At 61.7% G+C, this 54858-nt stretch carries 58 protein-coding genes and 1 tRNA gene (2 of these 59 only partly in view); 23 read left to right on the plus strand and 36 right to left on the minus strand.

Going from position 1 to position 54858, the window contains the following annotated elements; all coding sequences use genetic code 11:
• A protein-coding gene (gene argC, locus M8997_RS20850) for an N-acetyl-gamma-glutamyl-phosphate reductase (RefSeq protein ID WP_250018158.1) crosses the window boundary here: on the plus strand, positions 1–234 show its end. The gene continues 702 nt to the left of window position 1, outside the view; the window shows 234 of its 936 coding nt (coding positions 703–936); the start codon falls outside the window, past its left edge; it ends in the stop codon at positions 232–234.
• Positions 227–1078: an aminoglycoside phosphotransferase family protein gene (locus M8997_RS20855; RefSeq protein WP_250018160.1), complete on the plus strand. Its 852-nt coding sequence runs from the start codon at positions 227–229 to the stop codon at positions 1076–1078. The genes argC and M8997_RS20855 overlap by 8 nt, the downstream gene beginning before the upstream one ends.
• Here M8997_RS20855 and arsK read toward each other — a convergent pair.
• Both arsK and M8997_RS20865 read right to left on the minus strand, forming a co-directional pair.
• Positions 1067–2278 (minus strand): arsenite efflux MFS transporter ArsK, encoded by a 1212-nt coding sequence (arsK, locus tag M8997_RS20860; RefSeq protein ID WP_250018162.1) that lies wholly within the window; start codon positions 2276–2278, stop codon positions 1067–1069. The two genes, M8997_RS20855 and arsK, sit on opposite strands and share 12 nt — an antisense overlap.
• Before the next feature lie 87 nt (positions 2279–2365).
• Positions 2366–3451, minus strand: a complete 1086-nt coding sequence (locus M8997_RS20865) for a COX15/CtaA family protein (protein WP_250018164.1) — start codon at positions 3449–3451, stop codon at positions 2366–2368.
• 214 nt (positions 3452–3665) lie between these two features.
• Between M8997_RS20865 and M8997_RS20870 the strand changes: the two genes are divergently transcribed.
• On the plus strand, positions 3666–3881 hold the full coding sequence (locus tag M8997_RS20870; RefSeq protein WP_250018166.1) for a DUF2842 domain-containing protein: 216 nt from the start codon (positions 3666–3668) through the stop codon (positions 3879–3881).
• A gap of 8 nt (positions 3882–3889) precedes the next feature.
• Here M8997_RS20870 and M8997_RS20875 read toward each other — a convergent pair whose 3' ends face one another.
• On the minus strand, positions 3890–4684 hold the full coding sequence (locus tag M8997_RS20875) for a class I SAM-dependent methyltransferase (RefSeq protein ID WP_250018168.1): 795 nt from the start codon (positions 4682–4684) through the stop codon (positions 3890–3892).
• A gap of 140 nt (positions 4685–4824) precedes the next feature.
• Positions 4825–5844 (minus strand): polysaccharide deacetylase family protein, encoded by a 1020-nt coding sequence (locus M8997_RS20880; protein ID WP_250018177.1) that lies wholly within the window; start codon positions 5842–5844, stop codon positions 4825–4827.
• Between the two features lie 160 nt (positions 5845–6004).
• On the opposite strand from M8997_RS20880, the gene M8997_RS20885 reads away from it, so the two are divergent.
• Complete coding sequence (locus tag M8997_RS20885; protein WP_250018179.1) at positions 6005–7126, plus strand: GNAT family N-acetyltransferase; 1122 nt, start codon at positions 6005–6007, stop codon at positions 7124–7126.
• Here M8997_RS20885 and M8997_RS20890 read toward each other — a convergent pair.
• On the minus strand, positions 7115–9289 hold the full coding sequence (locus tag M8997_RS20890) for a GumC family protein (protein WP_250018181.1): 2175 nt from the start codon (positions 9287–9289) through the stop codon (positions 7115–7117). The two genes, M8997_RS20885 and M8997_RS20890, sit on opposite strands and share 12 nt — an antisense overlap.
• A gap of 165 nt (positions 9290–9454) precedes the next feature.
• On the opposite strand from M8997_RS20890, the gene M8997_RS20895 reads away from it, so the two are divergent.
• From M8997_RS20895 to M8997_RS20915, 5 genes are all read left to right on the plus strand, one after another.
• Positions 9455–10021 carry a polysaccharide biosynthesis/export family protein gene (locus tag M8997_RS20895; protein WP_250018184.1) on the plus strand — a complete coding sequence of 189 codons (567 nt, stop codon included), beginning with the start codon at positions 9455–9457 and terminating at the stop codon, positions 10019–10021.
• An 8-nt stretch (positions 10022–10029) separates the two neighbouring features.
• Positions 10030–11163 carry a glycosyltransferase family 4 protein gene (locus tag M8997_RS20900; protein ID WP_250018186.1) on the plus strand — a complete coding sequence of 378 codons (1134 nt, stop codon included), beginning with the start codon at positions 10030–10032 and terminating at the stop codon, positions 11161–11163.
• 44 nt (positions 11164–11207) lie between these two features.
• Complete coding sequence (locus tag M8997_RS20905; RefSeq protein WP_250018188.1) at positions 11208–12746, plus strand: undecaprenyl-phosphate glucose phosphotransferase; 1539 nt, start codon at positions 11208–11210, stop codon at positions 12744–12746.
• Positions 12743–13990: an O-antigen ligase gene (locus tag M8997_RS20910; protein WP_250018190.1), complete on the plus strand. Its 1248-nt coding sequence runs from the start codon at positions 12743–12745 to the stop codon at positions 13988–13990. Before M8997_RS20905 ends, M8997_RS20910 begins: the two co-directional genes overlap by 4 nt.
• Positions 13991–14214: 224 nt before the next feature.
• Positions 14215–14454, plus strand: coding sequence for a hypothetical protein (locus M8997_RS20915; protein WP_250018191.1), 240 nt, complete (start codon positions 14215–14217; stop codon positions 14452–14454).
• 30 nt (positions 14455–14484) lie between these two features.
• Here the strand turns inward: M8997_RS20915 and M8997_RS20920 are convergent.
• The 5 genes from M8997_RS20920 to ampC form a co-directional block, all read right to left on the minus strand.
• Positions 14485–14561 (minus strand) — tRNA-Pro (locus M8997_RS20920).
• Between the two features lie 144 nt (positions 14562–14705).
• Entirely contained in the window at positions 14706–15098 is a 393-nt protein-coding gene (locus M8997_RS20925) for a GFA family protein (RefSeq protein ID WP_250018193.1), read from the minus strand.
• 68 nt (positions 15099–15166) lie between these two features.
• Entirely contained in the window at positions 15167–15607 is a 441-nt protein-coding gene (locus M8997_RS20930) for a hypothetical protein (RefSeq protein ID WP_250018195.1), read from the minus strand.
• A 67-nt stretch (positions 15608–15674) separates the two neighbouring features.
• The gene (gene pip, locus M8997_RS20935) at positions 15675–16658 is read right to left on the minus strand and encodes a prolyl aminopeptidase (RefSeq protein ID WP_250018197.1); all 984 of its coding nucleotides are present in this window, start codon (positions 16656–16658) and stop codon (positions 15675–15677) included.
• A 73-nt stretch (positions 16659–16731) separates the two neighbouring features.
• Positions 16732–17910 (minus strand): class C beta-lactamase, encoded by a 1179-nt coding sequence (ampC, locus tag M8997_RS20940; protein ID WP_252597220.1) that lies wholly within the window; start codon positions 17908–17910, stop codon positions 16732–16734.
• A 222-nt stretch (positions 17911–18132) separates the two neighbouring features.
• Here ampC and M8997_RS20945 point away from each other — a divergent pair, with 222 nt between their 5' ends.
• Positions 18133–18438 carry a hypothetical protein gene (locus tag M8997_RS20945; protein ID WP_250018201.1) on the plus strand — a complete coding sequence of 102 codons (306 nt, stop codon included), beginning with the start codon at positions 18133–18135 and terminating at the stop codon, positions 18436–18438.
• A gap of 67 nt (positions 18439–18505) precedes the next feature.
• On the opposite strand, the gene M8997_RS20950 is transcribed toward M8997_RS20945, so the two are convergent.
• Positions 18506–19108: a PRC-barrel domain-containing protein gene (locus M8997_RS20950; RefSeq protein WP_250018203.1), complete on the minus strand. Its 603-nt coding sequence runs from the start codon at positions 19106–19108 to the stop codon at positions 18506–18508.
• On the opposite strand from M8997_RS20950, the gene M8997_RS20955 reads away from it, so the two are divergent.
• Both M8997_RS20955 and M8997_RS20960 read left to right on the plus strand, forming a co-directional pair.
• Positions 19096–19308, plus strand: coding sequence for a hypothetical protein (locus M8997_RS20955; RefSeq protein WP_250018205.1), 213 nt, complete (start codon positions 19096–19098; stop codon positions 19306–19308). The genes M8997_RS20950 and M8997_RS20955 overlap by 13 nt on opposite strands.
• Positions 19305–19451 (plus strand): hypothetical protein, encoded by a 147-nt coding sequence (locus M8997_RS20960; protein ID WP_250018207.1) that lies wholly within the window; start codon positions 19305–19307, stop codon positions 19449–19451. Before M8997_RS20955 ends, M8997_RS20960 begins: the two co-directional genes overlap by 4 nt.
• Before the next feature lie 43 nt (positions 19452–19494).
• Here the strand turns inward: M8997_RS20960 and M8997_RS20965 are convergent, their stop codons facing one another.
• Complete coding sequence (locus M8997_RS20965; RefSeq protein ID WP_250018209.1) at positions 19495–19926, minus strand: BA14K family protein; 432 nt, start codon at positions 19924–19926, stop codon at positions 19495–19497.
• Positions 19927–20216: 290 nt separating this feature from the next.
• Between M8997_RS20965 and M8997_RS20970 the strand changes: the two genes are divergently transcribed.
• Positions 20217–20468 carry a hypothetical protein gene (locus M8997_RS20970; RefSeq protein ID WP_250018211.1) on the plus strand — a complete coding sequence of 84 codons (252 nt, stop codon included), beginning with the start codon at positions 20217–20219 and terminating at the stop codon, positions 20466–20468.
• A 40-nt stretch (positions 20469–20508) separates the two neighbouring features.
• Positions 20509–20820 carry a hypothetical protein gene (locus tag M8997_RS20975; protein ID WP_250018213.1) on the plus strand — a complete coding sequence of 104 codons (312 nt, stop codon included), beginning with the start codon at positions 20509–20511 and terminating at the stop codon, positions 20818–20820.
• Positions 20821–20844: 24 nt separating this feature from the next.
• Here the strand turns inward: M8997_RS20975 and M8997_RS20980 are convergent, their stop codons facing one another.
• The 6 genes from M8997_RS20980 to M8997_RS21005 form a co-directional block, all read right to left on the minus strand.
• A complete protein-coding gene (locus M8997_RS20980; RefSeq protein WP_250018215.1) occupies positions 20845–21387 on the minus strand; it encodes a MerR family transcriptional regulator in 543 nt (180 codons plus the stop codon).
• A gap of 111 nt (positions 21388–21498) precedes the next feature.
• Positions 21499–21819: an integration host factor subunit alpha gene (locus tag M8997_RS20985; protein WP_091883889.1), complete on the minus strand. Its 321-nt coding sequence runs from the start codon at positions 21817–21819 to the stop codon at positions 21499–21501.
• A gap of 110 nt (positions 21820–21929) precedes the next feature.
• Positions 21930–22901, minus strand: coding sequence for a beta-ketoacyl-ACP synthase III (locus tag M8997_RS20990; RefSeq protein ID WP_250018217.1), 972 nt, complete (start codon positions 22899–22901; stop codon positions 21930–21932).
• Positions 22902–23987, minus strand: a complete 1086-nt coding sequence (gene plsX, locus M8997_RS20995; RefSeq protein ID WP_250018218.1) for a phosphate acyltransferase PlsX — start codon at positions 23985–23987, stop codon at positions 22902–22904.
• A 173-nt stretch (positions 23988–24160) separates the two neighbouring features.
• Positions 24161–24724, minus strand: coding sequence for a DUF177 domain-containing protein (locus M8997_RS21000; protein ID WP_250018219.1), 564 nt, complete (start codon positions 24722–24724; stop codon positions 24161–24163).
• A 10-nt stretch (positions 24725–24734) separates the two neighbouring features.
• Positions 24735–25289, minus strand: a complete 555-nt coding sequence (locus M8997_RS21005) for a ubiquinol-cytochrome C chaperone family protein (protein WP_250018220.1) — start codon at positions 25287–25289, stop codon at positions 24735–24737.
• Between the two features lie 124 nt (positions 25290–25413).
• Here M8997_RS21005 and M8997_RS21010 point away from each other — a divergent pair, with 124 nt between their 5' ends.
• Positions 25414–25914: an outer membrane protein assembly factor BamE gene (locus tag M8997_RS21010; RefSeq protein ID WP_371929623.1), complete on the plus strand. Its 501-nt coding sequence runs from the start codon at positions 25414–25416 to the stop codon at positions 25912–25914.
• 75 nt (positions 25915–25989) lie between these two features.
• Here M8997_RS21010 and M8997_RS21015 read toward each other — a convergent pair whose 3' ends face one another.
• The 11 genes from M8997_RS21015 to M8997_RS21065 all read right to left on the minus strand — a co-directional run bounded on the left by M8997_RS21015 (position 25990) and on the right by M8997_RS21065 (position 36936).
• Positions 25990–28143, minus strand: a complete 2154-nt coding sequence (locus M8997_RS21015; RefSeq protein WP_250018222.1) for a sodium-translocating pyrophosphatase — start codon at positions 28141–28143, stop codon at positions 25990–25992.
• Positions 28144–28363: 220 nt separating this feature from the next.
• Positions 28364–28870, minus strand: coding sequence for a transcription antitermination factor NusB (nusB, locus tag M8997_RS21020; protein ID WP_250018223.1), 507 nt, complete (start codon positions 28868–28870; stop codon positions 28364–28366).
• Between the two features lie 2 nt (positions 28871–28872).
• A complete protein-coding gene (locus M8997_RS21025) occupies positions 28873–29334 on the minus strand; it encodes a 6,7-dimethyl-8-ribityllumazine synthase (protein WP_250018224.1) in 462 nt (153 codons plus the stop codon).
• 51 nt (positions 29335–29385) lie between these two features.
• Positions 29386–30000 (minus strand): riboflavin synthase, encoded by a 615-nt coding sequence (locus tag M8997_RS21030; protein ID WP_250018225.1) that lies wholly within the window; start codon positions 29998–30000, stop codon positions 29386–29388.
• Between the two features lie 11 nt (positions 30001–30011).
• Positions 30012–31109: a bifunctional diaminohydroxyphosphoribosylaminopyrimidine deaminase/5-amino-6-(5-phosphoribosylamino)uracil reductase RibD gene (gene ribD / locus M8997_RS21035; RefSeq protein ID WP_250018226.1), complete on the minus strand. Its 1098-nt coding sequence runs from the start codon at positions 31107–31109 to the stop codon at positions 30012–30014.
• Positions 31110–31112: 3 nt separating this feature from the next.
• Positions 31113–31598, minus strand: coding sequence for a transcriptional regulator NrdR (gene nrdR / locus M8997_RS21040; protein ID WP_250018227.1), 486 nt, complete (start codon positions 31596–31598; stop codon positions 31113–31115).
• A 115-nt stretch (positions 31599–31713) separates the two neighbouring features.
• Complete coding sequence (gene glyA, locus M8997_RS21045; RefSeq protein ID WP_250018228.1) at positions 31714–33009, minus strand: serine hydroxymethyltransferase; 1296 nt, start codon at positions 33007–33009, stop codon at positions 31714–31716.
• A gap of 156 nt (positions 33010–33165) precedes the next feature.
• Positions 33166–34446 carry a murein L,D-transpeptidase gene (locus M8997_RS21050; RefSeq protein ID WP_250018229.1) on the minus strand — a complete coding sequence of 427 codons (1281 nt, stop codon included), beginning with the start codon at positions 34444–34446 and terminating at the stop codon, positions 33166–33168.
• A 337-nt stretch (positions 34447–34783) separates the two neighbouring features.
• A complete protein-coding gene (ldtR, locus tag M8997_RS21055; protein WP_250018230.1) occupies positions 34784–35299 on the minus strand; it encodes a transcriptional regulator LdtR in 516 nt (171 codons plus the stop codon).
• A 156-nt stretch (positions 35300–35455) separates the two neighbouring features.
• Positions 35456–35884, minus strand: a complete 429-nt coding sequence (locus M8997_RS21060) for a DUF6163 family protein (protein WP_250018231.1) — start codon at positions 35882–35884, stop codon at positions 35456–35458.
• Positions 35881–36936 (minus strand): enoyl-CoA hydratase/isomerase family protein, encoded by a 1056-nt coding sequence (locus M8997_RS21065; protein ID WP_250018232.1) that lies wholly within the window; start codon positions 36934–36936, stop codon positions 35881–35883. The genes M8997_RS21060 and M8997_RS21065 overlap by 4 nt, the downstream gene beginning before the upstream one ends.
• Positions 36937–37066: 130 nt before the next feature.
• On the opposite strand from M8997_RS21065, the gene hemB reads away from it, so the two are divergent.
• The 5 genes from hemB to M8997_RS21090 all read left to right on the plus strand — a co-directional run bounded on the left by hemB (position 37067) and on the right by M8997_RS21090 (position 40978).
• Entirely contained in the window at positions 37067–38101 is a 1035-nt protein-coding gene (gene hemB, locus M8997_RS21070) for a porphobilinogen synthase (protein ID WP_250018233.1), read from the plus strand.
• 68 nt (positions 38102–38169) lie between these two features.
• Positions 38170–38640 carry an RDD family protein gene (locus M8997_RS21075; RefSeq protein ID WP_250018234.1) on the plus strand — a complete coding sequence of 157 codons (471 nt, stop codon included), beginning with the start codon at positions 38170–38172 and terminating at the stop codon, positions 38638–38640.
• 44 nt (positions 38641–38684) lie between these two features.
• Positions 38685–39104: a hypothetical protein gene (locus M8997_RS21080; RefSeq protein ID WP_250018235.1), complete on the plus strand. Its 420-nt coding sequence runs from the start codon at positions 38685–38687 to the stop codon at positions 39102–39104.
• Between the two features lie 148 nt (positions 39105–39252).
• Positions 39253–39999, plus strand: a complete 747-nt coding sequence (locus M8997_RS21085; RefSeq protein ID WP_250018236.1) for an arginyltransferase — start codon at positions 39253–39255, stop codon at positions 39997–39999.
• A gap of 79 nt (positions 40000–40078) precedes the next feature.
• Entirely contained in the window at positions 40079–40978 is a 900-nt protein-coding gene (locus M8997_RS21090) for a DMT family transporter (protein WP_250018237.1), read from the plus strand.
• 16 nt (positions 40979–40994) lie between these two features.
• Here the strand turns inward: M8997_RS21090 and parC are convergent, their stop codons facing one another.
• Positions 40995–43274: a DNA topoisomerase IV subunit A gene (parC, locus tag M8997_RS21095; RefSeq protein ID WP_250018238.1), complete on the minus strand. Its 2280-nt coding sequence runs from the start codon at positions 43272–43274 to the stop codon at positions 40995–40997.
• A 241-nt stretch (positions 43275–43515) separates the two neighbouring features.
• Here parC and M8997_RS21100 point away from each other — a divergent pair, with 241 nt between their 5' ends.
• Positions 43516–44715 (plus strand): hypothetical protein, encoded by a 1200-nt coding sequence (locus M8997_RS21100; protein ID WP_250018239.1) that lies wholly within the window; start codon positions 43516–43518, stop codon positions 44713–44715.
• A 60-nt stretch (positions 44716–44775) separates the two neighbouring features.
• On the opposite strand, the gene M8997_RS21105 is transcribed toward M8997_RS21100, so the two are convergent.
• From M8997_RS21105 to aspS, 3 genes are all read right to left on the minus strand, one after another.
• Complete coding sequence (locus M8997_RS21105) at positions 44776–45594, minus strand: Fic family protein (protein ID WP_250018240.1); 819 nt, start codon at positions 45592–45594, stop codon at positions 44776–44778.
• Positions 45581–45766: a hypothetical protein gene (locus M8997_RS21110; RefSeq protein WP_250018241.1), complete on the minus strand. Its 186-nt coding sequence runs from the start codon at positions 45764–45766 to the stop codon at positions 45581–45583. Before M8997_RS21110 ends, M8997_RS21105 begins: the two co-directional genes overlap by 14 nt.
• Positions 45767–45839: 73 nt before the next feature.
• Positions 45840–47630 (minus strand): aspartate--tRNA ligase, encoded by a 1791-nt coding sequence (aspS, locus tag M8997_RS21115; RefSeq protein ID WP_250018242.1) that lies wholly within the window; start codon positions 47628–47630, stop codon positions 45840–45842.
• A 149-nt stretch (positions 47631–47779) separates the two neighbouring features.
• On the opposite strand from aspS, the gene rnd reads away from it, so the two are divergent.
• Together rnd and M8997_RS21125 are read left to right on the plus strand one after the other, a co-directional pair.
• Positions 47780–48943, plus strand: a complete 1164-nt coding sequence (gene rnd / locus M8997_RS21120) for a ribonuclease D (RefSeq protein ID WP_250018243.1) — start codon at positions 47780–47782, stop codon at positions 48941–48943.
• A gap of 130 nt (positions 48944–49073) precedes the next feature.
• Positions 49074–50003: a DMT family transporter gene (locus M8997_RS21125; RefSeq protein WP_250018244.1), complete on the plus strand. Its 930-nt coding sequence runs from the start codon at positions 49074–49076 to the stop codon at positions 50001–50003.
• A gap of 8 nt (positions 50004–50011) precedes the next feature.
• Here the strand turns inward: M8997_RS21125 and M8997_RS21130 are convergent, their stop codons facing one another.
• The 3 genes from M8997_RS21130 to M8997_RS21140 all read right to left on the minus strand — a co-directional run.
• Positions 50012–51100 carry a serine hydrolase gene (locus M8997_RS21130; RefSeq protein WP_250018245.1) on the minus strand — a complete coding sequence of 363 codons (1089 nt, stop codon included), beginning with the start codon at positions 51098–51100 and terminating at the stop codon, positions 50012–50014.
• A 146-nt stretch (positions 51101–51246) separates the two neighbouring features.
• Entirely contained in the window at positions 51247–52755 is a 1509-nt protein-coding gene (ppx, locus tag M8997_RS21135; RefSeq protein WP_250018246.1) for an exopolyphosphatase, read from the minus strand.
• Positions 52752–54858, minus strand: the 3' portion of a protein-coding gene (locus M8997_RS21140) for an RNA degradosome polyphosphate kinase (protein ID WP_250018247.1). Its footprint extends 92 nt past the window's final position; only the last 2107 of its 2199 coding nucleotides appear in the window; its start codon lies off the right edge, out of view; its stop codon occupies positions 52752–52754. Before M8997_RS21140 ends, ppx begins: the two co-directional genes overlap by 4 nt.

Here is a 54858-nt window from a genome sequence, read left to right on the forward strand (position 1 = left end):
CTGGAAGCGCATTATGCGGGACAGGAGATCGTTGAGGTCGTGCCGCTGAATGTCAGCGCCGCCCTGCCCCGTCTCGATGCCGAGGAGCTGAAGGATACCGACATCATGCGCCTGCACGTCTTCGGCACCGAGGGCCAGGGCCTCGTCAATCTCGTCGCCGTGCTGGACAATCTCGGCAAGGGCGCTTCGGGCGCCGCCGTGCAGAACCTCGACCTCATGCTGGGAAATGCCTGAGCGCCGGCCGGCCCCGTTTCCAGCGGAATGGGGCCTGTCCGACCCGCAACTGTTGGCCAGGACCGTTACCGGCCGCGTCACGCGCGTGCGGCTGCCGGGCGGCGAACCTGCAGTCGTCAAGCAATTGACGCGGATAGGCATGCGGGAGGAGCTGAACGGCGTGCATTTCCTCGATTTCTGCGACGGAAACGGCTGTATCCGCCTGCTTGCGCGCAAGAATGGCGATCTCCTGCTTGAATATGCCGGAGACCGCAGCCTGCTCGACCATCTGAACGAGCATGGCGACGACGAGGCAAGCGCGATATTCTGCGACGTGTTTCTCCAGCTTCACCAGACGGCAGGCGATCGCCGCCCCCCGGACGATCTGCCGCCCTTGCGGCAACAGTTCGACAGCCTGTTCAAGCGCGCCGACCGCGACAGGAAGCAAGGGCTCGCCACGCCCTTCACCGATGCAGCCGCGCTTGCCGACCGGCTCCTTGCCGAGACCCGGGTGCCACGGCCGCTCCATGGCGACCTCCACCATGAGAACATATTGCATGGGCCGCGCGGCTGGCTGGCGATCGATCCAAAGGGGCTGATCGGCGACAGCGCCTATGACGTGGCGAACATGTTCTATAACCCGCTGGAGCGCGACGATCTGCGGTCGAGCGCCGTCAGGAATGGCCGGATCGCGCAGATGTTTGCCGAAAGACTGGGTCGCGACGCCAAGGATTTGCTGCGTTTCGGCATTGCCCATGCCTGTCTCTCCGCCTCCTGGCACGCCGAAGACGGCAACGGGCAGGAAGAGGCGCGGAGCCTCGGCGTGGCCCGCAGCCTCCGGGACGCGCTGGCCTCACATCTCTGATTTCCGGATCATCGCGGCGACGAGGACGAAGATGGCAAGGCCGGCAAGGCCCGCGCCCGTGGCAACGCCAAGCGCCAGATGCGGACCGAACCGTTCGAGGAAGAAGGCAAAGATGAAGGGGGCTATCGACGACACGATCAGCCTGATGGACGTGATCCTTCCGAGGATTTGGCCATAGCCGAGCGAGCCGAACAATGACAGCGGCAAGGTGCCGAGCACGATGCTGTTCAGTCCCGAACCCATGCCGAAGAGCAGCGCGAATATGAAGGCGGCGGCGTAGAGCGGTATCGGCGGCGCCAGCAGCAGCACCACGAATGCCAGCGGGATCAACGCGGTCGAGAACATCGCCACCGTCATCGGCGAGAACCTCGGCCCGAGCAGCATGTTGATGAGGCGGCTCGCAAATTGCGACGGGCCGAAGATCGTGCCGAAATAGACGGCGGCGGCGCCAAGCCCGATGGCGACGAATACCGGCACCATGTGGATGAGCAGCGAGGACAGGGCGAAGCTGGTCAGGGCGAAGGCGGCGGCGATCAGCGTGAGAATCGCGTCGCGCCTGTGTTCCGGAACGCTTCCCGGCGTCTCCGAGCGCGGCGACGATGTGCCTTCCACCACCGCATCGGTCCGGCGCGTCAACAAGGACAGCCAGTAATGGATCGGCAGGCAGATGAAGATGTGCAGTGCCGCGTAGACGAGGAAGATGCCCTGCCAGGTCAGGCTACCGAGCAACTGGCTCGTCAGTGGCCAGAACAGGGTCGAGGAGAAGCCGCCCATGAGGGTAAGATAGGTGATCCTGCGCGGCGCTGCCGCCGGATCGACCTGCACCAGCACGGCAAATGCGGTGTTATAAAGGGTAAAGGGCGTCGCAAGGCCGGTGCTGATCATTGCGGCGGCAAACAGCAGCCATTGGTCGGCAATTGCGCAAAGCGCGAGCGATACCGCCGCTGCCAGCGAGCCGAGGGCCATGACCCGCCCTGCCCCGAAACGATCCGCCCAGCGGCCGGACCAGGGCGAGACCAGCCCGCCGATCAGCAGCGTGCCGGAGAAGATGCCGAAGAGCCATTCGCGCGATTGCGAGAAATCCCGGCCCATTTCCGGCGCAAGGATGCTGAAACTGTAGAACAGCGTGCCGTAGCCGATGATCTGCGTGACCCCAAGGCCTGTTACCGCGGCCAGCGAACGCCTTGCGCTGAGATTCATTTCAAGTTCCGGCACGGTGATGATGGCATGATGGCCATCGGAACAAATAAACTGAGTCTCGACCGGAAACCAGCTACATAGCCTGGTTCAGGCTGCGCTCCCGACCGGATAGGCGCCTTTGGTCGCGCGCCAGTGGGCGACGGCAAAGCCCAGCACGACAATGGCGAAAAGCTGGTGCAGCAGGCCAAGCTCGATCGGCACCATCAGCAGCAGCGTGGCGATGCCGATAACGGCCTGCATCGCAATGAGCACGACGAAGAGCACGGCGCGGCGGGCATGCGTCGTGTCGGGTGCCTGGCGCAATGTTGAAACCGCATGCCACGCGGCCATGACCAGCACGAAATAGGCAAAGCAGCGGTGGACGAACTGCACTGTCTTCGGGTTTTCGAAGAAATTGTGCCACAGCGGCTGGATCGGCAGAAGATCGCCCGGCACCAGCGCGCCGTCCATCAGCGGCCAGGTATTATAGGTCAGGCCGGCATCGAGCCCTGCCACCAATGCGCCAAGATAGATCTGCACGAAGATGAAGAGGACCATCCAGCCGGCGAAGCGCTGGACCGGCCTGTCTGCCGGCACATCCGTATATTCCGCCAGTCCCCGCGCCACATACATCACGGCCGCAAATATGATGCAGGCGAGCGTCAGATGCGTCGCAAGGCGATACTGGCTGACATCGACGCGATCGACGAGGCCCGAAGCCACCATCCACCAGCCGACGGCGCCCTGCAATCCGCCGAGGGCGAGAATGCCGACCATGCGCGGCTTCAGCGCCCGCTCCAGCCGCCCTGTCAGCCAGAAGAAGGCGAGCGGCAAGGCGACGAGAAAGCCGACGCCACGCGCCAGGAGGCGATGCGCCCATTCCCACCAGAATATCTGCTTGAACTCGGCGAGGCTCATGCCCTTGTTGATCTGCTGATATTGCGGGATCTGGCGGTATTTGTCGAATTCCTCCATCCATTCCGCTTCGCCGATGGGCGGAATGACGCCGTGGATCGGCTTCCATTCGGTGATGGAAAGGCCCGAGCCGGTCATGCGCGTGGCGCCGCCGACGAAAACGATGGCCGCGAGGACCAGCAGCACGAGATAGAGCCATAGCCTTATGTGACGGCGGTTGCGGGCAACGCTGTCCCGCGTTGCGGCCGCTCCGGCATGGGGAAGACTATGTGCACTCATGGCAAACTCCGCCGCCGCAGCAATCGATCGTCGATCAAGCGGCACTGGTTCAGAATGCAGGATAGGTGCCGCATTAACCGGGCGAAGACAAGCAAGAGCTACGCGACACGCCGTCGCGTTTGGACGCGCTATCGGGCTTTTTTACTTTTCGCGGCCACATTTACCCGCTAGACGGTGGTGCAAGGCTCGGAAGCTTCCGAGAAAAGGAGGCACCATGCCCGTCAGGCTCAAGAAACTCATTGGAACCTTTTTTCTCGTCGCGCTCGTTTGCATCTATGCGGTCGTCGCCACGGTCTTCGCCGTTGCGCTGCTGGCGGATTCGAGCCCCTGGATCCATCTTCTCTATTTCTTCGGCACCGGCATATTCTGGGTCGTTCCGGCCATGTTCATCATCAGCTGGATGGAAAAACCGCCGAGAACCAAGGCCTGATCGTCAGATCAGCGCGCAAAACACAGTATCTGGTGGCCATTCAAGGTGGAATAGCGCCATTTTCCGGAATGAATCTCCTTGCCCACCATGCGATCGAGGCTGGAACGCAGTTTCGCCAGCACTTCCGGCCCTTCTGAATAGGTGGTCAGGAACAGCTTGTTCTGGAAACTCAGGAACGGGACGAGCCTGCGGTTCGCGGTGCGCATATATTCGAAATAGCCCTCGGTGACCGTCGGCCAGAGCGGCCCGAGAAAATCGTCGAGCATGATGATCCCGCCCGGCACGATCAATTCCTGCGCAATCGACAGATCGTTGACGACATGCATGATCGTATGGCCGCCATCGACGGAGAACAGCCGCATCTTGTCGACGCCGAGCTTGTCCCGCACGTTCGACGGCGTCAGCGACATGCTGTCCGCCGCCACGGCCTTCACCTGGCGCTTCATCTGCGGAAACAGCGTGTCGAGATGGCCGGTGAATATTTCCAGCGAGCCCTTGCCGCTGTGGTCGAGGTTCTTGACCTGGTTCTCGTAGAGATCGATCGCGACGCAGTCCTCGTCGGCGCGCGCCAGCGAGGCCAGCAGGAAGAAAAGCTTGCCGTGGTGGACGCCGATCTCGCCGATCGAGCCGCGAATGTCCATCTCGTCGTGATATTCGCGGGTAAACTGCAATATCTGGATGATGCGATCGCCCACCCAGCCATGAATATTGGCCCAGACGAGCTTCCAGGCCTCCGCCAGCCGATCCGGATCCTGCTTGGAAGCCGCTTCGCTTGACGCTGCATTCCCCACCTGCTTCAGCATGGTCCCCCGCCGTCCGTTCGTCCAAGGTGGCGCATGCTGGTCATCAACGCAGGCATGCCGCAAGACGGATCGCGACGATCCTGTCCCCTCGACGCAGCTCGAGGGTCTTTATACCGGCGAGAGCCCGGATCGATCGGCGGTCAGGCCTGAATCACGCGCCTGCCCGCATTGGCCATGGGCGTCGTGGCGCCGCTCATCATGGTCTGGGCGTAGACCAGTTTCTGGAACCGGCCATTGATGGAGATGCGGGGGAGCGAAAACATGCTGGCGCGGTGTTCGGGATGGATCGTGCCGTGGCGCGTCGTCACCGCGGAAACGAAGCCCAGTTCGGCCGCCAGCCGCGCCTCGCGGCGGCCAGCCGCCTTCACCGATCCATAGGGATAGGCAAAATGCCGGGGCCGCTTGCCAAGCCTGTCCTCGATCATGTCCGCGGACTGTTCCATCTCGATGGAAACGAGTTCCGGCGGCAGCTTCCTCAAATTGTAGTGGTGCACGGTATGGGCGCCAATCGTGCAGAGCGGGTCGCCGGCGATCTGTTTCAGCTCGCGCCAGCTCATGACGTCGCGCTCGGCGGCAACGCCGCAGATCATGCCCGCCTCGGCGCACATCTGCCGCAGCACCGGCAATTGCTCGACTTCCGAGAGCACATAGGAGAAATGGCGCATCAGCGCATGAAAGGCAGTGCGTTTCTGCAACATGGTGCGGCAGCGCCATTCCGGCCCTCCCGGTATGCGCACATGCTCCGACCGCGCGACGAGTTGCTCCACCACCTCCCACCAGAGCACGGCGGCACCCTCGACGAGGCCCGGTGCGGCATAGATGGTGAAGGGCACATTGTGCTTCTGGAATACAGGCTGCGCGTGGTGGAGATTGTCGCCATAGCCGTCGTCGAGCGTCACGGCGACGAAACGTCCGGCCCCGGGGCGCGCTCCCTGCGACAGCCGCTCGCTCATTTCATCCATCGCGATGAACTCGGTTCCCTCTTCTTTCAGCGAGGAGAGCACCGTATCGAGAAAGTCGGGCGTGATCGAAAGCGAGCGGGTGACGCCGAGCGGGCTGACGCAATCCGGCCGGACACGATGCAGCATGACGATACAGCCCAGCCCGCCATACCGGGCACGCGCATGGGAGGCGAAGCCGGTATGCCAGGCAAGCCGCATCACGGCCTTTCGTACCAAGTCGGCCGCGTGGACCATTCCTTCACCAATTCACGTTAAGCTGGAAATCCGGCAGAGCACCAGTCATGCAATCTAATTGTTTAAATATTGTTGATCAACGAGGCCAGCGGCCTGCGCCACATGGAAAGCGGATATCTCCTCGATGGGTCGTCTGAAGGCTGAAATCCTTGCAAATGAAGCCGAAATCGCTGCCGCATGGGCAAAGGTCGCCGGCCGCAGCATTGCCGGCGGCAGCCAGACCGAGGCCTGGTGCCGCCTGTGGCGCCGGCATGTCAATGCCGATTGCGTGCTGGCGCTTCTCAGGGACGAGAGCGGGCCGGTTCTGATCCTACCCCTTGCGATCCACAGGCATGGGCCTGTGCGCGTTGCTGCCCTGCCCGGCGGCAAACATGCCAACTGCAATTTCCCGGCGCTGCTGCCCGATGCGACGGTCGCAACGGAGGACCTGCAGGCACTGCTTGCGGCCCTGCACCGCGCGCGGCCGGACATCGATGCCCTGCTCGTCGAACGGCAATTGCCGGAACTGCACGGCGTCTCCAACCCGCTGCTGCGGTTGAACGTCCGCCCCAATCCGAATGTCAGCCTTGCCATCTCGCTTCAGGGCGGCTTCGATGCGCTGCTTCAACGATCGAGCGGCAAGAAGAAGCGCAAGAACCACAGGAACAGCCAGCATCATTTCACTGCCGCAGGCGGCCACCGCCTCGTCGTTGCGGACACCGCGCAGGAGGCGCGTGAGATGGTCGGTTCCTATCTTGCGTTCAAGCAGGAGCAATTCGCCAAGGCGGGCATCAGGAATACCTATGCACCGGCCGGCGTGCGCGACTTCTTCGAGGAGCTCTTCGCCGCCGGCGCCGGGCAGACGCCGCCGCGCTATGAGGTGAAGGCGCTTGAAGTCGGCGGCAAATATCGTGCCGTCATGGGCAAATCATTCAGCAACGACACCGTATTCATCGATTTCATCGGTCTGGCGCAGGACGAGCTTTCCTCCGCGAGCCCCGGCGCCTTCCTTTTTTTCGAAGACATCAAATCCAGCTGCGAAGCGGGCTTGGCGATCTACAGTTTCGGCGTTGGCGACGAACCCTACAAGCGCAGCTGGTCCGACCTGCTGACGCCGACCTACGACACCAATATCGGCTTGACCGCCAGGGGCCGCCTCTATGTCGTCTGGCGCAACCTGCGTGCCGATCTCATACGCGGCATCAAGACGAACGATACCCTTTGGCCGCGGGTGAAGCGGCTGCGTGCGCTGCTGTCACGGCGCTGAAACGTCGATCCGCCCGGCCCTGGCTTCCAGCCTCGCCGCTTCGAAAGGGGCAAGCAGGATCGGGTCCGGCATGGCGGCGCGGTGCATGTCGGCAACCATGTCGCCGATGACCTTATGGTCCGGATCGACGATGCTGAAGACGATTTCCGTCCCCTCGGCCAATAGCGGCTTCAACTCTGCGACGCTCGCTTCGCCGGCATCGATGATCACGAGATCATAGGCCGATTGCAGCGCGCCGAGGATCATGGGCAGGCGTCCAGCCGCCTGCATCGCCTGCATGGGATCATGATCGCCAAGCGGGATCACCTCGGCCTCCGAATAATTGTCGTGATGGATGACGTCGCTGAAATGCTTCTCCGAAACGAGCAGATTGGTGATGCCGGGCAGGCTTGCATCGTCGAGCATGGAGCGGCCGATCTCGCCCGATCCCGTCATGTCGATCAACACGACTTTCACGCCCCGGTCGGCAAGCTCGCGGACGAGCAGGATGGTCAATGCCGACGCTTCATCGCCCTCCGGCGAAAGCACGACGGCGCGGGCCGCACCGCTCTCCATCAGCCGGCTTGCCGCATCGGCGATGTTCGAGTGATCCACCGCCGGAAGGGGCAAAGGCTGATTTAGCGGCTGATCCACCGGTTCTGGCTTCGGCTCGGCAATTGCGGCCGGAGGAGCAACGGCGGTGACGGCGGGTTCCGGTGCGAGCGCGGCGGCGGGGTGATCCTGCAATTCGGGCCGAACCTTCGTCCCGCCCGATGAAACCGGTGCCGGGCGCAATGCGGCGCCGCTGAACAGCGCGTGCAACAGGGTGGCGATGCAGAGCAACAGCAGCGAGACGATGAAAGTCGCCGCCGTCATCGGCACGACCTTGGGGAAATAGGGTTCAAGCGGCCGGTCGGCGCGCGAGAATATCCGCGCATCCGCCGGGGTGTAGCCGCGATCGGTGCGCGACGATGCTTCCCTGTAGCGCGTGAGGTAGGATTCCAGCAACTGACGTTGCGCGGCCGCCTCGCGTTCGAGTGCGCGCAGCTCCACCTCCTCCTCGCCCGCCCGGGAAGCCTGCGCCTTCAACTGGTTCAGCGCACGCGTCAACTCGGCATCGCGCAACCTCGCAGTCTCCGCCTCGTTTTCGAGGCTGGCAAGCACCTTGCGCGCCTCCTGGCGGATCTGCCCGTTGAGATCGGCCAATTGCGACCGCAGCGCCCTGATGCGCGGATGCCCGCTCAGCAGCGTGGCGGAAAGGTCCGCAATGTCATTATTGAGCTGGACCTGCCGCTCGCGCAGGCGCTGGATCAGCGGCGATGCGATGACATCCGGCAGCGTCTCCGGCGCGGCACCCTTGGCGAGCGCGGCGCGAACGCCTTCCGCCCGGGCCTCGACGGCGGCCCGATTGGCCTTCACGCGCGACAGTTCCGAAGAGAGCTCGGACAATTGCTGGGTGGCGAGGACGGCATTGTTCTGGCCGATAAGAAGATCCGACGAGCTGCGATAGGCTGCAACCTTCGCTTCGGCCTCGCGCACGCGCTTGCTCAGATCATCGATTTCCGGTTGCAGCCACCCGGTGGCATCGGCATTGGCATCGGATTTCGACGCCTGCTGCATGGTGATATATTCATCGGCGATGGCGTTGGCGATATCGGCGGCGAGCTGCGGGCTCTTCGACGAAAACTGCACGACGACGACGCGGGACTCCTGCACGCTGTAGACAAGGAGGCGATCGCGCATTGCCTGGACGATATAGTCCTGCCTGGTATCGGCATCGGGTGCCTTGGCGATCCCGACCGAAATCATCAGCCTTTTCAGCGCCGATGGCTCGATAGCCGCCGAAAGCTCCGCACTGGTGGCGAGGTTGAGCTTGCCGGCGACGCGCCGCAGATTGTCCGGCGAGGCGATCAGCTCCACCTGGCTCTTGATCGCTTCCTGATCGAGGATCGGCCCGCCATCGCCCTGCTCCGCCGCCGGCTTGGTGAATACCGATTCCCGTGCCTCGATGAGAATGCGCGTTTCCGCGCGGTATCGCGGCGAAATCACCGAGAGGAGCACGAAGGCCGCCAGCGTCACCAGCAGGGTGCCGGCAGCGATCCGGCGCCAGTTGCGCCCCAGGCTGGCGAACAAGGCGCCCATATCGATATCGACGTCGTCACCGGTGGAACGGGCCTGAGGCATGCGGGTACTCCCAAATCGAACGTTGCAAGGGTAAACGCTTATGGTAACTAGCCCGTTAAATTCATCCGTCGGTTGCGGATGCCCGCCTTTACCAGCCATTAACCCTAATGAAATGATAATACGGCGACAGAATCGTAGGCTCGTGCCGTTGTTGGGACCAAATACGTGGTAAGAAAACAGATATTCCTGGCCTCCATCAGCGCGCTCTGCATTGTGCTTGGCGGCTGCGCAAGTTACCGCCCTGCCCCGCCGGCCTTCAACGAGGCCATCAACAAGCCCTACCTACTCGACGCCGGCGACCGTATCCGCCTGACCGTTTTCGAGCAGGACGGCATTACCAACACCTATAGTGTCGACCAGGCCGGCTATATCTCGGTGCCGCTGATCGGCAGCGTCCCGGCGCGGGGAAAGACCATCCAGCAGATCGAGGCGGCTGTCGCCGACAAGCTGAAGAAGGGCTATCTGCGCGATCCCGACATCGCCGTCGAGGTCGACCGCTACCGGCCCCTGTTCATCATGGGCGAAGTGGGCGCGGCCGGGCAATATTCCTACGTCCCGGGAATGACGGCGCAGAAGGCCATAGCGGCGGCCGGCGGCTTCAGCCCGCGCGCCAACCAGGAAAATGTCGATGTGACGAGGCAGATCAACGGGGAAAGCCTGACGGGCCGCGTCACCATCTCCGAACAGGTCCTGCCGGGCGACACGATTTACGTGCGCGAACGCTTCTTCTGAAGCCGGCAATGTCGCCGAACGCCCCTTTGCGGATCGTCCACTGCTTCCGGGCTCCCGTTGGCGGCGTATTTCGCCATGTCCGCGATCTCATCGATGCCCAGATCGCCGCGGGGCACATTGTCGGCGTCGTCTGCGATGCCACGACCGGCAGCGCCTTCGAGGAGCAAAGGCTGGCGGACCTGCAGCCGAAACTGGCGCTCGGCCTGCAACGGGTCGAGATGCGGCGCAGGGTCGGTCCCGGCGATGTGCTGGCGGCGCTGCGTACCTACAGGCTGATCGGCAAATTGCGGCCGGACATATTGCACGGCCATGGCGCCAAGGGCGGCGTCTACGCCCGGCTTTTCGGCACCTGGCTCCGCTGGACCGGCAATCGCACCGCGCGCTTCTATTCGCCCCATGGCGGCAGCCTGCATTATGATGCGGGCAAGCTGACCGGGCGGGCGATATTCGCCATCGAGCGCTGGATCGAGCCGATGACGGACCGGATCATCTTCGTCTCCGGCTTCGAACGGGCGACCTATATCCGCAAGGTCGGCGAGCCGCGCTGCCGCTCGGTGCTCATCCACAATGGCCTTGCCGAGCGTGACTTCGAGCCTCTGCCCGCAAACGACCCGGCGGCGGATTTTCTCTTCATCGGCGAGATGCGCTATCTCAAGGGCCCGGATATCTTCATCGATGCGCTGGCAAGGGCCGGGCAGGCAAGCGGGCGGCGGCTCACCGGCATCATGGTGGGCGACGGCCGCGACCGCACGAGCCTGATGCAAAGCGCAAATGCCGGCGGGGCGGCCGCGATCGAATTTCGCCTGCCCATGGCGGCGCGCGACGCATTTCAGCTGGCGCGGGTGGTGGTCATTCCGTCGCGCGCCGAATCCCTCCCCTATATCCTCCTTGAAGCACTGGCGGCGGGACGCCCAGTCATCGCCAGCCGTGTCGGCGGCATTCCCGAGATACTCGGCGCGGACTCCCCCGCCCTGATCGAACCCAACGCAGACCGCCTGGCCGCGAAAATGCTGGAACTCCTCGCCGATCCCGATACATTTCAGCGTCACCTGCCGGATATCACGACCCTGAAGCGGAGTTTCAGCGTGAACAGTATGGCAGCGCGGATGGAAAGCGAGTACTACGAAGCTCTCAACTCGTAATTGTAGCAAATAATTAGGCTCGCGTTGGTATTGGTGTCCCCATCATGGGTGATGAAGCAAAGCAGAAACTGACACGAGAGGCCGTCCGCAACCTTGCACAAGAGGATGGCGAGGCAAAGGCGCCGCGCTCCTCCCTCAACGCGACGGCCCGCACCATCGCATCGCAATATGCCCGGCCGACCAATTCTCCGGTGATGATCAGCGGCATCATGCGCATCATCGAATTCCTGATCATTGCAACGTCGGGTATCGCGGTGTTCATGATCTATGTCGGCCTGTCGCCCTATTCGGTCTTCCACTACCTCCTGGCAATCGTCCTGACGGCGCTGGCAGCCGTGTTCCTGCTGGAACTTGCCGACAGCTACCAGCTGGCAACGATGCGTGACCCGTTCAGCAAGATCGGACGCCTGCTCCTCGTCTATTCGGGCACCTTCGCCCTCATGTCGCTCGCCGCGTTCTTCCTCAAGATATCCGAGGATTATTCGCGCGTCTGGTTCGGAGCCTGGTATGCGAGCGGCCTTGTGCTGTTTCTCGTCTTCCGCATCATCATGTCGCGCCTCATCAGGCGCTGGGCCCGCAACGGCAAGATGGAGCGGCGCGCGGTTATCGTCGGCGGCGGCAAGCCAGCCGAAGATCTTGTCCGGTCCATCGAGCAGCAGCCCTATAATGACATCCGGATCTGCGGCGTGTTCGACGACCGCGACGCCAAGCGCTCGCCGCCGATCGTCGCCGGCTATCCCAAGCTCGGCAACATTTCGGAACTGATCGAATTTGCCCGCATAGCGCATATCGACATGCTCATCGTCTGCCTGCCGATCACCGCCGAGGAGCGCGTGCTGTCGCTGCTCAAGAAGTTATGGGTATTGCCGGTCGACATCCGGCTATCGGCCCACAACAACCATCTGCAGTTCCGGCCGCGCGCCTATTCCTATATCGGCTCGGTCGCGATGATCGACCTTTTCGACAAGCCGATCAATGATTGGGATTCCGTGGCCAAGCGCGCCTTCGACGTCTTCTTCAGTCTCATCGGCATCACCCTGTTCAGCCCGATCATGCTGGCGACGGCGCTCGCGATCAAGCTCGAGAGCAAGGGCCCGGTGATCTTCAAGCAGCAGCGCCATGGCTTCAACAACGAGATCATCGAAGTGTGGAAGTTCCGCTCGATGTATAGCGAGATGTGCGATCCGACCGCGCGCAACGCCGTCGTCAAGAACGATCCGCGCGTTACCCGCGTCGGCCGTTTCATCCGCAAGACATCGATCGACGAACTTCCGCAATTCTTCAACGCCTTGATGGGAACGCTGTCGCTTGTCGGCCCGCGGCCCCATGCCATCGCCGCCCATAGCCACAATCTCCTCTATAATGACGTCGTCGACGGCTATTTCGCCCGCCATCGCGTCAAGCCCGGAGTGACCGGCTGGGCGCAGATCAATGGCTGGCGCGGCGAGATCGATTCCGACGAGAAGATCAAGATGCGCACGGAATTCGACCTGTTCTACATCGAAAACTGGTCGCTCTGGCTGGACCTCAAAATTCTCGTTCTGACGCCGGTCCGCCTGCTGAACACGGAAAACGCCTATTGACTGCGGTCGCTGCCGGCCAGGCGAACATCGCTTCGCCAGCAGCAAGGAACAGGTTCCTGATCGCCCTGTTGCGCAACGCCGCCATCGGGCTCGGTGTCTTTCTCAGCGCTTTCGTCATCGACGAGCCGGCGCCCTACGAGCTCTATATGGCGGGCCTCGTCGCCATCTGGTGTCTCTTCGGCCTGCGCCTGTCCCGCATCAGCGCCGTCCTGCTGCTGATGCTGGTCCTGTTCAATATTGGCGGCGTGATCTCCATGGGGCAGATGCCGGACCTGAAGACCGCTCCGATGTATCTCGCAGTATCGCTTTTCCTGGCCTTTACCGCGGTATTCTTCGCCGCCATCGTCAGCCGGGACGAGCGGCTTCTCGCCACCATATTCGGCGCCTATGTCCTTGGCGCGATCGCCACGGCGAGCCTCGGCATCCTCGGTTATTTCGATGCCTTCCCGGGCGCCGAACTCTTCACCCGCTATGGCCGGGCGATGGGCGCGTTCCAGGATCCGAATGTGTTCGGGCCCTTCCTCATGCTGCCGCTGGCATGGCTGCTTCACGGCGTGCTGACGGGAAGCATCGGCGGGCTGCTCATGCGCACCGTCCCGATTCTCATCCTCGTGCTGGCGGTTTTCCTGTCGTTCTCGCGCGCGGCCTGGGGCATGGCGGTATTCGTCGTCGCCGGACTGGCGCTGCTGCTCTTCATCCGCAACCCGTCGCCGATGTTCCGCCTGAGGATCATCGCCCTCGGCACTGCCGCGGTTCTGATCGCCGTCGCGGCGATCATCGTTGCCCTGCAGATACCGAGCGTCGCCGAACTCTTCTCCGCGCGCGCGCAACTGGTGCAGGATTACGATCAGGCCCAGTTTGGCCGCTTCGCCCGTCACTGGTATGGAATGCTGCTTTCCATCGACAATCCGCTCGGCATAGGCCCGCTGGAATTCGGCCCTATCTTTGGCGAAGACACGCATAATATGTGGCTGAAGGCTGCACTCGATTATGGCTGGCTCGGATTCATAAGCTACATCACGCTGATGATGACCACTTTCGGCCTTGGCCTGCGCATCCTCTTCCGCGACCGGCCATGGCAGCCATATCTCCTCTGCGCCTATCTGGTCTTCGTGGCGCATCTGCTGATCGGCAATGTGATCGATACCGACCATTGGCGCCATTTCTACCTCATTATCGGCCTGATATGGGGATGTATCGGGCTGGAAGCACAGCACAACGCAGCGCAACGTCCGCAGGCGTGAAGCAACGCCGCTGTCGCTGCCCGCTATTTGTTGACGCTATTTGTCTATTATTGCACCTGCCCGAAATGTACCGTGAAAAATCAACATGGAGCGCTATCCGCTTGAACCAACTACAACTTAGGATTGCATGGAAATAGCTGGACAAAACCGGGTGTCTGCTTGATGGTTCGGTCAACGACGGAGTAGAAAGCAGAATCATCAGGTTGCGCCAGCGGATTTCGACATTGATATTTTTAGACGAAGATAATCCCAATTATTCCAGGTCGGACGGCGAATTGATGCAACGCGCCTTCGACATGGCCGCCGAGGAACTCGGCATTGCGCAGCCAGGCTGTTCGGAACAGGCGACGTTGGCGCGTTTCGTGCGCGCCGCCTATATCATCGGCAATCGGGATGTTCAGTCCATAGCGAAGTTTTCGATAGAGGCGGTACTGCTGCGGCGCAGGGCGCAGAACAAACCGTAAGTTCCCGGCTCCTTGCTTCCCTCGGGAAGCTGGTCGGAGTGGCCGGATTCGAACCGACGACCCCTTGACCCCCAGTCAAGTGCGCTACCGGGCTGCGCTACACTCCGAACCGGGTGAAGCCCTAGAATACCTCGCTTTTTTTAGCAATACCCAAAAACAGAGAAAACGAACGAAGCGCACACAAATGCGTCGCGGAGGTGGCCGCCAGCCCCGAAGCATGGCGCAGCACAGCCGGTGGAGCGCTGTTTCGCCTACTCCTCGAAGCGGCCCGAGGCCTCGCGGTCGCGGTCGTATCGCCTTGCCAGCGGAAATTCCGGCAGCCAGGATTCGCGGCGGACGACCCAGCTTTCATAGGTCGGCATGAATTGATCCGTATCGTCCAGCGAGCCCAGATTCACTTCGATCTCGTCGTCGGTCCGCGCAAAGACCGACGAGCCGCAACGCGGACAGAAGAACCGCCCCTTATAGTCGCGTGTTTCCCCCTCGACTGTCACCGCCGTCTCAGGGAAGATTGCCGAGGCATGAAACAGCGCGCCATGATGCTTGCGGCACTCGAGACAATGGCAAAGACCAACCCGATAGGGACGCCCCGTGGCGACAAATCGCACATTGCCGCACACGCAGCCGCCGGAATATCGATCCATGCCGCGTCTCCTTCCAATCTCAAGCCAGCGAAAAACCGTGTTCCGCAAAAAAGGTCGATCGACCTGGTCTAGGTCGAACCGCCCCTTCTGCTACGACGAAGCATGTACTCCTCGCGGCGCCGCATTTCATCGGCGCTTATCTCCCGTCGCGGACGGTCTGGCCGGCTGGCCTCGGGCCGGTCCGGCCGATCCACCCGATCCGGCCGATCCGGTCTGTCGGGGCGATCCGGTCTGTCGGGGCGATCCGGTCTGTCAGGGCGATCCGGTCTGTCAGGACGGTGCCTGTCGGGACGATGCCTGTCCCAGTCGCGATGCCGCCGCCGGTCACGATCATGGCGATCGTAGCGGCTATAGCGATAGCGGTCATAGCGATCGTAATCGCCGATATAAGTATCGGAATAGACGGCGCCGCCATAATATCCGCCCGAATAGCCGCCGTCATATTCGCTGCTGACGCAGCCGGTCAATAAAAGCCCGGCCCCGACTACGATCCAAGATCCTTTTCGCATCGCGATGTCCTCCTGCCGCCCGATAACTCCCGACACTGCCATACGTTCCATCCCGCCACCAGAGCAATTATGGCCCGACACCAGCGAGCTCGCCATGCGTGGCACCACGGGCAAAGCCATCAAGGGCGATCTGCATCTGCCTCACCGATTGCGGTCCGCCATGCCCCTCCTCTTCGACCATGCACAGACGGCTTGTCGGCCATGCCTGGTGCAGCCGCCATGCGGTGATGGCTGGACTGCTGATATCCCGGCGCCCCTGTATGAGAACCGCCGGAATATGGGAAATCCTGCTCATATTGTTCAGGATCTCGGCGCCATCGCGCAAAAACCCGTCATTTGCCCAGTAATGCGTAACCAAAGTGGCGAATTCCAGGAGTTGCTCATCGCTGCGCAGTTTCCCGGTCGGCGCGAAGTTGGGATCGAGCGATATATGCACGCTTTCCCATTCGTTCCAGGCACGGGCTGCCAATACGCGGTCGGCATCATCCTTCCCGGCAAGGCGGCGTGCATAGGCTTCGATGAGGCGCTCTTCCCTGCCTTTGCCCGAAGCAGCTTCGAGCCTTTCCCAGGCTTCCGGGAATAATCGCCCCATGTGCCCGGTTATCCAGTCGATCTCGGCCCTGCTGGTGGTGGTTACCGCGAGCAGAACGAGTTCGGAAACGCGTGCTGGATGCGCCTGAGCGTAGGCCAGGGCGAGCGTAGACCCCCAGGAGACGCCGGACACCAGCCAGTGCCGCACGCCGAGCCGCGCTCGAACGTGTTCGATGTCGGAGATCAGGTCAGCTGTGGTGTTTTGCTGGAGGTCGACGCCCGTGCTTGCGGCCGAAGGTCTGCTTCTCCCACAGCCGCGCTGGTCGATACCTATGATGAAATATCGATCCGGATCGAAATGCGACCGGTAGCGGCCTGAACCAAGGCCGCTACCGGGACCGCCATGGAGATAGAGGGCGGGCTTGCCTTGCGGATTGCCGGATGCCTCCCAATAGATCTCATTTCCGGCCGAGCAGGCAATGTGGCCGGAGGCGAAAGGTGAGATTTGCGGGTAGCTCATGGGAACGGTCCAGCGTTGAAAGTTCCGGCTGTCCTAACCGCGGCCTTCGTCAGTTCGATGACATGCGCACCGGTCAAAGGCCGAGTTGCTTCATGATAGCATGGGCGAGCCTGATGCGCTCGTCATTGGGATAGAACTTGTTGGCGAGGATGACGATGCCGAAGCGCTTTTCCGGCACGAAGGCGACATAGGCGCCGAAACCATTGGTCGAGCCGGTCTTGTTGACGAACACGTCCCTGCGCGGCTTCTGCGGCGGCGTGATCGCCTTCACCGGCACCGGATTGCGCGACATGGTGGTCGAATTGCCTTCAAGCAGGGCATCGAGCTTCGCCGGGTAGTCATATTGCTCCCAGACAAGATCCTGCGTCATCGGGCCCGCCTTGAAATAGGCGGCGCGGGTGGCGTCCAGCGCCTGCTGCAGGTCCTTGTCGATCTCGACTTGCCCCATATTCGCATCGGCAAAGCGGAGAAGGTCGGATGCCGTCGTCTTGACGCCATAGGCCTCGTCCGCGAGCATGCCGGTGTCGTCGACGCGAACCGGCTGGTCGTTCTTCCTGTGGCCCTGCGCATAGTCGGCCATCCTTGCCTTGGGAACATTGACGTAGGTGCTTGAGAGGCCAAGCCCGCCAAATACCTGCTTTTCGACCAGGGTCGCAAAATCGCCCTTCATGGCCCTGGCCGCGACGACGCCGAGCATGCCGACGCTCGGATTGGCGTAATTGCGGTGCGAGCCCGGCGCGAAAGTCGGCTCCCACTCGGCAAAATAGCGCATGAGCTGACGCTCGTTCTTCACCTCATCCGGCACCTGGAGCGGGAAACCACCCGGCGTATGGGTGCCGAGGTGGAATATCTCGATGCCGCCGAAGGTGTTGCCGTCCAGTTCGGGCACATATCTGGCGATCCTGTCGGTGAGCTTCAGATCGCCCTTCACTTCGGCATAGGTCGCCAGCGTTGCGGTGAAGGTCTTGCTTATGGAACCGACCTCGAAAATCGTGTTCTCATCGACCGGCTTGCCGCCCTGCTTCGCAGCCACGCCGGACGAAACCAGATAATGCCGGCCATCGAGCGAGATGCCGACCGCCATGCCCGGAATGCCGTATTTCTGCATGACCGGCCCGATTGCTGCATCGACGCTTTGCCTGATCTGCTGCTGCCGATCGTCGGCCCGCGCCGCCATCGGCAGGCACATGGCAAGTAGAAACCCCGCCATAATCGGCCCAGCAATAATTGGGTTCGGTGCTGAAATGCGCATCATCATCTCCTCTTTTCGGCGCCATCGGCAAACATGGATTGGCGCGCCGGCAGATGTCTAAGCGCGTCGCCATGCAAGGGCAAACGACGATATTTCGTGGCTGACATGAATTAAACTGGGCCTTGGCACCTGCCAGCCGTGTCGGCGCCCATCGGGACCGTTGACGATCGAGGCCAGCCTATGGGAAATTGCCTTTCGGCCCCGAGGTTGGAGACGTCTGCCATGCGCGCTTTCTACCGGTTTGCGACCCTGATCCTTGCCAGCCTCCCGGTCCAGGCCGTTGCCGAACCGTTCGTGTCGTGGAATTCCAACGAGGCCGGCTTCTGGCTGGAAGTGGATAATCAGGACGACCGCAACTGGGCCTGCACGGTCGAATACCGCGTCACGGTCTCCGGAAAGGAAGCGCTGCGGGAACATCGGTTTCTGGTCGCCCCAAAGTCCAGGAACATCGTCTTCGTCCCGCCGTTCAGCCCCTTGCCGCGCGGACAATGGTCCTTTGCGCCTGAAGGCAGGGCGAACTGTACCTGACCCAGGCAAAACGGAACCGGCGCCGCATATGCGACGCCGGGACTGTGCCTGTGCCGGTTGGCGCTGCCTATTGCGCCGGTGCGGCGGGCGTTGCCGGCTGGCTCGAACCCGCCGGAGCGGGCGCGGCCGGTGTGGCGCTGTCTGCCGCGTTGGATTCGCTCGCCTTCATCGGATCGGCGACACCTTGGGTGAAGCTGTCCGCGGTCTCGAAGGCTGGCGCTTCCTTCAGCTTCTCCTTGGTGGTGTTGACGACGATCCAGTTGGATTTGTCTTCACGCATGGAGATTTTCAGCTGGTCGGCGGGCAAGGCAACGGCCTTCTCGCCAACGCCGAGGAAGCCGCCCACGCCGATGACCGCGGCCTTCACCGTACCGTCGGCATTGACGATCAGGTCCTTCACCTCGCCGATCGATTCGGCATTCTCACTGTCACCATTATAGACATTCTTGCCCATAAGGCCGGAAGCGAGCAGTTGCCCCTCCTCCACCTTGGTCATGGGCTGGACATCGGCAGCCGTGGCGGCGCCGGCACCGCCCGTGAACAATTCCTTCGTCTCCACCTTTGCCGGTGCCGGGTCAGCGGCTGGCGCGGGTGCCGGCGTGGTCTGTGCCAACGCCGTTCCGGCCATCAATGTCACAGCCGCGGTTGAAGCAATCAATGATTTCAACATCGGATGTCTCCTTGTTTCATGCGCGGGAACAACCATTTGGCGTCCCTTCAGAGGAAACAACCGGCAACCTCGCCTCCAGTTCCAGCCATGCGGGAAAATTGAAGAGCGCGGAAGAAGATGATGCTGCGCGCGGAACCTTGGCGGCCAGGGCGCGTTCCAGCACGTTACAATTTCCCAATAATCGCAGGAGAATTCATTGAATCGCAACGGTCTCTATGTGCTCGTCGGCGCACTGCTCGTCATCGCAATCGGCATGGGTATCTATATTTATCGCGAAGAAACCAAGCCTGCCGGTGTCGAACTGAAGATCGGCGAAGGTGGCGTATCAGTCGAAGAGAACTGATGTTCCGGCTCGGGCGGATGCCGCCCGAGCCGATTTCATTCGATCAGCTATAGGGTGAATAGCACTGCTGGCGCGGGCCATTATAGGGCTGGTACGTGTTGTCGGACGCCCTGTAGGAGCGATATTTGTCGTAGCACCACTGGACATGGGCGCTGCCGCCACCGGAACGGATCACGCGGCGCGGCTGGTTGGCAATGGCCCCGCCAATGATCGCGCCGGCGCCAAATGCGGCCAATGGATACCACCAGCCATCGCTATGGCGGCGATATCCACGCCGATGATGACGATAGCCGCGATGTCCGCGCCAGTGCCCACCGCGCCAACGGCGATGTTCGCGATACTGCACCTGCTCCACATTCTGCTTGAATTCGAAGGGAACCGAGGGTAGCGGCGCAGCCGAGACCGGCACGGCAGCGGCAACGCCCATGGCCAGACTGAGCACACCTGCAAACAGTCCAGAGACAATCTTTCTCATTGAAGCAACCTCCTAAGTTAGATCAGTACGATGGATCATGCACAATGAATGACAGATGAACAATAGATGAATTTTCTTGCGTTCCGGCGCTGTCTTCATCACGGTTTTGTAATGGAACCTTTCTGTATTCTTTTATTCTGACAGATGCCTGCACCGGTTCCCAGTGGCGGCTACACGTTGCTTTAGCGTATCCTGGCAATGGCAGCCGATTTTCGCGGTTTGGCCGTCGCCCGCATGGAACATTCCCGATTGGCGTCCGTTATCACTCCGTCAACGAAGGAGCGAATGGCATGGCAATCTTTTCCAGAAATTCCGATGATTTGCAGGGCGATCTCGAGGCGCAGATCAGAGCGCTGCGCAAGGAGATGTCCAATATATCCGCCAGTCTGTCGGATCTCGGCTCGGAGCATTTCGACGAGGTGAAGCGCGCTGCCAGCCGGCACGCCAGGGTCGCAGCCGATACGGCGCGGGAAAATCCCATTGCGACGCTTGCGCTCGTTGCCGGTGCGGCACTTCTCATTGGCCTGTTTTCCCGTCGCTGATTCCCGCCGCTGATCCCCACCGCCGATAAGGACGCCGACCATGGATGAAATGACTGAAAAGATGGAGAGCGAGGCCGACAAGGCGCGACTTCGGAGCGAAATCGAGCAATTGAAGAAGGATATCGCGGCCGTCAGCAAGACCCTCGCCGACAAGGGCAGCCAGATGTTCGACCGCATGACCGAGCAGGATGAGGCTTCGGCACTGGACGGGCTGAAGCAGCGGGGCTCGCGGGCCGCCAGTGCGATCGGGCATCAGGCCCGGAGGATTGGCGACACGCCGACGCAGAATTCAGTTTCGACGCTGCTGATCATAGCCGGTCTCGGCATCGTCATCGGAATGCTCGCCCGGTAGGCCTGCCGACGATCTCGCTTGCGACTATCGGACCTGATCCAGCAGGCGCTTGCATTCCAGAAGATCGAACAGGGTTTCTTGCAAAAGAGCCCTGTTGTCTTTTGACAGGCGCTTGCTGTCGGCCGCTATCGGACCGTCGTCATCGCCCTTCATCAGCCCGAACAGGCGGCGCTGCGGTGCCGGACGAGGCCCGCCCATGACCGCTGCTTCTTCATCGGCATCAGCACGGTTCTGCTCTTCTTCCTGGCGCGCCGCAGCCTGTTTCTGCTGGGTAATCGCCTCTGCCGCAGCCGTATCGCCACTGCCGAGTGCAATGATGAACTGGGTTCCGTTCTCGCGAAGCAGCCGCTGCACGCCCTTGATCGTATAGCCCTGATCATAGAGCAGATGCCGGATACCCTTCAAAAGGTCGACATCGAGCGGACGGTAGTAGCGACGGCCACCACCGCGCTTCATCGGCTTGATGTGCGTGAAACGGGTTTCCCAAAAACGCAGCACGTGCTGTGGCAGATCGAGATCTTCTGCAACTTCGCTGATGGTTCTAAATGCGTCGGGACTCTTGTCCATGATTTCACCCTTTCAGGAGAAATTCTGATTCGACGTCTATATCAGCGATTTATACCCTATTTTTCAAGCTGAGGGCGAGATTCGCCCACAACTAATCCGGCAAAGGGCTTATCAGGCTGATTTCTTCTTCCGGGCCTGATGCGAACGCAAGATGCGCTGCTTGAGAACATTGGACGCCTTGAACGTCATGACGCGGCGCGGCAGGATAGGCACTTCCTCGCCCGTCTTCGGGTTGCGCCCGATGCGTTCATTCTTGTCCCGGACCTGAAACGTGGCGAATGACGACAGTTTGACTGTCTCGCCTCGGACAATCGCGTCACAAACCTCATCGAGAATGGTTTCGACGAGTGATGCCGACTCCGTGCGTGATAGCCCTACCTTTCGATAGACTGCCTCAGCCAGATCAGCACGCGTAATGGTCTTACCCCCCATACGATCTCAAAGCTCTCGTTTTGTTGCAAAACTATCAGGTGACAGCGGAAGTTATAGGATGAAAACCAATCGGGCAAGCAGCTTCCACAACTGCAATTTCAATCGGTTCCCTACCAACGTAGCAGAACTGCTCCCCACGTAAAGCCCCCGCCCATCGCCTCGAGCAGGACGAGATCGCCCTGCTTGATACGGCCGTCGGCAACCGCCGTGGCCAGTGCGAGGGGCACGGAGGCAGCCGAGGTATTGCCATGCTGATCGACCGTTATCACGACTTTTTCATCGGCCAGGCTGAGCTTCCTGGCCGAGGCGTCGATGATGCGCTTGTTCGCCTGGTGCGGCACGAACCAATCGACGTCGCTCGCGGTGATTCCCGCCTCGGCGAACGAGGCCTCGATCACATCGGTGATCATGCCGACAGCATGTTTGAAGACTTCGCGACCCTCCATCCGCAGATGGCCGACCGTCTGCGTCGTCGATGGTCCGCCATCGACATAGAGCTTTTCCTTGTGGCTGCCATCGGAACGCAGATTTGCCGTGAGTATGCCGCGGTCGGACGTAAGTCCCCGCCCTTCGCCCGCCTCGAGGACGACGGCGCCGGCACCGTCGCCGAACAGGACGCAGGTGGTGCGGTCCTTCCAGTCCAGGATGCGCGAAAACGTCTCCGACCCGATGACGAGCACCCGGCGCGCCATGCCGCCGCGAATGTAGAGATCGGCGGTGGTGATCGCATAGACGAAACCCGAGCAAACCGCCTGCATGTCGAAGGCGAAGCCGTGCTTCATGCCGAGCCGCGCCTGGATATCGACGGCGGTCGCGGGAAACGTGTTGTCCGGGGTCGACGTCGCGAGAATGATGAGGTCGATGTCGTCAGGCGTCAGGCCCGCATTGTCGAGCGCGGCACGGGCGGCGGCTTCGCCGAGCGAGGCGGTGGTCTCGCCCTCGCCCGCTATGTAGCGCTGCTTGATGCCGGTACGCTGCACGATCCATTCGTCGCTCGTCTCCACGATACCTTCGAGGTCGGCATTCTTGACCAGGCGTGCCGGTTTAGCGGCACCAATACCCTTGACGACGGAGCGGATCATTTATTTTTCCTGTTGTTCGGTTTCAACGTCTGCTGCTGGCTCCGGCTCGCCCTTGAAGGCGACGCCGACGGGGCTCTTGTGGAAGTGACCGAGATCCGCGGAGATCTTGTCGAGCAATCTGTTCTTGGCCATGTCGTAGCCCACATCGATGGCAGCCGCGAAACCGAGTGCATCCGTTCCGCCATGGCTCTTGATCACGATTCCGTTCAAACCAAGGAAGACCCCGCCATTCGTCTTGCGGGGGTCCATCTTCTCCCGCAAGCGGTCGAAGGCGCCCTTGGCGAACAGATAGCCTATACGGGCCATCCATGTCCGGTTCATGGCATCACGCAGATATTGCGCAAATTGCTTCGCGGTGCCCTCGGCGGCCTTGAGCGCGATGTTGCCGGCGAAACCCTCGGTCACCACGACGTCGACCGTGCCCTTGCCGATGTCATTGCCTTCGACGAAGCCGTAATATTCGAGGCTCGGCAGCGGGATTTCCTTCAGGATGCGGGCGGCATCCTTCACATCGTCCTGGCCCTTTATCTCTTCCACGCCGACATTCAGCAGTCCGATGGTCGGCCGCTGTATCTCGAACAGCGCCCGCGCCATGGCGGCGCCCATCACCGCATAATCGACAAGCTGCTGCGCGTCGGCGCCGATCGTCGCGCCGATGTCGAGAACGATGCTTTCACCGCGCAGGGTCGGCCAGATCCCGGCGATCGCCGGCCGCTCCACATTCGCCATGGTGCGCAGGCAGAACTTCGACATCGCCATCAGCGCGCCGGTATTGCCGGCGGAGATGCAGGCGTCGGCCTCGTCGGTCTTCACCGCTTCGATGGCGCGCCACATGGAGGACTTCCAGCGGCCATTGCGCAGCGCCTGGCTGGGCTTTTCGTCCATCCGGACGGAAACTTCGCAATGGTGGAACGTGGAGGCCTTGGACAGGGCTTCATGCTTTGCCAGGATAGGCTGGACTTCTTCCTCGCGCCCGAAAATCACGAACCTGATATCGGGATGGCGCTCCAGCGCCATGGCCATGGCCGGGATGACGACCTCAGGACCGAAATCGCCGCCCATGGCATCAATGGAAATTCTGATCACTATCGATTGTCCTGTCCTGTTCCGTTCTTGCAAGGCTTTGATAAGACTCGGCGGAAAATAGTCATTTTGCCCGGGCGTACAACCGGATTCTGCCTGAGAGGGCCCAGCCGGCCCCAAAATCGTGAAACTCCCCCATCGTCTCGCCGCTACTTAGGCGCAAGCCCCGTCCGCGATCAAGTCTTCTGTTTCCAGTCCTTCAAGCCCGCGAAAGGGTTGGGCGCGCGTTCCTCCTCCGCGTCCCCGACGGTCAGGGTGACGGCAGGCGCTTCCTCCACGCCCGGCTTGCGCGGATAGGGATCGATTTCGAGCTCGAAGAATTCCTCGGCAATGGCGCCGATGTCGAGGCTGTCGCCGGAAAACGGCTCGGGCACGTCCGGCCCTTCGGCGTCGATGATCAGTTCGCCCGCATCGTCGGTGGGCAGGCGCGCCAGCCGCGAGTTCTCCGGCACGAACAGGCTGTCGACCTGCGTCTCTAGGCGCGCCTCGACCGGCTCCAGCGTCACGATACATTGCTGGACGATATCGGCGCTGACCGTGCCCTTCACCCGCACGCCTTCCTTCTTCCAGGGCAGGACCTGCAGCTCGGCGACAAAGGACTTCACATCTTCCAGCGCATGGAAATCACGCAGCGCCCGGCGTTCGCGTTCATCCGCCTCGATCTTTACGGTCAGCCCCTTCTGGGCCAGCCTGTTCACCGATACGGGGTAGCTCAGTGCGCCCTCGGCCTCTTGTCTCATGGCGATACTCTCATATAGCGGCAGCGGCCAGGCCGGCGGCGGGGAAAGTCAGTTCCCCCTTGGCCATGGCCTCGTCATCCTGCGTTTCCAGGTGTGACTGGCACTTTAGTACATATTGCGCCAATGCACGACTTCCCGTCCAGTTCTGCTCCTCCGGCCGGACATTGCGCGCAAGGGCGGCCACGAGCGCTTCAAGGTCGTCCGCCGCCAGCGCCTTGTCATAGGCATCGACGCGGCCATAGAACATGCGCGCGAGTTTCTTCATGCGCTTGGGGACGCCCGAATCCCCGATACCGAGTTCCCGCAGCGAATGATCGACATCGCGAAAGAACTCGTCGGTCACGTCCTGCCCGATCGATTTGAGCGCCTCGCCCCTACCTTTGATACGCCTTATGAACAGAAATACATGCAATGAGAGCATTTCGTAGCGCCCAAGCGGTGAATCCGGCACATCGATGTCCGAATATAAGTATGGCTGCCGCGCCGCTGCCACGATCCTGTCGTAGAGCGCGGTCGTTATCGCCTCGTTTGCTTTGGCCCTGCGGCTGAATAAACTGAGTATCATAGAGTCGAGCTTTCCATTGCGCCGCGTGCAACATGAGTCGCTTGTTGCATCGGGCCGCAAGGTGGTTTACCGAAGTTCTGCGGGCAGCGAAAGACTTGCGCCCCAGTTTGAAATGGAGATGTCGTTGCTGCAGCGGATTTTCAAGACCCCTATTCTACGCGGGCATCTGATTGCCGGAGGGCTTGTCATGGCCACCGGGCTTGCCGGCTGCAATACTGCCGGTCTCAACCCATCCGAAACCCTGACCCAGGGTTATGTTCTTGACGAAAAGGCGCTCGAATTCGTTCCGGTCGGCTCGAGCCGCGAGCAGGTGATCCTCTCGCTCGGCAGCCCATCGACGACGGCGACCTTCGACAATGAAGTCTTCTATTACATTTCCCAGACCCGGCACCGCAGCGTCGCTTTCATGCAGCCCAAGGTGACCGACCGCCGCATCCTCGCTGTCTATTTCGACAAGGACGGCAAGGTGGCGAGCATATCCAATTACGGCCTGCAGGACGGCAAGGTGTTCGACTTCATCTCGCGCACGACCCCGACGGGCGGCAAGGACCTCTCCTTCCTCGGCCAGTTGCTGGCCGGCGTCGGCAAGGCGCCGCCTTCGCTTGGAAACAGCGGTCCGCGCTGATCCGCCAACGCAAGAACCAGAACAGGAAAAGCCCGCGAAACACAGGTTTCGCGGGCTTTTTCGTTTGTCGCGGGGCTAGTGCGCCAGGACGGCGAGCAGCAGCAGGGCGACGATATTGGTGATCTTGATGGCCGGATTGACGGCAGGACCCGCCGTATCCTTGTAGGGATCGCCGACCGTATCGCCGGTGACCGACGCCTTGTGGGCTTCGGACCCCTTCAGATGGCGCGTGCCATCCTTGTCGACGAAGCCATCCTCGAAGGACTTCTTCGCATTGTCCCAGGCGCCGCCGCCGGAGGTCATCGATATGGCGACGAAAATGCCATTGATGATGACGCCGAGCAGGGAAGCGCCGAGCGCCGCGAATGCCGAGGCCTTCGAACCGGATATGACCAGCACGCCGAAATAGACGACGAGCGGCGCAAGCACCGGCAGCAGCGAGGGCACCACCATTTCGCGGATGGCCGCCCGCGTCAGTATATCCACCGCGCGCGCATAGTCGGGCCGTTCCGTGCCCTGCATGATGCCGGGCTTTTCGCGGAACTGCCTGCGCACTTCCTCGACCACCGATCCCGCTGCGCGGCCGACGGCTGTCATTGCAATGCCGCCGAACAGATAGGGGATGAGCCCGCCGAAGATCAGACCGGCCACCACATAGGGATTGGACAATTCGAACGAGACTTCGCCGATACCCTTGAAATAGGAGAACAGCGTCGATCCATCCTTGTTGGCTTCCGATATGAAATATTGCAGGTCGTTGGCATAGGCCGCGAACAGCACCAGCGCGCCGAGACCGGCCGAACCGATGGCATAGCCCTTGGTCACGGCTTTCGTCGTATTGCCCACGGCATCGAGCGCATCGGTCGATTTGCGGACTTCAGGATCGAGACCCGACATTTCCGCAATGCCGCCGGCATTGTCCGTGACGGGCCCGAAAGCATCGAGCGCCACGATCATGCCGGCTATGCCGAGCATGGCGGTAACGGCGATGCCGGTGCCGAACAGGCCGGCAAGCTGGTAGGTGGAGATGATGCCGCCGACGATGACCAGGGCCGGAAGCGCGGTCGATTCAAGCGAGACCGCCAGGCCCTGGATGACGTTGGTGCCGTGGCCGGTAACGGAGGCCTGGGCGATCGAATTCACCGGGCGCTTGTTGGTGCCGGTATAATATTCGGTGATGACGACGATCAGGCCGGTGACCACGAGCCCGATCAGCCCGCAGATGAAAAGGTTCGCCCCGGTGATCGACTGGCCGGCGACCGTGCCGATCTCGCCCCAGCCGATGGTGAGCGAGGTCGCCAGACCAAGCCCCGCGATGGAAAGCAGGCCCGTCACGATCAGGCCCTTGTAGAGCGCGCCCATGATCGAGTTGTTGGCGCCGAGCTTGACGAAGAAGGTCCCGGCTATCGAGGTGACGATGCAGGCGCCGCAGATCGCGAGCGGGTAGAGCATGACCGTTGCGAGCACGGGCGTCGCGGCAAAGAAGATCGCACCGAGCACCATGGTGGCGACGATGGTCACCGCATAGGTCTCGAACAGATCGGCCGCCATGCCGGCACAGTCGCCGACATTATCGCCCACATTGTCGGCGATCGTGGCGGGATTGCGGGGATCGTCCTCCGGGATACCCGCTTCCACCTTGCCGACGAGATCGCCGCCGACATCCGCACCCTTGGTGAAGATACCGCCGCCGAGACGGGCGAAGATCGAAATCAGCGAAGCGCCGAAGCCCAGCGATACGAGTGCATCGATCACCGTGCGGTCGGCCGGCTGATAGCCGAGCGGACCGGTGAGCACCCAGTAATAGACGGCAACCCCAAGGAGGGCGAGACCCGCAACCAGCATGCCGGTGATCGCACCGGATTTGAAGGCGATCTCAAGGCCTGCGGCCAGGCTGCGCGATGCAGCCTGCGCCGTGCGGACATTGGCGCGCACGGAAACGTGCATGCCGATGAAGCCGGCGAGGCCCGAAAGAACGGCTCCCACGAGGAAGCCGAAGGCCGCAGTCCCCGTCAATAGCAGCCAGACGGCGATGAATACGACGATGCCGACAATGGCGATCGTGGTGTACTGACGTGTGAGATAAGCTTGTGCGCCTTCGCGGATTGCACCAGCGATTTCTTGCATGCGTGCCGTGCCCTGGTCCGCTGCGAGCACCGATTTGGTGGCCCATACAGCGTAAACGACAGACAGCAGACCGCAGGCAATGACCAGAAACAGTATTGTCATGCCACTCCCTCAGATTTGACCGGAAAACCCCTCCCCGGGTCAGGTTCGGTACGGCACACGGAGCTGCCAGGCCGGCAGAGACGCGACCGCATCCGTTAGGAGTAACCTAGCCTACGGGCACGTCAAGGGCTTTCGCATGGGGGAGCGACGGCCGGGAATGCCGGCCGCAAGGTCGATGGCGGGCCTGTGCCCGCATTTGCGGAAGCGGGATCGTTGCCGGTCAGCGGCGGGGCGTCTTGACGCCCCTGCTTTCGCCGCGGATCTCATAGGCCAGCCGGTCGAGCACGGCATTGACGAGCTTCGGCTCGTCTTCGGTGTAGAAGGCCTTGGCGATATCGACATATTCCGAAACGATGACGGCCGTCGGAACATCCGCCTTGTTCTTCAATTCCCAGATGCCGGCGCGCAATATGGCGCGCAGCGTCGAATCGAGCCGTGACAGCGGCCAGTCTTCCGTCAGCGTCTGGCGGATCATCGGGTCGAGCGTCGTCTGTGCCGCGACGACACCGGAGACGATGCCGCGAAACCATTGCGGGTCGGCGTCGAGATATTGCTTGCCGTCCACCTCTTTGCCGAGGCGGTGGGCCTCATATTCGGCCACCACTTCGAGGACCCCGGTTCCCGCGACATCCATCTGGTAGAGCGCCTGGACGGCGGCGAGACGCGCGACGCCGCGCTTGTTGGCGGGTTTGACGGCGGGATTGTTTGGTTCAGTCGAATTGGGCATCGTCAGGCTCCGAACTTTTCCTTGAGCGCGATCATCGTCAAGGCCGCGCGCGCTGCAAAGCCGCCCTTGTCCTTGTCTTCGCGGCGGGCGCGAACCCAAGCCTGCTCTTCGTTTTCCACGGTCAATATGCCATTGCCGATGGCAATGCTTTCCTCCACCGAAAGGTCCATCAGGGCCCGGCAGGATTCGTTCGAGACGATGTCGAAATGGTAGGTTTCGCCGCGAATGACGGTGCCGAGCGCAACGAAGCCGTCATATTCGGTGCCGCCCTCTTCCGCGCCGTCGAGTGCGAAGGAGATGACCGCCGGAATCTCGAGCGCGCCTGGAACCGTAACCACTTCATAGGTGGCATTGGCTTCTTCCAATGCCAGTTTGGCGCCATTCAGCAGCGCATCGGACAATTCTTCATAGAAGCGCGCTTCCACAATAAGCAGATGTGGCGCCTGCGCCTTTTTCTTGGACATGGACCGCTCCAGGAGAGATAAAACCGGCCCTCGGGCCGTTGGAATGTCGTCCTAGGCCGATTTCGGATATTCTGCAAGTCGTGCAGCGTATCTGGCCATCTGGTCGATCTCGATATTGAGCCTGTCGCCGACCTTGCGCTCGCCCCATGTCGTCACTTCGAGCGAATGGCGGATCAGCAGCACGTCGAATTCGCTGCCATTGACCTGATTGACGGTCAGGGATGTGCCATCGAGGGCGATCGAGCCCTTCGGCGCGATGAACCGTGCGAGATTCTCCGGCGCACGGATGGTGAAGCGAACCGCCTCGCCCTCATCCTCGCGCGCCGTGATTTCGGCCATGGCGTCGACATGGCCCGAGACGAGATGGCCGCCCATCTCGTCGCCGAGCTTCAGCGATCGCTCGAGATTGATGCGGGTGCCGGTCTTCCATCGCGAGATCGTGGTGAGGCGCAGCGCCTCCTCCCAGGCCTCCGCCTCGAACCAGCGCGCATTGGAGCCCTTTTCGGGCAATGTCGTCACCGTCAGGCATACGCCGGAACAGGAGATGGAGGCGCCGATTTCGATTGTCTCGGGATCGTAATTCGTTTCGATACGCAGCAGAACGCCTTCGTTCAGCGGCTTAACCTGGCCGATCCGGCCGATATCCGTCACAATACCCGTAAACATTGGCAGTTTCCCTAAATGCGCTTGATGTATTCGCTGCAGCGGTCCTTGCCGAAGCGATATTCGTTCAGGAGGTCGAAGTCCCGCGCGATATGGGACTGCAGCGCGGGAACTGCAACCCCGTTCGCTTTACCGATGGCATCCGGACCCTCGAACAGCACCAGCCTGTCCACCAGGCCTTCGCCGAGGAAGGAGCCGGCGACCGTCGCGCCGCCTTCGACCATGAGCGTCGCGATGCCCTGCGCCGCCAGATCGTCGAGCAATTCCTGCAGCGCGGTCAGGCCGCAATCGGTCTCCGTCGCCAGGATACGGCAGCCCGCCGCCATGAGTTCCTGGCGCTTCGAGGCATCGGCATCCGCGCTCGCGGCGATCCAGACCGGAACGGTCAGGGCGCTGCGCACCATGCTGCCATGCGCCGGCAGTCGCAGCTGGCTGTCCAGCACGATCCTGATCGGCGAGCGCTGCTCGAGGCCCGGCAGGCGGCAGGTCAATTGCGGATCGTCGTCCAGCGCCGTGCCGATGCCGACGAGGATCGCATCGCTCTGCGCCCGCATGAGATGGACCTGCGCACGGGAGATATCGCCGCTTATGGCCACCTGCCCGGCGCCGGCCCGGCCGATGAAGCCATCGCCGGAAAGCGCAAGCTTCAAAGTGACTTCCGGCCGCTTCCTCGCAGATCGCGTCAGATATCCGGCGAGACAGTCGGCGGCTTGCCGCGCCAGGATCCCGGTCTCCACTTCGAGGCCGCCGTCCCGCAATATCGCATAGCCCTTGCCTGCGACCCGGTCGTCGGGATCATTGGCCGCGGCAACGACACGGGTCACGCCCGCATTGACCAGCGCATTGGCGCAGGGCGGCGTCTTGCCGTGATGGGCGCATGGCTCCAGCGTCACATAGGCCGTCGCGCCGCGCGCCGCCTCGCCCGCCTCGGCAAGGGCAATGGCCTCCGCATGGGGCCGGCCGCCCACGGCGGTCACGCCGCGGCCGACGATCGTTCCATCCTTGACGATGAGCGTCGCCACCGAGGGATTGGTACCGGTGAGGCCGAGATGGCTGCGCGACAGGCGAATGGCGGCGGCCATGTAACGGCGGTCATGCTCCGAAACCGGCATTCGCTATTCGTCCCCGGCGCTGGCCGGCGCACCATCGGCGCCCGTGGTGATCTCGTCGATGACATCGTGGAAATCGCGCGCCTCGCGGAAGTTCCGGTAGACGGAGGCAAAGCGGATATAGGCGATGTCGTCGATGCCCTTCAGCGCCTCCATGACGAGAAGGCCGATCTCATCGGAGGAAACATCCGGCTCCCCCGAGCTTTCGAGCTGCCGGACGATGCCGGAAACCGCGCGCTCGACGCGTTCCTGGTCGACTTCGCGCTTGCGCAAGGCCACTTCGACGGAACGCATCAGCTTGTCGCGGTCGAAAGGCACCTTGCGGCCGCTCTTCTTGACGACGGTGAGGTCGCGCAGCTGCACGCGCTCGAATGTGGTGAAACGGCCGCCGCACACGGTACAGACGCGGCGCCGCCGGATGACGGCCCCGTCTTCGGCGGGGCGGGAGTCTTTTACCTGTGTATCTTCAGACTGGCAGTAAGGGCAGCGCATCGAGGAACTTTCTGCGAATGATTCCGGAAGTGCCGCGAAGATAGTGCCTTTCCCTCAAGGTTTAAAGCGCTCCGATGCCGGCTTTCCCCAGCGCGGCATCGGAGCCCATCCCGTGCTACTGGCCGAGATACGGATAGAGCGGGAAACGCTCGGTCAGCGCCACGACCTTCTGCTGGACCGCCTTTTCGACGGCAGCATTGCCTTCGTCGGAATTCGCCACCTTCAAACCATCGAGAACCTCGGTGATGAGGTTGCCGATCTCGGTGAATTCCGCCGCACCGAAACCGCGCGTCGTGCCGGCCGGCGTGCCGAGACGGACGCCGGAGGTTACGAAGGGCTTTTCCGGATCGAATGGAATGCCGTTCTTGTTGCAGGTGATATTGGCACGGCCGAGCGCCTGTTCGGCGCGCTTGCCCGTCGCATTCTTCGGGCGCAGATCGACGAGCATGAGATGGTTGTCGGTGCCGCCGGATACGATGTCGAGGCCGTTCTTCTTCAGCGATTCGGCCAGGGTCTTGGCGTTGGCGACGACGTTCTCGCCATAGGCCTTGAAGTCGGGCTTCAGCGCCTCGCCGAAAGCCACGGCCTTGGCGGCGATCACGTGCATCAGCGGCCCGCCCTGGAGACCCGGGAACACCGCGGAATTGATCTTCTTGGCGATCTCCGGATCATTGGTCAGGATCATGCCGCCACGCGGGCCGCGCAGCGATTTGTGCGTCGTCGTCGTGGTGACATGGGCATGCGGGATCGGCGAAGGATGAACGCCGGCCGCGACAAGACCGGCGATATGGGCCATGTCTACCATGAGGTAGGCGCCGACCGCATCGGCGATCTTGCGGAAGCGCTCGAAATCCCAGATGCGCGAATAGGCGGTGCCGCCGGCGATGATCAGCTTCGGCTTGAACTCATGCGCCTTCTTCTCGATCTCGTCCATGTCGAGCAGGTGATCGTCCTCGCGCACGCCATAGGAGATGACGTTGAACCATTTGCCGGACATGTTGACCGGCGATCCATGCGTCAGATGACCGCCCGAATTCAGATCGAGGCCCATGAACGTATCGCCCGGCTGCAGCAGGGCCAGGAACACCGCCTGGTTCATCTGGCTGCCGGAATTCGGCTGGACATTGGCGAAATCGCAACTGAACAGCTTCTTGGCGCGCTCGATGGCGAGTTCTTCGGCAATATCGACATATTGGCAGCCGCCATAATAGCGCTTGCCCGGATAGCCTTCCGCATATTTGTTCGTCATGATCGAACCCTGCGCTTCCAGAACAGCGCGCGATACGATGTTCTCCGACGCAATCAGCTCGATTTCATGCCGCTGCCGCCCCAATTCCTTGCGGATGGCGCCAAAAATCTCGGGATCGATGTCTTCGAGCGCTGCGTTGAAAAAACTCTCTGTGTTCGACATGGTGCGGGAACCCTCATTGGCCAGTGTAGTTGCCGCGCATTATCATACTTAAACCGGCAAGGCCAATGGCCGGAGGACGAAAAGCACTAGCCCGAAACCGGCATGACGAAAAAGACCGCCCGGAGGCGGTCTTTCGAAACATTCCTGAGCGGTCGATCAGATATTGGTACCGATGGACAGCGCTGCCTGGCCGTCGCGCTCGTAGATATCGTCGCGCAGGTGCACGACGCCATCGCCGGTCGACCATGCGGTGACATAGACGAAATGCAGCGGCACGGGGTTGTTGACCGCGATCGGCGTATTGGTGCCGGACTTGATCGTCGCTTCCATCGTCTGGCGGTCCCAGCCCGGCGTATCGCGCAGCAGCCAGACATTGAGGTCGCGAACGTTCTGCACGCGCACGCAGCCGGACGAATCGAAGCGCATCAGCTTGTTGAACGTCCCCTGCTGCGGCGTGTCGTGCATGTAGACAGCGTGCGTATTGTGGAAGTTGATCTTGGTCGAGGACATGGCGTTGATCTTGCCCGGGTCCTGGCGGAACATGAGCTTCACCGCCTCGTCCGTCGTCCAGTCGACCGTCTCCGGCGCCACTTCCTCGAGCGTCCCTTCGTGGAAGAGACGGATCTTGTTGCGCGTCAGATAGGTCGGATCCTTGCGCATGAGCGGAATGATGTCCTTCTGGATGATCGACTTCGGCGCCGTCCAGTAGGGATTGAGGATGATCTCGTGAATCTTCGAATCGAGAATGGGCGTCTGGCGGTCGATCTTGCCGACGATCGCGGTATGGCGCTGCACGACGCGGCCGTTCTCGACGGCCTCGATCTGCGCTGCCGGAATGTTCACCATGACATAGCGCGCGCCCTGGTCGCTGGATGCGAGTTCGCGCACGCGCTGCAAATTCGTCTGCAGCTGGTTGAGGCGGACATCGGCCGTGACATTCATCGCGGCCAGCGTGAACTGGCCCATGACGCCATCGGCAGGCAGGCCGTGGCGCGACTGGAACCGCTTGACCGCAGCATCGACATAAGTATCGAAGGACTGCGACGTTCCGGCGCTTTGCGACAGGTCGCCGGCGACGATCAGGCGCTGGCGTAGCGTCGAAACAGAAGGATCGACGACGCCGAGCTTCAATTTGGCCTGGGTCGAGACCATGGGCCAGCCGCCATTCGCCACGATCTGGCTATAGGTGTTGATGGCGCTTTCGATGAAGGAGGCCGTTTCCGGGCTCGCGATCGGCTGGAAGCTCGCGACCTTGCCGCGGTTCGTCGAGCGGGCATCGAACTGGTCGTCCCAATTGCCCCGGCGCGGCGATGCGAGGATATCGCTAAGATCCGATTGTTGCGCAAATGCAGACGACGCGACGGCAGTCAAACCGGCAGTCGCCACGCCCGTCAGAAAAGCACGGCGGTCAAGTGCTGTCGATCCAAACTTCTTCATAATGTTGTCCACCTGCTGGAAGCTCTACGGTAAACCGCCTACCTTAATGCGAAGGCGCGGAATTGGTTTCCAAAAATATCAGGAACATCCTTAACAAACACCAACTTTCACCCTTATCGCGTGAATGTGATGTCAAGGCGCCGGGACAGAAATCAAGCAATCGCGTCCGTTCCTGCGATACAAAGTATCCTCGCAGCCCATTTCATTCCATTATGGCAGATTGATGACTGCCCCCCCCAAGGACGAACCCCAAGGCGCCTCCGGTGGATAGTCGCGGGAAACGATGTCCGTCTCGGCCGATGGTTGCCGCGACGGACATATCTTCGCTGTCATCGCCTTACATCCGATAGGCGATCGTATCGTTCCAGAAGCGGTCGAGGCGCTGGAGGGCCTTGTTCATCGACTGGAATTCTTCCGCCTTTATGCCGCCGACATGCTCGATGGAGGCGACGTGGCGCTCATAGAGACCGGCCACGAGTTCAGCGATCTCGGTGCCCTTGTCGGTGAGACTGACGCGAACCGAACGGCGATCCGTGCGCGAGCGTTCATGGGAAATAAAGCCGAGCTCGACAAGCTTCTTCAGGTTGTACGAAACATTGGAGCCGAGATAATAGCCGCGGCTGCGCAGTTCGCCTGCCGTCAGTTCGGCATTGCCGATGTTGAAAAGCAGCAATGCCTGGATCGCATTGATGTCGTTGCGGCCATTGCGGTCGAACTCATCTTTGACGACATCAAGCAACCGGCGGTGTAGACGCTCGACCAATTGCAGCGCTTCAAGATATAGTGAGCGAAGAGCTGTGTCGCTTGTTGTAGAACGCGCGTTATCACCAGATTTTCTCTGTGTATTGTTCATGATATCTGCCTCACTGTTGTTTCGGTGTATTTTTCTCACCGTTGAGGCAACAGTATCGAATACGCATAAAATTCGACTTAAAACACAGACTTAACAGTACCTTACCGTTTCGGAATCAATTTCTACCTTAATGAACACTTACCCGCCGCTTCTGCTTCAAGCCACCGGCATGGCCTGGTGGCGCTTCTGCAGGAACAAGGCGAGGCGAAAACCTATATAGAGAAGGGCGACGCAGCCATGGATGATGGCGATCTGCGGCCGATAGAAGAAATAGTTGGAAAACACCGTGAACATCAGCGTCTCGCCGAGGGCCGCCACGAACCAGATGACAGGTCCCCACGACACCATCATCCACAGCCCGGTCGAGGCGACGGGGTAGAGCATGGCCAGCGAGACGGTCGCCACCTTCCAGTGCCAGGGCATCAGGTCGAAGCGCCAGAGCATGCCTTCGTAATAGCCGCTGATCTGCGCCCAGTAGCCGACGCCGGCAACGAGGCAATAGATCGCCACCAGCCGCAGCAGCCAGACGAAGGCGGTCTGGGTCATCGTCGGATCGAAGGGAAGATGCGTAGGCCGTTCGTTCATGTCAGTTGCAGTTCCCGTTCGCCCAGCGGCGCGAAATAGGCGTCCACCATCTCGGGGCTTATATCCTCGAGTCGGGCCGGTTGCCACCGGGGCGTATTGTCCTTGTCCACAAGCAAGGCGCGCACGCCTTCGTAGAAATCATGGTTTTCAAGCATTCGCGACAGGATGCGGTATTCCATGCGCATGCACTGATCCATGTCGAGCTCGCGCCCCTCCTCGATCTGGCGGAAACTGACATGCAGGCTGGTCGGCGAGCGGCTCCTGATCAGTTCGAACAGCTGCTGCGCCTCCTCGCTCCCATTCGCACCGGCGGCGGCCAGCCGGATGAGGCAACCGTTCAGCGTGGGCGAGTCGAACAGGACGCCGATCATGTCGCGCACGGTTTCGGGGGTTTCGTAATCCGGGTTGACGGTCTTGCCCTTCAGCGAGCGGTCGGGATCGCCTGTCCGGATCAGGCTCCGGCGCAGCCTGTCCTTGTCCTCGGCGCGGATGGCATGGGTGGCGATGCCGCTTTGCAGGCAGTCTCCCTGCCGGATGCGGTTTCCGGTCAAGGCGAGATAGGTGCCGAAATGATCGGGCAGATGCGGCAGGAACGCGCTGCCGCCGACATCGGGAAAGAAGCCGATGCCGACTTCCGGCATGGCGAGCACCACATTCTCCGTCACCACGCGGTGCGAGCCATGCACCGAAATACCGACGCCGCCGCCCATGACGATGCCGTCGATCAGCGAGACATAGGGCTTGGAATATTGCCTTATATAGGCGTTGAGACGGTATTCATCGGCGAAGAATTCATAGAGCGGCTTGCCGGCCCTGCCCGCATGATAGACCGCCAGAATGTCGCCGCCCGCGCAGAAGGCCCGCCCCTCGCCCTCGACGATGATGCAGTGGACCTCCGGATCGGTTTCCCAGGCCGTCAAGGCCCGGTACATCGCATTGACCATGGTGCGCGTCAGGGCGTTGAGCGCCTTCGCCCGCGTCAGGCGCATGAGACCGGCCTTTCCCCGCCGCTCGAACACGACCTCGCCCTCGCCTCCAAAATCGACTTCCATCCGCCTCTCCCCTGTTCGCAGCAGGTTAGGAAAATAAGCCACGCCGCGTCAATGGATCACATCTTCGGCAGAATACTTGGTGGCGCGGGCCATCCCTGATAAAAGGCAGGCAAAGAACAAGGCAGACGAAATGAACAAGCATCCTTTCCAGAGCCAGCGCGGCCGGACCGTCGACGAGATCACGCAGGGACGCCGCTTGCGGCGCATGCGCAAGGCCGATTGGTCGCGCCGGCTGGTGCAGGAACATGAATTGACCGTCAATGACCTGATCTGGCCGATCTTCCTGTGCGAGGGCGAAAAACGCCGCGAGGACATCTCCGCCATGCCCGGCGTCCAGCGCCTGTCGGTCGACATGGCCGTGCGCGAGGCGGAACGGGCGGCATCGCTCGGCATTCCTGCCATCGCCACCTTCGCCAATATAGATCCGGACCTGCGGGACGATGCGGGATCGGGAATTCTCGACGCCGACAATCTCATCAACCGCGCGACGCGGGCGATCAAGGATGCCGTGCCGGAGATCGGCATGATCACCGACGTTGCGCTCGATCCGTTCACCAGCCACGGCCATGACGGCATTCTCCGCGACGGCATCATCGTCAATGACGAGACGGTCGAGCAGATCAGCCGCGGCGCGGTGCTGCAGGCGGCGGCCGGCGCGGATATCATCGCCCCATCCGACATGATGGACGGGCGCATCGGCGCCATCCGCGACGCGCTGGACGCCAATGGCTTCCAGGACGTGGCGATCATGGCCTATGCCACCAAGTTCGCCTCCGCCTTCTACGGCCCCTATCGCGAGGCGATCGGCACTTCCGGCCGGCTGAAGGGCGACAAGAAGACCTATTACATCGACCCGGCCAATACGGACGAGTCGCTGCGCGAGGCCGAACAGGATCTGGCGGAAGGCGCGGATTCGCTGATGGTGAAGCCCGGATTGCCCTATCTCGACATCATCCAGCGGCTGAAGGAGACCTTCTCGGTGCCGACCTTCGCCTATCAGGTGTCGGGCGAATATGCGATGATCAAGGCCGCGGGCGCCAATGGCTGGATCGACGAGGATCGGGTGATGATGGAGACGCTACTTGCCTTCAAGCGCGCCGGCTGCGATGGCATCCTGACCTATTTCGCCCCGCTCATTGCGGCAAGGCTGCGCGCAGGCGCTTGAAATCTCAATCCCGATTCCCCAAATTCAGAGCGAAAACTTTCGGTCGTTGAAGGATACGGGGCAAAGAAATGAACGCTAAAACACTCGATGGCGAAATTATCGCCGACCGTTTCGACGATCGACGCCTTTATCAGGGCGTGCTGACGTCGCGCATCTTCGCGTTCATCATCGACTATGCCATCGTGTTCCTCCTGTGCATTCCCGTCGCCATCCTCATCGCCATTCTCGGCGTGGCCACACTCGGTCTCGGCTGGATGCTCTACGGCGTGATGTTCCCGCTGGTCGCGCTGGCCTATGTCGCAACGACGCTCGGCGGGCCGCGCCAGGCCACCAAGGGAATGCAGATCATGGGCTTGCGCCTCGAGCGTCTCAACGGGCAGAAAGTCGACGGCCTGCTCGCCATCGTGCACACCGTCCTGTTCTGGGGCCTCAATGTGGTGCTGACGCCGCTGATCCTGCTGGCGACGCTGTTTCTCGACCGCAAGCGCACGCTGCACGATCTGCTGCTCGGCACCGTCGTCGTTCGCGCCTATCAATAATCCGCAGGCCCGCAAGCCGGGCCTCGTCATTCACTGGTAAGATCATGCCAAACTCCAGATTTTTCGGTGCCGTCGCGGCGCTGATCGTCCTGTGCGCCGGTACGGATGCCGCCTCGGCGGCCTCGCCTGCCGGGCGCTATTGCGGCGAAGTCATATCGAGCGGCGACTATCAGGACGTGCTCACCAGCCTCAACGTCGAGATCGACGGGCGCATAAGCGGCACCTACAAGCTCGACGGGCCGAATGGCCGAACCGACGGCACATTGGCGGAACAGGAGGCCGGCAGCGCCGGCGAACGCACGCTGGTCTGGACCGACAAGTTCGGCACAGGCTTGCTGCGCCTGAGGTTCCTCGGCGATTTCGAAGGCTTCAAGGGCGTCTGGGGCGGCTCGCGCGACGGCCGTTTCGACGCGCCGGCTCACTCCTGGACCGGTACGCGCTGCCCCATCCGCCCCGCACGCTGAGGCATATTGCCGGGCATTGCTCCCGGGATATTGATCGGGGCAAAAGCATTTACCCTGCCTAAATCAACCACGGATACAATATAATTGAATTGACGTTTCTGTTTGTCATACAATTCTATAGGTGTAGCAGACTGTTCCAGGAACTTGGATGACACATCAACCGCAGCAATCACCGCAGTTCTTCCTGACAGCACCCTCGCCCTGTCCTTACCTGGAGGGGCAGCTGGAGCGGAAAGTGTTCACCCACCTCGTCGGTGGGCGCGCCAGCGAACTCAATGACCTGCTGACACAGGGCGGTTTCCGCCGCTCCCAGAACATCGCCTACCGCCCGGCCTGCGAAAATTGCCGCGCCTGCGTCTCCGTGCGCATCCTCGCCAATGAATTCACGCAGGACCGCTCGATGCGCCGCGTCTGGAACCGCAATCGCGACCTGATCGGCAATATCCATCATGCCGAGCCCTCGACCGAGCAATATTCGCTGTTCCGGCAATATCTGGACGCGCGCCACAACAAGGGCGGCATGTCGGAGATGACAGTGCTCGACTATGCCATGATGGTCGAGGATACCCATGTGCCGACGCAGATCATCGAATACAGGCGGCGCGGACCGGACTCCTTCATCACCGGCAAGGGCGAAGGCGAGTTGATCGCGGTCGCCCTCACCGACGTCATGAGCGACGGCCTCTCGATGGTCTATTCGTTCTTCAATCCGGAACATGCCAGCCGTTCGCTCGGCACATTCATGATCCTCGACCATATCCAGCGGGCCCAGTCGGCCGGCATGCCGCATGTCTATCTCGGCTATTGGGTCGAGGGCTCGCGCAAGATGCAGTACAAGATCCGTTACCAGCCGCAGGAACATCTGGGCGTCAAGGGATGGGAGCGGGTGCCGTAGAAGCGTTGCGATCTCTCTGGACAGGGATATCGGCTACCGGTACAGCTCGCCCACCTTCGGCCAACCGGATTCCCGCCAAATGTCGCAATTGCATCTCGATCACCGCAAAGGCCTGCTGATTGCGGGCATTGGCGGGCTCGTCCTCTCCGCGGATATTCCATTGCTGCGCCTCGGCCAGGGCGAGACATGGTCGACGCTCCTCCTGCGCAGTTCCACCACCTTCATCTGCGCGATCATCATCTGGCTGGTCTGGCGAACCATGTTCGGCAGGCGCGGCGCCATCGTGCCCGGCGCGATCGGCTTTGCCGTCGCCTGCCTGTACGGCATGGCGTCGATCGCCTTCATGACCGCTGTCTACAACACGAAGACCGCCAATCTCGTCTTCATTCTTGCCTTCAACACGGTCTTTGCGGCGCTGCTGTCGTGGATATTCCTGAAGGAACGGCCGAAGGCCGTGACCTTCGTCGCCATGTTCCTGATGCTGATCGGTGTCGGCATCATCGTGCGCGAAGGCTTGACGGCCGGACACGTATTCGGCGACCTGATGGGGCTGCTCTCGACCTTCATCCTGGCCTCGGCGATCACGGTGACCCGGGCATCGGGCAAGGATATGGGCTTTGCCGCCATGCTGGGCACCGGGGTGCCGATCATCGTTGCCGCCTTCATGGTGTCGCAGAACGGCTTCACCGTGGCGGCGCCGGGCTGGATCATCTTCAACGGCGCGTTCGTCACCACCATCGCCTTCATCTGCCTTGCCACCGGCCCCCGCTTCCTTTCGGGACCGGAAGTAGCGATGTTCTACCTGCTGGAGACGGTGCTGACGCCGATCTGGGTATGGCTGGTCTTTTCAGAGCGGCCGAGCGACGCGACGCTGATCGGCGGGCTGATCATCATTTCGGCGCTTGTCGGCCATTCGCTCTGGCAGATGTATCATTCGCGGCGGCGCGCCCGCACCACCGCGATCAGGCATCCGATCTAGGCCGGGCCGAAACCCGTCAGGAGAATTTGCCGGAACGCGGGAAGCCTTTCGGCACCATCCGGCCGGCGGTCGCCCTCGGGCCGATCCATTCCAGCAATTCGTCCTTGCTGCGGGTAAAGGTGCGGTCCGCCGCATCCTGCCAGGTCAGCCCCTGCTCCATGGCGAAGACGCGGATATCGGATACGCCGCCATCCTTGTATCTCTGCAGGCGGACGCCCTTGCCGCGTCCAAGCTCCGGAACCTCGGCCAGCGGGAAGACCAGCAGCTTGCGGTTTTCACCGACAATGGCGACGGAATCGCCCGACACCGGCACGCAATGGCGCGCCTCGTCCGGCGCCTTCACATTCATCACCTGCTTGCCCTTGCGCGTATTGGCGATGATCTCGGCTTCCGGCACGATGAAGCCATTGCCCACATGCGAGGACAGGAGCAGCTTGCCCTCCGGCCGGTGCACGAAGGCCGTCACGATGTCCTGGTCGTTCTCCATGTCGACGATGATGCGGATCGGCTCGCCATGGCCGCGCCCGCCCGGCAGGCTGTTGGCGCCGATCGTGTGGAACTTGCCGCCCGTCGTCAGCACGAGGATGCGATCCGTCGTCTCGGCGTGGAATGCCAGCTTGAGCTTGTCGCCTTCCTTGAAGGTCAGCGCGCTGAAATCCGCCAGATGGCCCTTCATCGCCCGCAGCCAGCCCTTTTCGGAAACGACGACCGTCACCGGCTCGCGCTCGATCATCGCATGATGGATGTCGGTGAGATCGTGGTTGGGCGCTTCGGCGAATGTGGTGCGCCGCTTGCCGAGCGGCGTATCCGGCGCATATTTCTTCTGCATCTCCTGGATCTGCCAGGAGATGGTCTGCCATTGGCGGCTGTCGGAGGCGAGCAATTGCTCGATCTCGCGCTTCTCCGCCGTCAGGCCGTCGAATTCCTTGCGGATCTCGAATTCCTCGAGCTTGCGCAGCGAGCGCAGCCGCATGTTGAGGATCGCTTCGGCCTGGACATCCGTCAGCTCGAAACGCTGGATCATCTCCTGCTTGGGATCGTCCTCCTCGCGGATGATGCGGATGACCTCATCGATGTTCAGATAGGCGATCAGCATGCCGCCAAGGATTTCGAGCCGGCGCTCGATTTCCCCGAGGCGATGCCGCGAGCGGCGGATCAGCACGTCCTTGCGGTGTTCCAGCCATTGCTTCAGCACGTCCCGCAACGACAGGACGTTCGGCACCTTGCCGTTGGAGAGCACGTTCATGTTGAGCGGGAAGCGCGTCTCGAGCTCGGTGAGCTTGAACAGCGATTCCATGAGAATGTCGGGATTGACGCTCCTGCTCTTCGGCTCCAGCACCAGCCGCACGTCTTCGGCCGATTCATCGCGGACATCGTCGAGCAGCGGCAGTTTCTTGGCGAGCAGCAGTTCGGCGATCTTCTCGATCAGCCGCGATTTCTGCACCTGGTAGGGGATTTCCGTGACGACGATGTTCCACGTGCCCCGGCCCTGTTCCTCCACATGCCAGCGGGCGCGCAGGCGAAAGCCGCCCCGCCCCGTCCTGTAGGCTTCCTGGATCGCTTCGGGGCTTTCGACGAGAATGCCGCCGGTCGGGAAATCCGGACCGCGCACCAGCGTCTTCAACGGATCCTCGTTTTCCGCGGTCGCCAGCAGCGCTTCCACCTCGGCGTCGGGATGGGCGATGAGGTGAAGGGCGGCGGCGCACAATTCGGAGACGTTGTGCGGCGGAATCGACGTCGCCATGCCGACGGCGATGCCGGAGGAGCCATTGGCGAGAAGATTGGGGAACGCGCCGGGCAGGACGATCGGTTCCTCGTCCTCTTCATTATAGGTCGGGCGAAAATCGACGGCATCCTCGGTGATGCCCTCGAGCAGCAACATGGCGACATCCGTCATGCGCGCTTCGGTGTAGCGCATCGCCGCCGGATTATCGCCGTCGATATTGCCGAAATTGCCCTGGCCATCGACCACCGGATAGCGCACGGCGAAATCCTGCGACAGGCGCACCAGCGCATCATAGATCGACTGGTCGCCATGCGGATGGAACTTGCCCATCACCTCGCCGACGATACGGGCGCATTTCGCATAGGCCTGGTCCGGCGACAGCCGCAGCAGGCGCATCGCATGCATGATGCGGCGATGGACCGGTTTCAGGCCATCGCGGACATCGGGAAGAGCCCGATGCATGATGGTCGACAGCGCATAGGCGAGATAGCGCTCTTCCAGCGCCGCCTTCAGATCTACCGGTTCGATATTGTCGTCGCCATTACCAGGCGGAATCAGGCTTTTTCCCATGATATTGGGTTATCAACTGCGTGAATCTGCGGCAAGCACTGATTCGCCCAGATCACAGCTCATCCACCTTCGCCGGGCCCGATGCGGTCTTGCCTTTCGCAGGCAAATCTGACTTTGTTGCCGCCGGCCACAGTTTTGCCGTGGCGGATGCGATATTGGAGCCCGGCTACGCTATTGGGCTGCGATATCGCCCGGCTACGAGCCCGGCTACGGGATTGTCACTCTAACAGGATTATTGATCATGGCTGCCGTAACTCCAGTAAATAACAGCTTGCGCGTGCTGGCTGCCACCTCCGCGCTCGTCTTGCTCCATGCCGGCTCCGCCTATGCCGTCGATGGCAATGTCGTCGCCGCGCGCCTGAAGTCCGTCTATGCCGAACAGGGCGGCGTGATCGAATACAGCAATGTCGAGACCAATGGCTCGACGGTCATCCTGAAGGACACCAAGATGTCCTCGGTCGGGATGGACGACAAGTTCAATGCCGGCGATATCACGCTTTCCGACGTCACCGATGTTTCGGGCGGCGGGTTCAAGATCGGCGCGCTGGCGATACCCGACATCGAGCACACCACCCCCGGCGAGCATCCGAGCAAGATCGCGATCGAAGGCATCAAGCTTGAGGATATCACGCTGCCGGCCGAAGGCTCGACCGAACCATTCGCCAAGATCCTGCAATATGAGCGGGCCGAGATCGCCCATGTCAGCGTCAACGCGGACGGCAAGGATTTCTTCACCGCCGACCGCATCACGGCGACGATTTCGCCGCTGGTGGAGAAGGAGCCGATCGCCTTCACGACCATTATCGACACGTTCAAGCTGGATCTCACCGACGTGAGCGATCCCAAGGCCAAGGACGCCTTGAAGACGATGGGCTATGAGACGATCTCGGGCAAGGTCGACCTCGGCGGCACCTGGAACATGGCGGATGGCCGGCTGAATATCGAAAAGATGGATTATATCGTCGACAATGGCGGCACGCTGGGCGTGAAGCTCGACATTTCCGGCTATACGCTCGATTTCGTCAAGAGCATCCAGGAGGCGAGCAAGAACGCCGAAGGCAAGCCCGACGATGCGCAGGCGATGGCCATGATGGGCCTGATGCAGCAGTTGAATTTCAACAATGCCTCGATCCGCTTCGACGACAATTCGGTCACCGGCAAGGCGCTGGATTATGTCGCCAAGCAGCAGAATGCCAAGCGGTCCGATCTGGTCAACCAGGCCAAGGCGATACTGCCGATGGCGGCGGCGCAACTCGGCGATGCCGAATTCGCGCAGGCCGTGGGTACCGCCGTCAGCGCCTATCTCGACGATCCGAAGAACATCGAGATCAAGGCCGCTCCGGCGAAGCCTGTCCCCTTCGCCATCCTCGCCGCTGCCGGAATGGCCGATCCGAAATCGCTGATCAAGACCCTCAGCGTCACCGTCGACGCCAACAAGTAGGACAAACCGGCCCGGATACGAAAAATCCCGGCTCAACGGCCGGGCTTTTTCATTGGTGCTTTACCTCGAGAACAGGATGCCGAGAATTGCGACGACGACCGTCCCTATCAATCCATATAGGACCGGGTGATTTTCTATATGCTGCATGAAACTTCTTTGTTCTCGGCGAACATTCCCGGGATTCACCGAGGTCGATGCTGAAGCGTAGTCTTCTACAGCACTTCTATTCGACTTGGGATTTGCCGCACGGTTATGGACTTCCAACAGCTGTGTTGCGAGATGCACACTCATCAATGCTTCCAACTGGGTAACATCAAGCTCATTTCGTTCATGACCAACGTCTGCCGCTTCAAGAGCAAGGTAGTAAGGCTGCTTATCGGCTGCGATTTGTTCGGGTATTGTGACTATGCCTGGGATGCGATATCCGAGTTTAGCGCACAAAATCAGATATGATACAATTCGAGCAGTACGACCATTCCCGTCAACGAATGGATGTATCCAGTTCAATCGCCACAGTGCATATGCCGACAAGTGAATAGGCGAACGTTCATTCCAGTTATTGTAGATATACTCGCAAAAGTCTTCGACTAGTTCGGGTACTCTTCCCGACGCTGCCGGTTGATGCTGACTGCCTCGAATTTTGACGCTACCCGGGCGAAAAACACCGGCATACCTGCTCAATTTTTCAAGCGCCACGCGATTCAGATTGAGGATTGTGGACGGTCGGAGACGATACTTTGGATCGTTGATCCACTTCTGCAATTCGACCATTGCGGCATCGAACTGCCGCAATGTGTTTTCGGCTTCTATCCGGGCAATGTCATGTGCATCGGTTGCCAGTAAAGGTTCATCGGCCTCGCTGGACCTATCGTTCGGCATGAGCGGCCGATTTCAGTCGATTGGCCGCTTCGTCTATAATATCGCGCGTTATGTCATCATTCTCGATTTTTGCCGAGCCGTAGGCAAAGCTGCGGCGCTGCTCTTCCTGCTCATTCTCGGTCATTTTTATCGACCGGGATTTCGCAATCAATTCTTGTAAGTCACGTGTCATGTTACTCTCCTTACGAATCTCATCATAACTCATATTCTCGATGGCGAAGTAACAAATAACGTGACGAGACAGGTCAGGCGTCCTTCTTCACCGGGTTGAGCCGGATGTTCAGATCGCGCAATTGCGCCTGCGACACGTCCGAAGGTGCGTTCATCAGCAGGTCATAGGCCTGCTGGTTCATCGGGAACATGGTGATCTCGCGCAGGTTCTTCGCGCCGACCAGCAGCATCACGATGCGATCGATGCCCGCCGCCATGCCGCCATGGGGCGGAGCGCCATACTGGAAGGCGCGGTAAAGCCCGCCGAAGCGCTCTTCCACCGTCTCGCGGGAATGGCCGACCGATTCGAAGGCCTTGACCATCGTCTCGGGCAGGTGGTTGCGGATGCCGCCGGAGGCGATCTCGAAGCCGTTGCAGACCATGTCGTACTGGAAGGCCTTGATGGTCAGCGGGTCCTGGTTCTCGAGTGCATCCATGCCGCCCTGCGGCATCGAGAACGGATTGTGGGCGAAATCGATCTTCTTCTCGTCCTCCAGCCATTCGAAGAACGGGAAGTCGACGATCCAGCACAGCTTGAACTGATCGCGATCGACGAGGTTCAGCTCCTCGCCCGCCCGCGTACGGGCAGCACCGGCGAAGGATACGAATTTCTTCGGATCGCCCGCGACGAAGAAGGCCGCATCGCCATCGTCGAGCCCGAGCTGCGTGCGCAGCGCCTCTGTCCGCTCCGGACCGATATTCTTGGCCAGCGGGCCGGCGCCTTCCAGCGCGTCGCCTTCCTTGCGCCAGAATATATAGCCGAGGCCGGGCTGGCCCTCGCTCTGCGCCCATGAATTCATGCGGTCGCAGAATGCGCGCGATCCGCCCGTCCTGGCCGGGATCGCCCAGACTTCGACCTTGGGGTCGTTGGCGATCATGTTGGCGAATACCTTGAAGCCCGAACCGGCGAAATGCTCGGTCACGGCCTGCATCTCGATGGGATTGCGCAGGTCCGGCTTGTCGGAACCATATTTGCGCATCGCCTCGTCATAGGGAATGCGCGGGAATTCCTGCGTCACGCGCTTGCCGTCGGCAAACTCCTCGAAAACGCCGCGCAGCACCGGCTCCATGGTCGAGAGCACGTCTTCCTGCTCGACGAAGCTCATTTCGATGTCGAGCTGGTAGAATTCGCCCGGCAGGCGGTCGGCGCGCGGGTCCTCGTCGCGGAAACACGGCGCGATCTGGAAATAGCGGTCGAAGCCCGACATCATGATCAGCTGCTTGTACTGCTGCGGCGCCTGCGGCAGCGCATAGAACTTGCCGGGATGAATGCGGCTCGGGACGAGGAAGTCGCGTGCGCCTTCCGGCGACGATGCCGTGAGGATCGGCGTCGAAAACTCGGTGAAGCCGATCTCGGACATGCGGCGGCGCATGGCGGCGATGATCTTCGTCCGCGACATGATGTTCCGGTGCAGCGTATCGCGGCGCAGGTCGAGGAAACGATATTTGAGACGGATATCCTCGGGATAATCGAGTTCGCCGAATACCGGCAGCGGCAATTCCTTCGCCGCCGACAATATTTCGATGTCCCTGGCGAATATCTCGATCTCGCCGGTCGGCATGTTGGGGTTGACCGTATCGTCGGTGCGCGCCTTGACCTCGCCATCGACGCGGATCACCCATTCGCCGCGAACCGTCTCGGCCAGCTTGAAAGCGGGCGAATCGGGATTGGCGACGATCTGCGTCAGGCCGTAATGGTCGCGCAGGTCGATGAAGAGAATGCCGCCATGGTCGCGGACACGGTGAACCCAACCGGAAAGCCGGACGGAGGAGCCAACGTCCGATTTACGCAGGGCTGCGCAGGTATGGCTGCGATAACGGTGCATGATAAGGCCTCTGAATGGTGGGCGAATGGACACTGGAAGGCCAGGCCGCGCCTCAAGAATTTCGGCGGACAAGCGCATTTTGAAGTTGATTTGTCAAGATCAGGAATAGCGACGGAGACAAACGCTTTTGCATTCGCTATAGAAAATTCATGACGATGATTACAACGACAGCCCAGCTCGAGCAGGCGATTGCCTCCCTCTCAAAATCTGATTTCGTGACGGTCGATACGGAATTCATCCGCGAGACGACGTTCTGGCCGGAACTCTGCGTGATCCAGCTCGCTTCGCCGGACGCTACCGCAATCGTCGACGCGCTGGCGCCGGGCATTGATCTTTCTGCGTTTTTCCGGCTCATGGCGGATGAAACCATCGTGAAAGTGTTCCATGCCGCGCGGCAGGACATCGAAATCATCTTCCATCTCGGCAATCTCATTCCCCATCCGGTCTTCGACACGCAGGTCGCGGCCATGGTCTGCGGTTTCGGCGATGCGATCGCCTATGACCAGCTGGTGCAGCGGATCGTCGGGGCGCAGATCGACAAATCGTCCCGCTTCACCGATTGGCGCCGCCGCCCGCTCTCCGAAAAGCAGCTCGACTATGCGCTGGCGGACGTCACCCACCTGCGCGACGTCTACCTGCACCTGCGCCAGCGGCTCCAGGAGGAAGGCCGCACCGATTGGGTGCTGGACGAGATGAAGGTGCTGACCGCGCGCGAGACCTATGACATGCATCCGGACGACGCCTGGAAGCGGCTGAAGATGCGCCTGCGCAAGCCGGTGGAGCTTGCCGTGATGCGCAGCGTCGCCGCCTGGCGCGAACGTGAGGCGCGCGAGCGCAATGTGCCGCGCGGGCGCATCATCAAGGACGACGCGATCTACGAGATCGCCCAGCAGCAGCCGCGCGACGCGGAAGCCATGTCACGGCTGCGCACGATCCCCAAGGGCTGGGAACGCTCGACCATGGCGACCGGCCTCTTGAACGCGGTCAACCTCGCACTCGACCTGCCGAAGGACCAGATGCCGCGCCTGCCGAAATCGGCGCAGACTCCCGAAGGTGCGGGCGCCGCCGCCGAGCTGCTGAAGGTGCTCCTGCGCCTGGTGACCGAAGAACATGGCGTCGCCGCCAAGGTCGTCGCCACGACCGACGAGATCGAGCGGATCGCCGCCGAGGGCGACGTGGAGGGTATCCCCGCGCTGCAGGGCTGGCGCCGCGAAGTCTTTGGCGAAAAGGCGCTCCAGCTCATCAATGGCCAATTGTGCCTGCTGTTCGAGAACAAGAAGATAAAGGCGCTCCAGCTGCCGGCGAGCCAATAGCGCATCCATCGTTGCGCCCCCGCGCCGGCCCGGCCGGGTGAAATCGATGCTTCGGCCCCGGTCGAAGCATCCATGGGCGCGCGGATGCTTATTGGCATCACCGCCCCGCGCAACAGATCGAAAGCCAGCCATGCCCAATCCGTCTTCCGCCGCCCCGATCGTTCCCGCCAGGGAATTGCTGCTGCTGGCGCTGCTCGCCACGCTGTGGGGCGCTTCCTATACGTTCATCCGCATCGGCGTCGAAACCATCCCGCCCATCACCTTCATCGCCGCGCGCACGATCATCGCCGGCGTCCTGCTGATGGCCATCCTGAAGCTGCGCGGCCTTTCCATGCCGTCCGATCCGGCGGTCTGGAAGCGCTTCCTCATCCAGGCCTGCATCAACAGCGTCATTCCCTTCACGCTGATCGCCTGGGCGGAGCAGACGGTGAGCGCCGGCCTCGCGACCATCCTCAATTCCACCACGCCGATCTTCACGTTCCTGCTCACGGCGCTGATCACGCGCCATGAGGCGGTGACCGGGCGCAAGCTCTTCGGCGTCGCCGCAGGCATTGTCGGCATCAGCCTCATCGTCGGGCTCGAAGTGTTCCAGGGCTTCGGCAGTCAGCTCGCGGCGCAACTCGCCATCGTCGCGGCCACCATCTCCTATGCGGCCGCGGCGATCTTCGGGCGCGGCTTCAAGGGGCTGGACCCGATGATGCCGGCGGCGGGTTCCATGCTGTGCGGCGCGGTCGTGCTGGTGCCGCTCAGCCTCGTCGTCGAACAGCCATGGACCATCGCGCCTTCGACCTCGTCGCTGCTTGCGCTGCTCGGCCTTTCGGTGTTTTCCACCGCCCTCGCCTTCGTCATCTATTTCCGCCTGATCCACACGCTGGGTTCGGTCTCGACCACATCGCAGGCCTATCTGCGCGTACCGATCGGCGTCGGCATAGGCATAGTGTTTCTCGGCGAGACGCTCGCCTCCACCGCCTGGATGGGGCTGATCTTCGTGATGGCGGGCGTTGCGGCGATGACGCTTCCAGCCCGGCGCAAACCGGCCCCCGAAGCCACGTCAGCCTGACCGGCGCGTCACGCCGGGGATTTGCCGCCATCCGGCGGAAGCGCGGCGGTGGCGGCGGGCAGGATCAGATCGCTGACGAGACCGTGCAATTGCCGCACATAGCCGGAGCGCGCCGATGGTGCGCCGGTATCCGAGGTGATCGCCACGACGAGCGAGGCATGCGGCACGACATAGATCATCTGCCCGCCATAGCCCCAGGCATAATGGATCGGCCGCCCGTCCGGCCCGGCGGTGATGAACCAGCCGAGCCCATAGGCGTCGCCGGTATAGGGCGAGCGCGTGCGTGGCTGCCACGATTTCTCGATCCAGCCTTTCGGGATGACCTGTCCGCCGCCACCGCTGGCCGCGCCACCATTGAGGAAGAGTTCGCCGAAGACGCACATGGCCCGCGGCGACAGCAGCATGTCATTGCCGCCGAAATAGATGCCTTGCGGATCGCGTGGCCACGGCGGGATCGAGATATCCAGCGGCTTGCCCAGCCAGTCCCGCGCGATGGCAAGCGTCGAACGGCCCGTTTCCTGCGTCAACAGGGCGGAAAGGATGTGCGAATTTCCGGTCGAATACAGCATTTCGCCGCCGGGTTCGCCGATGAACTCCTGCGCCAGCGCGTAGCGCACCCAGTCGCGGCTCGAAACCCAGCGGCCGTAATTGGGACCGGAGGTGCGGCCAAGGCCCGACTGCATCGAGAGCAGATGACCGATGGTGACCCTGTGCAGGCGAGGATCGGGATTGTCCGGCAGCTTCGACGCAAGCAGCGGCGCGATCGGCTGGTCGAGCCCCGAAAACACCTTTCGCTCGATGGCGATGCCGGTCAGGGCCGCGATGATGGTCTTCGACACCGATTTCACATTCACCGGCTGATCCGCCGGTGGACCGCGCAACACGCGCTCGATCTGGCGCTTGCCGGCCAGCGACACGATGAGCGTGCGCATGGCGGGCAGCGTGCCGGCCTGGGCGAGGATCGCCTCGGTCGAGGCCGCGGCAAAGGTGGGGACCGCCTCCATGCGCTGCGCCAAGGCGCGCGAGCCGAGGGAAGCGCCCGCGATTGCCAGGGTACCGACGAGCAGGTCGCGGCGATTGGGAGAACCAGTCTTCATCGCCGCCAAGGTGCTCTACCGATCCCGGCGCATCAACACAAAGCTTCTCACATGCGCGTGATGAGCGGCCAGTGGCAAGGCCGCCCCGGGCAAGGCCGCCCAAGGACACAGGTCGCCCAGGGACGAAGGCAAGCAGCACGGCCCTTCTAGCCGACGACCAGCCTTATGGTCTTGCCGGTCAGCTTGGCCAGTTGCTGCACCCTGCCCTCCGGCACGTCGCCGATGAGATCCGCCTTGGTCTTGTTGATGACGAGATCGAGACCATCCGGACCATTGCGCCAGGACAGGTTGGGCACGACCCCTGCCATAGATGCCGAGAACGGATAGCTGATCCGCATGATGGCAGCGAGAACCCGCGAGAATTCCAGCAGCCGCGGGCTGGCTATCGCAGCGAGGTCCGGATCGGGAACGCTGTTGGCCACGCCTTCGTGCCGGAAGAAATTGGCCAGCGCGATATAGGCCCGGCCGGGATGATCGATACCGATGAAAGCGGCATTGGAAATCATGTTGAGCGACTGCGAGCCGCGATAGTCCGGATGGGCGCGCCAGCTGATATCCGCCACGAGGCAGGCCGCCCGGCGGTAGCGCTTCTCGTCCTCGGTTTCCTTGTAGCCGAGCGCCGCGAACGAATCGCCGCTCCACTCCGCCAATTCGCGCGCATAGGTGGGCGAGCGGGCACGCAGCGTCGCCAGCTCGTCGGCCGCCGAGATCAGCGGGTCCTGCAACTGCTCGCTTTCGGGCAGCAGCGAATAGAGAAACCCTTCCCGCACGCCCAGCGCCGAGAAGACGATCTTCGACGGGCGCATCAGGTTGATCGTCTCGAGCAGGGCGATCGCGCCATAGGACAGCAGCGCACGCCGGTTCTTCGAGACATCCTCGATGCCGCGCATATTGTCGACATCGCCGGCGGCGACGCGCTTGAGAAAGCGCTGCGCCTCGGCAAAGTCGATCTCGTAATTGTGCATGACATGCAGCGGATAATGTTCGGCGCTCATATGCAGCTTGGCGAGGTTTCGCCAGGTTCCGCCGACCGCATAGAATGCGCGACCCTTGCCATTCGACAGCAGCTTCGCCGTGGCGAGGCTCTTCTGGGCGATGGAGACCGCATCGCCGAGATCGCCGTTCGACATGTCCTGCAGGCGCAGGCCGCCCAGCGGCAGGGTTATGCCATCGCCGATCTTGCGGCCCTTGACGTCGACGAGTTCGAGACTGCCGCCGCCGAGATCGCCGGCAATGCCGTCCGGATCATGAAAGCCGGAGATGATCCCGAGCGCGGAATAATAGGCTTCCTCGCGCCCCGACAGGACCTTGATCGGCTCCTTGACGATCGCTTCGGCTTCCTTGATGAATTGCGATCCGTTCTCGGCCTCGCGCGCGGCGGCGGTGGCCAGAACGTCGAGCGAGACGGCGCCGGCCTGGTCCGCCAGCGCCCGAAACCGCCGGAGAGCCCTGAGGGCGCTCTGCACGGCCTTGGCATTGAGCTTGCCGGTCTTGACCAGCCCCTTGCCGAGACCGCAGAGTATCTTCTCGTTGAACAAGACGGTGGGAGAGCGGGTGACGCCCTCGTAAACCACCAGACGAACCGAATTCGAGCCGATGTCGATGACAGCGGCCGGCGAGCGTCCCTGGACGCGTCCCTGAGCAGCCGAAATCATGCAGGCTTTGATTTTGCTCGCGAACGCTTGCGATGGGCGATGAGGCGGGGCGCCGAGGACTTCAGAGATTTACCACGGCCCGAAAGGCTCGGATTGGTCATGAAATATTCCTGTGCGTTAAAGGCGTCTTCTCCCTCCGCGGGTGCGATGCGCCGCGAAGTTCCGTCTGCTAATACTTCGTAACTCTGCTGGTTGTCGAGGAGGTTCGCCAGCATAATCTGTGAAAGAACCTGTTGATGCACAGTTGCGTTGGTGATCGGCACCAGCGTCTCGACGCGTCGGTCGAGATTGCGGGTCATCATGTCGGCCGAGCCGAAATAGACCAGCGCCTTGTCCGAGGGCAGCCCGTGGCCATTGCCGAAGCAGAAGATGCGGCTGTGTTCGAGGAAGCGGCCGACGATGGATTTGGCGCGTATATTGTCCGAAAGGCCCGGAACCTGCGGCCGCAGGCAGCATATGCCGCGCACCACCAGGTCGATCTCGACGCCATATTTGCTCGCCTCGTAGAGCGCGTCGATGATCTTGGCATCGACCAGGGCGTTCATCTTCATCCAGATCGCAGCCGGACGGCCGGCCTTGGCGTGTTCGATTTCCTCGGCGATGTGCTGCAATATGCGCGGCCGCAGCGTGATCGGCGAAACGGCCAGCTGCATCTCGCCCGAAGGCGGCGTGTAGCCGGTGATATAGTTGAAGACCTGCGCCACGTCCCGGCCGATCGAGGGTTCGCAGGTGAAGAATGACAGGTCCGTATAGATCTTGGCGGTGATGGGGTGATAATTGCCCGTCCCGAGATGCACATAGCTGCGCAGCTTGTTTTCCTCGCGGCGCACGACGAGCGACATCTTCGCATGGGTCTTCAGTTCCAGGAAGCCGAAGACGACCTGGACACCGGCGCGCTCCATGTCGCGTGCCCAGCGAATATTGGCCTCCTCGTCGAATCGCGCCTTCAATTCGATCAGCGCGGTCACGGACTTGCCGGCGTCGGCTGCATCGATGAGCGCGCGCACGATCGGGCTGTCGTTCGAGGTGCGGTACAGCGTCTGCTTGATGGCGACCACGTCCGGATCGGCCGCGGCCTGGCGCAGGAACTGCACCACGACGTCGAACGATTCATAGGGGTGATGGACGATGATGTCCTTCTCGCGGATCGCGGCGAAGCAATCGCCGCCATGTTCGCGCACCCGCTCCGGAAAACGCGGATTATAGGGCGTGAACTTGAGGTCCGGCCGCGGAATCGAGACGATTTCCGAGATGGTGTTGAGCGCCAGCAGGCCGCCAAGGACGCTGATGCGATTATCCGGCACGCCAAGTTCGCTGGCGACGAAGCTGCGCAGGGTCGCGGGCATCTCGTCGTCGAATTCGATGCGGATCACCTGGCCGCGGCGGCGACGCTTCAGCGCGCTTTCGAACAGGCGCACCAGGTCCTCGGCCTCTTCCTCCACCTCGATATCGCTGTCGCGGATGATCCGGAACGTGCCCGCGCCCTTCACCTCATAGCCCGGAAAGAGCCGGCCGGTGAAAAGGCCGATCGCGTCTTCGAGCGTCAGGAAGCGGTAGCGCCCGCTATCGTCCGGTATCTGGATGAAGCGCTTGAGTGCCTGCGGCAGGCGCAGCAATGCCGTCATCGGCCGGTTGTCGGTGCTGCGGTTGAGCAGCATGGCGATGGAGAAGCCGAGATTGGGAATGAAGGGGAACGGATGTGCCGGATCGATCGCAAGCGGCGTCAGCACCGGATAGATGGTCTCGAGGAAGTGATCCTCCAGCCAGCTCTGCTCCTGCGGCGTCAGCCTGTCCGGGCGGACGATCTCGATGTTCTCGGCGAGCAGCTCGTCCCTGAGCTTCGTCAGCCGCACCTGCTGGGCATCCTGCAGCTTGCTGACCTCGTCGATGACGAAATCGAGCTGTTCCTGGGCGGTGCGGCCATCATCGCTGCGGCTCGACACGCCGGCCCGGACCTGGCCCGCAAGGCCCGCGATCCGCACCATGAAGAATTCATCGAGATTGGCGGCGGATATCGAAAGGAAGCGCAGGCGCTCCAGCAGCGGCTGATTGTGATTATGCGCCTCTTCCAGCACGCGCCGGTTGAATTGCAGCCACGAAAAC

Source organism: Phyllobacterium sp. 21LDTY02-6 (assembly GCF_023554255.2).
Lineage (GTDB): Bacteria > Pseudomonadota > Alphaproteobacteria > Rhizobiales > Rhizobiaceae > Phyllobacterium.

Coding starts and splice junctions, on each gene's coding strand:
- ribD (WP_250018226.1), bottom strand. CDS start 31,109: ATGCCGGTTTCGGAGCATGACCGCCGTTACATGGCCGCCGCCATTCGC.
- M8997_RS21105 (WP_250018240.1), bottom strand. CDS start 45,594: ATGCCGAACGATAGGTCCAGCGAGGCCGATGAACCTTTACTGGCAACC.
- M8997_RS21085 (WP_250018236.1), top strand. CDS start 39,253: ATGACACATCAACCGCAGCAATCACCGCAGTTCTTCCTGACAGCACCC.
- glyA (WP_250018228.1), bottom strand. CDS start 33,009: ATGTCGAACACAGAGAGTTTTTTCAACGCAGCGCTCGAAGACATCGAT.
- M8997_RS21065 (WP_250018232.1), bottom strand. CDS start 36,936: ATGGAAGTCGATTTTGGAGGCGAGGGCGAGGTCGTGTTCGAGCGGCGG.
- M8997_RS21090 (WP_250018237.1), top strand. CDS start 40,079: ATGTCGCAATTGCATCTCGATCACCGCAAAGGCCTGCTGATTGCGGGC.
- M8997_RS21060 (WP_250018231.1), bottom strand. CDS start 35,884: ATGAACGAACGGCCTACGCATCTTCCCTTCGATCCGACGATGACCCAG.
- nrdR (WP_250018227.1), bottom strand. CDS start 31,598: ATGCGCTGCCCTTACTGCCAGTCTGAAGATACACAGGTAAAAGACTCC.
- rnd (WP_250018243.1), top strand. CDS start 47,780: ATGACGATGATTACAACGACAGCCCAGCTCGAGCAGGCGATTGCCTCC.
- M8997_RS21000 (WP_250018219.1), bottom strand. CDS start 24,724: ATGAGACAAGAGGCCGAGGGCGCACTGAGCTACCCCGTATCGGTGAAC.
- M8997_RS20945 (WP_250018201.1), top strand. CDS start 18,133: ATGCGCGCTTTCTACCGGTTTGCGACCCTGATCCTTGCCAGCCTCCCG.
- M8997_RS20985 (WP_091883889.1), bottom strand. CDS start 21,819: ATGGGGGGTAAGACCATTACGCGTGCTGATCTGGCTGAGGCAGTCTAT.
- arsK (WP_250018162.1), bottom strand. CDS start 2,278: ATGAATCTCAGCGCAAGGCGTTCGCTGGCCGCGGTAACAGGCCTTGGG.
- ldtR (WP_250018230.1), bottom strand. CDS start 35,299: ATGAACAATACACAGAGAAAATCTGGTGATAACGCGCGTTCTACAACA.
- M8997_RS20885 (WP_250018179.1), top strand. CDS start 6,005: ATGGGTCGTCTGAAGGCTGAAATCCTTGCAAATGAAGCCGAAATCGCT.
- M8997_RS20890 (WP_250018181.1), bottom strand. CDS start 9,289: ATGCCTCAGGCCCGTTCCACCGGTGACGACGTCGATATCGATATGGGC.
- ppx (WP_250018246.1), bottom strand. CDS start 52,755: ATGATTTCGGCTGCTCAGGGACGCGTCCAGGGACGCTCGCCGGCCGCT.
- M8997_RS20970 (WP_250018211.1), top strand. CDS start 20,217: ATGGCAATCTTTTCCAGAAATTCCGATGATTTGCAGGGCGATCTCGAG.
- M8997_RS20965 (WP_250018209.1), bottom strand. CDS start 19,926: ATGAGAAAGATTGTCTCTGGACTGTTTGCAGGTGTGCTCAGTCTGGCC.
- M8997_RS20900 (WP_250018186.1), top strand. CDS start 10,030: ATGTCGCCGAACGCCCCTTTGCGGATCGTCCACTGCTTCCGGGCTCCC.
- M8997_RS21030 (WP_250018225.1), bottom strand. CDS start 30,000: ATGTTTACGGGTATTGTGACGGATATCGGCCGGATCGGCCAGGTTAAG.
- hemB (WP_250018233.1), top strand. CDS start 37,067: ATGAACAAGCATCCTTTCCAGAGCCAGCGCGGCCGGACCGTCGACGAG.
- M8997_RS20990 (WP_250018217.1), bottom strand. CDS start 22,901: ATGATCCGCTCCGTCGTCAAGGGTATTGGTGCCGCTAAACCGGCACGC.
- M8997_RS20955 (WP_250018205.1), top strand. CDS start 19,096: ATGATTTCAACATCGGATGTCTCCTTGTTTCATGCGCGGGAACAACCA.
- M8997_RS21005 (WP_250018220.1), bottom strand. CDS start 25,289: ATGATACTCAGTTTATTCAGCCGCAGGGCCAAAGCAAACGAGGCGATA.
- M8997_RS20975 (WP_250018213.1), top strand. CDS start 20,509: ATGGATGAAATGACTGAAAAGATGGAGAGCGAGGCCGACAAGGCGCGA.
- aspS (WP_250018242.1), bottom strand. CDS start 47,630: ATGCACCGTTATCGCAGCCATACCTGCGCAGCCCTGCGTAAATCGGAC.
- M8997_RS20930 (WP_250018195.1), bottom strand. CDS start 15,607: ATGCGAAAAGGATCTTGGATCGTAGTCGGGGCCGGGCTTTTATTGACC.
- M8997_RS20905 (WP_250018188.1), top strand. CDS start 11,208: ATGGGTGATGAAGCAAAGCAGAAACTGACACGAGAGGCCGTCCGCAAC.
- pip (WP_250018197.1), bottom strand. CDS start 16,658: ATGAGCTACCCGCAAATCTCACCTTTCGCCTCCGGCCACATTGCCTGC.
- M8997_RS20925 (WP_250018193.1), bottom strand. CDS start 15,098: ATGGATCGATATTCCGGCGGCTGCGTGTGCGGCAATGTGCGATTTGTC.
- M8997_RS21080 (WP_250018235.1), top strand. CDS start 38,685: ATGCCAAACTCCAGATTTTTCGGTGCCGTCGCGGCGCTGATCGTCCTG.
- M8997_RS21110 (WP_250018241.1), bottom strand. CDS start 45,766: ATGACACGTGACTTACAAGAATTGATTGCGAAATCCCGGTCGATAAAA.
- M8997_RS21100 (WP_250018239.1), top strand. CDS start 43,516: ATGGCTGCCGTAACTCCAGTAAATAACAGCTTGCGCGTGCTGGCTGCC.
- M8997_RS21075 (WP_250018234.1), top strand. CDS start 38,170: ATGAACGCTAAAACACTCGATGGCGAAATTATCGCCGACCGTTTCGAC.
- M8997_RS20855 (WP_250018160.1), top strand. CDS start 227: ATGCCTGAGCGCCGGCCGGCCCCGTTTCCAGCGGAATGGGGCCTGTCC.
- ampC (WP_252597220.1), bottom strand. CDS start 17,910: ATGCGCATTTCAGCACCGAACCCAATTATTGCTGGGCCGATTATGGCG.
- M8997_RS20870 (WP_250018166.1), top strand. CDS start 3,666: ATGCCCGTCAGGCTCAAGAAACTCATTGGAACCTTTTTTCTCGTCGCG.
- M8997_RS21130 (WP_250018245.1), bottom strand. CDS start 51,100: ATGAAGACTGGTTCTCCCAATCGCCGCGACCTGCTCGTCGGTACCCTG.
- M8997_RS20880 (WP_250018177.1), bottom strand. CDS start 5,844: ATGCGGCTTGCCTGGCATACCGGCTTCGCCTCCCATGCGCGTGCCCGG.
- parC (WP_250018238.1), bottom strand. CDS start 43,274: ATGGGAAAAAGCCTGATTCCGCCTGGTAATGGCGACGACAATATCGAA.
- M8997_RS20950 (WP_250018203.1), bottom strand. CDS start 19,108: ATGTTGAAATCATTGATTGCTTCAACCGCGGCTGTGACATTGATGGCC.
- M8997_RS20875 (WP_250018168.1), bottom strand. CDS start 4,684: ATGCTGAAGCAGGTGGGGAATGCAGCGTCAAGCGAAGCGGCTTCCAAG.
- M8997_RS21015 (WP_250018222.1), bottom strand. CDS start 28,143: ATGACAATACTGTTTCTGGTCATTGCCTGCGGTCTGCTGTCTGTCGTT.
- nusB (WP_250018223.1), bottom strand. CDS start 28,870: ATGCCCAATTCGACTGAACCAAACAATCCCGCCGTCAAACCCGCCAAC.
- M8997_RS21050 (WP_250018229.1), bottom strand. CDS start 34,446: ATGAAGAAGTTTGGATCGACAGCACTTGACCGCCGTGCTTTTCTGACG.
- M8997_RS20980 (WP_250018215.1), bottom strand. CDS start 21,387: ATGGACAAGAGTCCCGACGCATTTAGAACCATCAGCGAAGTTGCAGAA.
- M8997_RS21025 (WP_250018224.1), bottom strand. CDS start 29,334: ATGTCCAAGAAAAAGGCGCAGGCGCCACATCTGCTTATTGTGGAAGCG.
- M8997_RS20865 (WP_250018164.1), bottom strand. CDS start 3,451: ATGAGTGCACATAGTCTTCCCCATGCCGGAGCGGCCGCAACGCGGGAC.
- M8997_RS21125 (WP_250018244.1), top strand. CDS start 49,074: ATGCCCAATCCGTCTTCCGCCGCCCCGATCGTTCCCGCCAGGGAATTG.